This window comes from Kitasatospora sp. NPDC029312, assembly GCF_055569215.1.
Genome location: NZ_JBVHXY010000057.1, coordinates 1 through 43368 on the forward strand (window position 1 = coordinate 1; position 43368 = coordinate 43368).

At 72.4% G+C, this 43368-nt stretch carries 38 protein-coding genes and 1 pseudogene; 25 read left to right on the forward strand and 14 right to left on the reverse strand.

Going from position 1 to position 43368, the window contains the following annotated elements:
* The first annotated feature begins 237 nt into the window (after positions 1-237).
* The 5 genes from ACZ4WV_RS31935 (at position 238) to ACZ4WV_RS31955 (ending at position 6006) form a co-directional block, all read left to right on the forward strand.
* Positions 238-1104, forward strand: coding sequence for a helix-turn-helix domain-containing protein (locus ACZ4WV_RS31935; protein ID WP_465752135.1), 867 nt, complete (start codon positions 238-240; stop codon positions 1102-1104).
* Positions 1097-1297, forward strand: coding sequence for a DUF397 domain-containing protein (locus tag ACZ4WV_RS31940; protein ID WP_465752136.1), 201 nt, complete (start codon positions 1097-1099; stop codon positions 1295-1297). Before ACZ4WV_RS31935 ends, ACZ4WV_RS31940 begins: the two co-directional genes overlap by 8 nt.
* A gap of 117 nt (positions 1298-1414) precedes the next feature.
* Positions 1415-2926 (forward strand): serine hydrolase domain-containing protein, encoded by a 1512-nt coding sequence (locus ACZ4WV_RS31945; protein WP_465752137.1) that lies wholly within the window; start codon positions 1415-1417, stop codon positions 2924-2926.
* Positions 2927-3228: 302 nt separating this feature from the next.
* The gene (locus tag ACZ4WV_RS31950; protein WP_465752138.1) at positions 3229-5460 is read left to right on the forward strand and encodes a transglycosylase domain-containing protein; all 2232 of its coding nucleotides are present in this window, start codon (positions 3229-3231) and stop codon (positions 5458-5460) included.
* A gap of 129 nt (positions 5461-5589) precedes the next feature.
* Entirely contained in the window at positions 5590-6006 is a 417-nt protein-coding gene (locus ACZ4WV_RS31955) for a hypothetical protein (protein WP_465752139.1), read from the forward strand.
* 68 nt (positions 6007-6074) lie between these two features.
* On the opposite strand, the gene ACZ4WV_RS31960 is transcribed toward ACZ4WV_RS31955, so the two are convergent.
* Together ACZ4WV_RS31960 and ACZ4WV_RS31965 are read right to left on the reverse strand one after the other, a co-directional pair.
* The gene (locus ACZ4WV_RS31960) at positions 6075-6269 is read right to left on the reverse strand and encodes a ferredoxin (RefSeq protein WP_465752140.1); all 195 of its coding nucleotides are present in this window, start codon (positions 6267-6269) and stop codon (positions 6075-6077) included.
* Between the two features lie 8 nt (positions 6270-6277).
* Positions 6278-7510, reverse strand: coding sequence for a cytochrome P450 (locus ACZ4WV_RS31965; protein ID WP_465752141.1), 1233 nt, complete (start codon positions 7508-7510; stop codon positions 6278-6280).
* 438 nt (positions 7511-7948) lie between these two features.
* Here ACZ4WV_RS31965 and ACZ4WV_RS31970 point away from each other — a divergent pair, with 438 nt between their 5' ends.
* The 13 genes and pseudogenes from ACZ4WV_RS31970 to ACZ4WV_RS32030 form a co-directional block, all read left to right on the forward strand.
* Positions 7949-8611 (forward strand): DUF4097 family beta strand repeat-containing protein, encoded by a 663-nt coding sequence (locus ACZ4WV_RS31970; RefSeq protein ID WP_465752142.1) that lies wholly within the window; start codon positions 7949-7951, stop codon positions 8609-8611.
* Between the two features lie 300 nt (positions 8612-8911).
* Complete coding sequence (locus ACZ4WV_RS31975) at positions 8912-9646, forward strand: helix-turn-helix domain-containing protein (RefSeq protein ID WP_465752143.1); 735 nt, start codon at positions 8912-8914, stop codon at positions 9644-9646.
* Between the two features lie 33 nt (positions 9647-9679).
* Positions 9680-10852 carry a damage-control phosphatase ARMT1 family protein gene (locus ACZ4WV_RS31980; RefSeq protein WP_465752144.1) on the forward strand — a complete coding sequence of 391 codons (1173 nt, stop codon included), beginning with the start codon at positions 9680-9682 and terminating at the stop codon, positions 10850-10852.
* Positions 10853-10994: 142 nt separating this feature from the next.
* Positions 10995-11471 (forward strand): carboxymuconolactone decarboxylase family protein, encoded by a 477-nt coding sequence (locus ACZ4WV_RS31985; RefSeq protein WP_465752145.1) that lies wholly within the window; start codon positions 10995-10997, stop codon positions 11469-11471.
* Positions 11472-11724: 253 nt separating this feature from the next.
* Positions 11725-12477: a response regulator transcription factor gene (locus tag ACZ4WV_RS31990; protein ID WP_465752171.1), complete on the forward strand. Its 753-nt coding sequence runs from the start codon at positions 11725-11727 to the stop codon at positions 12475-12477.
* A gap of 12 nt (positions 12478-12489) precedes the next feature.
* The gene (locus ACZ4WV_RS31995) at positions 12490-14091 is read left to right on the forward strand and encodes a sensor histidine kinase (protein WP_465752146.1); all 1602 of its coding nucleotides are present in this window, start codon (positions 12490-12492) and stop codon (positions 14089-14091) included.
* Between the two features lie 124 nt (positions 14092-14215).
* Entirely contained in the window at positions 14216-15595 is a 1380-nt protein-coding gene (locus ACZ4WV_RS32000; RefSeq protein WP_465752147.1) for an oxygenase MpaB family protein, read from the forward strand.
* A gap of 358 nt (positions 15596-15953) precedes the next feature.
* Positions 15954-17498, forward strand: coding sequence for a cytochrome ubiquinol oxidase subunit I (locus tag ACZ4WV_RS32005; RefSeq protein WP_465752148.1), 1545 nt, complete (start codon positions 15954-15956; stop codon positions 17496-17498).
* Positions 17499-17527: 29 nt separating this feature from the next.
* Complete coding sequence (gene cydB / locus ACZ4WV_RS32010; RefSeq protein ID WP_465752149.1) at positions 17528-18619, forward strand: cytochrome d ubiquinol oxidase subunit II; 1092 nt, start codon at positions 17528-17530, stop codon at positions 18617-18619.
* Between the two features lie 4 nt (positions 18620-18623).
* A complete protein-coding gene (gene cydD, locus ACZ4WV_RS32015) occupies positions 18624-22169 on the forward strand; it encodes a thiol reductant ABC exporter subunit CydD (RefSeq protein WP_465752150.1) in 3546 nt (1181 codons plus the stop codon).
* A 25-nt stretch (positions 22170-22194) separates the two neighbouring features.
* On the forward strand, positions 22195-24015 hold the full coding sequence (locus tag ACZ4WV_RS32020; protein WP_465752151.1) for a sensor histidine kinase: 1821 nt from the start codon (positions 22195-22197) through the stop codon (positions 24013-24015).
* Between the two features lie 116 nt (positions 24016-24131).
* Positions 24132-24359 (forward strand): hypothetical protein, encoded by a 228-nt coding sequence (locus ACZ4WV_RS32025; protein ID WP_465752172.1) that lies wholly within the window; start codon positions 24132-24134, stop codon positions 24357-24359.
* A pseudogene (locus ACZ4WV_RS32030) lies at positions 24335-24528 on the forward strand (phosphate ABC transporter ATP-binding protein); the annotation flags it as partial. The gene ACZ4WV_RS32025 and the pseudogene ACZ4WV_RS32030, both read left to right, overlap by 25 nt.
* Before the next feature lie 25 nt (positions 24529-24553).
* Here ACZ4WV_RS32030 and ACZ4WV_RS32035 read toward each other — a convergent pair.
* On the reverse strand, positions 24554-25405 hold the full coding sequence (locus ACZ4WV_RS32035) for an HAD family hydrolase (RefSeq protein ID WP_465752152.1): 852 nt from the start codon (positions 25403-25405) through the stop codon (positions 24554-24556).
* A 188-nt stretch (positions 25406-25593) separates the two neighbouring features.
* Between ACZ4WV_RS32035 and ACZ4WV_RS32040 the strand changes: the two genes are divergently transcribed.
* Together ACZ4WV_RS32040 and ACZ4WV_RS32045 are read left to right on the forward strand one after the other, a co-directional pair.
* On the forward strand, positions 25594-25797 hold the full coding sequence (locus ACZ4WV_RS32040) for a hypothetical protein (RefSeq protein WP_465752153.1): 204 nt from the start codon (positions 25594-25596) through the stop codon (positions 25795-25797).
* A gap of 86 nt (positions 25798-25883) precedes the next feature.
* Positions 25884-26822, forward strand: a complete 939-nt coding sequence (locus ACZ4WV_RS32045) for a DUF72 domain-containing protein (protein ID WP_465752154.1) — start codon at positions 25884-25886, stop codon at positions 26820-26822.
* Positions 26823-27083: 261 nt separating this feature from the next.
* Here ACZ4WV_RS32045 and ACZ4WV_RS32050 read toward each other — a convergent pair whose 3' ends face one another.
* Both ACZ4WV_RS32050 and ACZ4WV_RS32055 read right to left on the reverse strand, forming a co-directional pair.
* Positions 27084-27485 (reverse strand): DNA-binding protein, encoded by a 402-nt coding sequence (locus ACZ4WV_RS32050; RefSeq protein WP_465752155.1) that lies wholly within the window; start codon positions 27483-27485, stop codon positions 27084-27086.
* Positions 27482-27730, reverse strand: coding sequence for a type II toxin-antitoxin system CcdA family antitoxin (locus ACZ4WV_RS32055; RefSeq protein ID WP_465752156.1), 249 nt, complete (start codon positions 27728-27730; stop codon positions 27482-27484). Before ACZ4WV_RS32055 ends, ACZ4WV_RS32050 begins: the two co-directional genes overlap by 4 nt.
* Positions 27731-27790: 60 nt before the next feature.
* On the opposite strand from ACZ4WV_RS32055, the gene ACZ4WV_RS32060 reads away from it, so the two are divergent.
* The 5 genes from ACZ4WV_RS32060 (at position 27791) to ACZ4WV_RS32080 (ending at position 32535) form a co-directional block, all read left to right on the forward strand.
* The gene (locus ACZ4WV_RS32060; protein ID WP_465752157.1) at positions 27791-28678 is read left to right on the forward strand and encodes an LLM class flavin-dependent oxidoreductase; all 888 of its coding nucleotides are present in this window, start codon (positions 27791-27793) and stop codon (positions 28676-28678) included.
* A 108-nt stretch (positions 28679-28786) separates the two neighbouring features.
* Positions 28787-29845 (forward strand): ABC transporter ATP-binding protein, encoded by a 1059-nt coding sequence (locus tag ACZ4WV_RS32065; protein ID WP_465752158.1) that lies wholly within the window; start codon positions 28787-28789, stop codon positions 29843-29845.
* Positions 29829-30728, forward strand: coding sequence for an ABC transporter permease (locus tag ACZ4WV_RS32070; protein WP_465752159.1), 900 nt, complete (start codon positions 29829-29831; stop codon positions 30726-30728). The genes ACZ4WV_RS32065 and ACZ4WV_RS32070 overlap by 17 nt, the downstream gene beginning before the upstream one ends.
* Positions 30729-30752: 24 nt before the next feature.
* Positions 30753-31670: an ABC transporter ATP-binding protein gene (locus tag ACZ4WV_RS32075; RefSeq protein WP_465752160.1), complete on the forward strand. Its 918-nt coding sequence runs from the start codon at positions 30753-30755 to the stop codon at positions 31668-31670.
* 148 nt (positions 31671-31818) lie between these two features.
* Positions 31819-32535 carry an ABC transporter permease gene (locus ACZ4WV_RS32080; protein WP_465752161.1) on the forward strand — a complete coding sequence of 239 codons (717 nt, stop codon included), beginning with the start codon at positions 31819-31821 and terminating at the stop codon, positions 32533-32535.
* 128 nt (positions 32536-32663) lie between these two features.
* Here the strand turns inward: ACZ4WV_RS32080 and ACZ4WV_RS32085 are convergent, their stop codons facing one another.
* The 9 genes from ACZ4WV_RS32085 to ACZ4WV_RS32125 form a co-directional block, all read right to left on the reverse strand.
* Positions 32664-33902, reverse strand: coding sequence for a CynX/NimT family MFS transporter (locus tag ACZ4WV_RS32085; RefSeq protein ID WP_465752162.1), 1239 nt, complete (start codon positions 33900-33902; stop codon positions 32664-32666).
* 123 nt (positions 33903-34025) lie between these two features.
* Positions 34026-34757: a FadR/GntR family transcriptional regulator gene (locus tag ACZ4WV_RS32090; RefSeq protein WP_465752163.1), complete on the reverse strand. Its 732-nt coding sequence runs from the start codon at positions 34755-34757 to the stop codon at positions 34026-34028.
* Between the two features lie 122 nt (positions 34758-34879).
* A complete protein-coding gene (locus tag ACZ4WV_RS32095) occupies positions 34880-35713 on the reverse strand; it encodes an HAD family hydrolase (protein ID WP_465752164.1) in 834 nt (277 codons plus the stop codon).
* Positions 35710-36984 carry a serine--tRNA ligase gene (serS, locus tag ACZ4WV_RS32100; RefSeq protein WP_465752165.1) on the reverse strand — a complete coding sequence of 425 codons (1275 nt, stop codon included), beginning with the start codon at positions 36982-36984 and terminating at the stop codon, positions 35710-35712. Before serS ends, ACZ4WV_RS32095 begins: the two co-directional genes overlap by 4 nt.
* A gap of 566 nt (positions 36985-37550) precedes the next feature.
* Complete coding sequence (gene pheA, locus ACZ4WV_RS32105; RefSeq protein ID WP_465752166.1) at positions 37551-38486, reverse strand: prephenate dehydratase; 936 nt, start codon at positions 38484-38486, stop codon at positions 37551-37553.
* 227 nt (positions 38487-38713) lie between these two features.
* A complete protein-coding gene (gene efeB / locus ACZ4WV_RS32110) occupies positions 38714-39994 on the reverse strand; it encodes an iron uptake transporter deferrochelatase/peroxidase subunit (RefSeq protein ID WP_465752167.1) in 1281 nt (426 codons plus the stop codon).
* A complete protein-coding gene (locus ACZ4WV_RS32115) occupies positions 39991-42024 on the reverse strand; it encodes a copper resistance CopC/CopD family protein (protein WP_465752168.1) in 2034 nt (677 codons plus the stop codon). The genes efeB and ACZ4WV_RS32115 overlap by 4 nt, the downstream gene beginning before the upstream one ends.
* A gap of 13 nt (positions 42025-42037) precedes the next feature.
* Positions 42038-42544: a copper chaperone PCu(A)C gene (locus ACZ4WV_RS32120; protein WP_465752169.1), complete on the reverse strand. Its 507-nt coding sequence runs from the start codon at positions 42542-42544 to the stop codon at positions 42038-42040.
* Positions 42541-43236: an SCO family protein gene (locus tag ACZ4WV_RS32125; RefSeq protein WP_465752170.1), complete on the reverse strand. Its 696-nt coding sequence runs from the start codon at positions 43234-43236 to the stop codon at positions 42541-42543. Before ACZ4WV_RS32125 ends, ACZ4WV_RS32120 begins: the two co-directional genes overlap by 4 nt.
* Positions 43237-43368: the final 132 nt, after the last annotated feature.

Genomic DNA, 43368 nt, shown 5'->3' on the forward strand with positions numbered 1-43368 from the left:
AACTGGAACAGCTCCCACAACTCGTCCGGCACCAGCCGCTCCACGATCATCACCCGCGAAGCCTACCCAGCGATCCAAATGAGATGTCTTCTTAGACATTTCTGACGGCCCGTCGGATCGAGCTGTGAATGACGATAGCGCAGCCCGCCACAGATTTGTGGCGGGCTGCGAAAAGTTACCTCTAACGTGGCAGCGGCTCTGAGGCACACTGGTCTCACGACCTGCAGAGAGGACGCCATGGCGCTTCGATCGAACCCAACTCTCCGCCAGCGGCGGCTGGGTGCCGAGCTGCGCAGGATGCGGGAACAAGCCGGCCTCGGTGGCAGTCAGCTCGCCCGCGCGCTGGGCATCAATCCGGCCCACGTGACGCAGATGGAGAGTGGGAAGACCGGCATCAGCGTCGAACGCCTGCGCACGATCGCTGCGTTGTGCATGTGTGTCAACGAGCCCCTGATCGATGCCCTGGCGGACATCATTACGGATCGGGACAAGGGCGGTTGGTGGGAGGAGTACCGAGGGCGCCTCTCGCAGCACTTCCTAGAGATGGCTGAGATGGAGGGCCGGGCCCATGGACTCTCGACCTACACCATGGCCTTTATCCCGGGGTTGCTGCAGACCGCTGCTTACGCTTCTGCAGTCTTCGCCCGGGGATTCCCGCTTCTGCCGCAGCATGAGGTCGACCTGAGAACCACCTTCCGTATGAAGCGCCAGAACGTGGTCCGGTCCGGTGGAACCCCGTATTCTGCCTACATTCACGAGGCGGCGCTGCGCATGCAGTTCGGCGGGCCTAAAGTCCAGGCCGAGCAGCTTGCCAGCCTTATCGAGGACTCCGAACGGCCAACCATCTCGATCCGGATCGTCTTGTTCGACGTGGATACTCTTCCGGTCAACCACGAGAACTTCACGTACGTCGAAGGCCCGATCCCTGAGCTCGATACAGCGCAGATGGATTCAGGCGTCGACAGCGTGCTCTACGATGCGCCGGCTCATACCGCCCAGTTCCGTTCCTTGCTCAACCGGATCGGCTCGGCGGCGCTCTCGGAGGAGGAGTCCCGGGAGTTTATTCGATCCCTCAAGAAGGATATGGAAAGCAAACATGTCTGACTCTACCTGGCAGAAGTCAAGTTACTCGGCGGCCAACTCCGAATGCGTCGAAGTTCGTACGGTCAACGGGGTGATCGAACTTCGTGAATCCGACGAGAGTGACATCACCGTGCGCACCTCACCGCTCAAGTTCGCGGCGTTCCTCCGGGGTGCGAAGGCGGGCGAGTTCGACCACTTGATCGCTGACGCCTAGCAACTGCTCCGGCGGTCGAGTCTCTGCGCCCGGGAACCCCACCCTCTGCAACATCGTTTCAAACGACGTTCGAATGGGTGGGGCGCTCTGCTCCGCCCGTCACCGGGAGGGGGAACCGTGTCGAAGGACAGGTACAAGGAGTTCTCGGCCACCGTGGACCGCGAGGTCGCGAAGCTCGTGGACCGCGCCAACCAGGAGGCCGCGCAGGCCGTCGACCGCGCACTGGGCAGGACGGCCCCCGTGGGGGCGTTCGACACGGCGCACTGGCAGCGTCGGCTTGAGGAACTTCTCGCCACCCACCGCATCCCGGGTGCCGCACTGGCGGTGCTGCTCGGCGGGGAGATCCACGAGGTCGCGGCGGGAATCCTCCACACCGGTACGGGTGTCGAGACCACTACGGACTCGGTGTTCCAGATCGGTTCGGTCAGCAAGGGCTACACGGCCGCCCTCGTCCTGGCCCTCGCCGACGCGGGCAAGATCGACCTGGACGCGCCGGTCGTCACCGTTCTGCCGGACTTCGCACTCGCCGACGCCGAGGCCGCCCGCACCATCACTTCTCGTCAGCTGCTCAACCACACCAGCGGTATCGAGGGCGACTACGTCAACGACACCGGTCGAGGCGACGACTGCCTGGCCCGCTATGTCGCCGGTGCGCGCGACGTGGGCCTCACCAACCCGCCCGGCGCCACCATGTCCTACTCCAGCACCGCGTACAACGTCCTCGGCCGGATCGTCGAGGTGGTCACCGGCCGCACCTGGGACGAGGCGCTGAAGGAATTCATCTGCGAGCCGCTGGGCCTGCGGCACACCATGACCCTGCCCGAGGAGGTGCTGCGCTTCCGCGCCGCGATGGGGCACATGGGCGAGCCCGGCGAGGATCCGACGCCCACCCCGATGTGGAACATGCTGCCCCGCTCCGCCGGACCGTACGGCGGGATCTGCGCCACCGCGGCCGACGTGGTCCGTTTCGCCCGGTTGTTCATCGACGGTGGGACGGCGCCGGACGGCACCCGGGTGCTGTCCGCCCAGGCCGTGGAGGCCATGCTCGCCCGTGAGGTGGAGATGCCCGACCAGTGGTTCCTCGGGGCCCACTGGGGCCTCGGCTGGGGGCTGTTCGAATGGGACGGCGCCCGCGGGTTCGGCCATGACGGCAGCACCTTCGGCCAACTCGCCTATCTGCGAGCCATCCCCGAGAAGGGCCTCGCCATCGCCCTGTTGACCAACGGCGGCGGGGCCGCGCCGAAGGTCCACGAGGCCCTCTGCCGCGAACTGAGCGCCGAACTCGCCGGCGTCACCATGCCGGCCTTCGGGCCGGCCGAGAACCCCCCGACCGTCGACCCCGCGCCGTTCACCGGCAGTTACAAGCGCGAGGGCTTCCTCATGACCATCACCGCCCCCGGCACGGGCGAAGGCCTGCTGGACCTGCGCTACGAAGGCGTCGAAGGCCTCGCCGGCACCTTCGACCCGCTCGTCTGGCACCTCACGCCCGTGTCCGACACACCTGCCAAGACCGTTTTCGCGGGCCGCCGCAACGACAAGGACGCCTGGATCCCCGTCGTCTTCTACGCCCTGCCCGACGGCACCCGCTACGTCCACTTCGGCGTCCGCGCCACCGCCAAGTCCGGCTGACGCCGGAGGCCCCGCGTCTCGAGCGAAGCCGCCGCGGACGCCCGGGGACGCCCGCGCCGCCGAGGACGCATGCAACGTTTCGCGCCGGTCGAGGCATCAAGATGATGGAGGAGCGGAGCAGGGGAGGGCGGCCGCGCGGGAGGGATCACCGGTCGGATTCGGACGAATGAATTCCCTGCACATTCTCTTAGTTCGTACACGATTGTCCCAGCCGTGTCGATTTGGGGCGTATGGTGCGAGGTCGTGGCGGGTATGTGAGAAAAACTGTTCGAACAGTGAACATCTGGCGTTAGCATGCCGGAATGGAATCGAATACCACGCCGATAGGGAATTCCTCCGACGGTGCGGACCCCCGCCCGTCACGCAACGGGCCACTGCGGCTGGCCCGCCTCGGCGCGACCTTCGTGGGCGTCAGCGGGCTCTCCGGAGTCCTGCTGGCAGGCCTCGTCCTGCCCGCCGTCGGCGCGATCGGGCTGACCGCCAAAGACACGGCGGAGAGCTTCGACAACATCTCCGACGATTTCAGGACCCCGCCGCTCACCCAGGCCACCCAGATCTTCGACGCCAAGGGCGGCCTGATCGCCAAGGTCTACGAGCGGGACCGCACCGTCCTGAACGCCGATCAGATGTCCCCGTACATGCGGCAGGCGCAGGTCGACATCGAGGACGCCCGCTTCTACGAGCACGGTGCCGTCGACCTCAAGGGCGTGCTGCGCGCGCTCAGCAAGAACGCGGAGAGCGGCACCGCCTCCCAGGGCGCCTCCACGCTCACCCAGCAGTACGTGAAGAACGTCAACGTGGAGAAGGCCGGGGACAACAAGGACGCCGTCCTGGAGGCCCAGCGCAAGACCCTGGGCCGCAAGATCCAGGAACTGAAGGTCGCGATCAAGCTGGAGGAGGAACTGTCCAAGGACCAGATCCTCACCAACTACCTCAACATCACCTTCTACGGGAACGGCGCCTACGGCGTGGAGGCCGCGTCCCAGCGTTACTTCAGCAAGAGCAACAAGGATCTCACCATCGCCGAGGCCGCCACCCTCGCCGGCCTGGTGCAGAACCCGTCCCAGTACGACCCGAAGCTGCACCCGCAGGCCGCCCAGAAGCGGCGGGACACCGTCATCGACAAGATGGTGGAGAACAAGCACCTCACCGCCGACCAGGCGAAGGAGGCGAAGGCCGCGCCGCTCGGGCTCAACTACAAGGAGCCGCAGAACGGTTGCATCACGGCCAAGGCCGGGATGGGCTTCTTCTGCGACTACGTGCGCCACGTCGTCAAGCAGGACCCGGCCTTCGGCAAGTCCGCCGAGGACCGCAAGAAGCTCTGGGACACCGGCGGCCTGAACATCTACACCACCCTGGACCCGGACAAGCAGGCCGCCGCCCAGAACGCGGTGAGCAGCAACGTGCGGGTCACCGACAGCGTCTCCGCCGCCGCCACCATGGTCGAACCCGGCACCGGCAAGATCCTCGCCATGGCCCAGACCCGCCCCTACGGTCTGGTGGAGGAGAAGAACCAGACCGTCGTCAACCTCAACGTCGACTCGGCGATGGGCGGCGGCAACGGCTTCCAGCCCGGCTCGACGTTCAAGCCGATCGTCGCGGCGGCGGCGCTGGAGGCGGGCCTGCCGGCGACCCAGGAGTACTCGTCCCCGAACAAGCTCGAGTACCCGACGATGAAGACCTGCGAAGGGACCTGGAAGAACGACACCCGCCCCAAGACCGTGGTGCCCAACGAGTCCGCGAACGAGAAGGGCCCCTACCAGCTGAAGATGGCCATGGCGCTCTCGGTCAACACCTACTTCGTGCAGATGGAGCAGGAGATCGGCCTCTGCGCGGTCAAGCAGATGGCCAACAAGTTCGGCGTCACCACCAGGGCCAGCGGCAAACCGCTGGAGGAGGTCCCCGCGATGGGCCTGGGCGTCGAGGAGATGAGCCCGCTGACCATGGCCAACGTGTACGCGACCTTCGCCGCCGAGGGCAAGCACTGCGCCCCGATCGCCATCAACAGGATCGCCACCGTCGACGGCAAGGACGTCCCCGTCCCGGCCGGCCGCTGCGAGCAGGTCTTCTCCGAGACGACGGCCCGGGCGATGAACACCGTCCTGAACGGCGTGACCGAGAACAACGGCACCGGTGCCGCGCTCAGCCTGGAGGGCAATCGGCAGATCGCCGGCAAGACCGGCACCTCGGACCACAAGAAGGCCGCCTGGTTCGACGGCTACACGCCGTCGCTGGCCACCGCCGTCTGGCTCGGCGGCCCCGCCGGGGGCGTCGAGATGCGCAACATCACCATCAACGGGAAGTTCCACACCGAGGTGTTCGGCGCCGACGGTCCCGGCCCGATCTGGCGGGACGCCATGAACCAGGCGCTGCGGGGCACGCCCAAGCAGTCCCTGGCGATGGCCGACATCCCCGACCCGGCACCCAAGCCCGACCCGAACAGCACCGCGACGGGCGCCGCGACGGGCACGGCTACCGGCGCCGTGACCGGCCCGGACGCCCCGGCCGGCACCCCGGCCGACCCGCAGCACTGACGGCGGTCGCACCGGCGGCACCTGGGGTGGGCCTGGACCCACCCCAGGTGTGGGTCCAGGCCCGTGTCCGACCGCTCGGCGCCTCCGTAACGTCGTCGCCACCACGACACGGAGGACAGGACCATAGCGATGACCGCGAGCTCGAACCTCGACAACTCCCGTACCCGGGAAGCCTTCACGACCATGAGGAAGTGCCTCGCCCTCTTCGGCGTGATCGGCGTCATCGTCCTCGGGACCGTCTCCGTGACGGCCTTCGTGGGGCAGGGGGGCACGCCCTTCATGTGGATCCGCGCCGTCATCCTCCCCGCGCTGGCCCCGCTGTTCCTCCGCATGGCCGCCCGCGCCGAGGTCGGCTCCTACCAGGCCTTCGACCGGATCCGGACCATCTCCACGGTCATGCCGATCGCCGTCCTCGGCGTCGACCTCATCCCCGGCATCTGCCCGCCCTGGTACGCCGGCATGCAGGGCCTCTCCGCCCTCGCCGTGCTGCCGGTCGCCTTCCTGATCCGCAGCGCCGCCCTCAAGGCCGCCTTCCCCAAGCAGTGACCCGGGCGGCCCCGCGCCGTAAGTCGGCCGAGCCGACTTCCTGCGCAGCGCTAGCTAGACAGGGGCGGTCATCCGGCGGCCACGGTGATGGCCTGGACCGGGCAGGCTTCGGCGGCCTCGCGGACCATCGGGTCGTCCGCCCGGTCCGTGCCGCTCGGGAGGAGTTCCACGACCCCGTCGTCGTCCTGGGTGAACACCCCGGGCGCGTGCCGGGTGCACATGGCCGCGCCGATGCAGCGGGCCGTGTCGATGTCGATACCCACGGGGGCTCCTACCAGGTGACCGGCAGCGTGGGCACGCTGCCTTGCAGCACGTACGGGGGATTGGCCCGCACCTGGTCGGCGGGGACGGCCAGGCGCAGGGTCGGGACGCGGCGGAGCAGGACGGTCAGCGCCGTCTCGATGACGGCCCGGGCGAGGTTCTGGCCGACGCACTGGTGGATGCCGTACCCGAAGGCGACGTGGCGGCCGGCCTTGCGGTCGATGTCCAGGGCGTCGGGCTCCTGCCAGGCCTCGTGGTCCCGGTTCATCAGCATCAGTGAGACCAGGACGCCGTCCCCCGCCCGGATGGTCTGACCGGCCAACTCGATGTCCGCCGTGGCGACGCGCGGCAGTACGTCGGCGACCGAGGTGAGCCGGGTCAGTTCGTCGACCGCGCCGGTGGTCAACTCGGGGTCGGCGCGGAACCGTTCGAGCTGCTCGGGGTGTTCGAGTAGGGCGAGGACGGCGGCCGCGATGGTGCTGGAGGTGGTGTCGTCGCCGCCGGTCAGCAGGATCGCGCAGAGCGCCACCAGCTGGTCGCCGTCCATGCCGCCCTCGTCCGGCCGGGCCGCCAGGAGGTCGTCGATCAGCCCGGTGCCCGGTTCCTGCTCCTTGCGGGCGATGAGCTCGCGCAGGCGGTCGAGGATCTGGTCGAAGAGCTTCACGGCCTCGCCGGGGGCGTTCCCGCCGGACGGCGCGAGCACCTGGCGGGTGCGCTCGGCGATGTAGCGGCCGTCCTCGTCGGGGACGCCCAGCAGCGCGAAGTTGGCCGCGCAGGCGAGCGGCAGGGTGTACGCGGTGACCAGGTCGGCGTGGACGCCCCCGGCCAGCATCGCGGTGACCAGCTCCTCGGCGATCCGCTCGATCCTCGGGCGCAGGGCGGCGATCCGCCGGACGCCGAAGGCCGGGATCACCATCCGCCGCTGGTGGCCGTGTTCGGGATCGTCCACGCCGCTGAGCGGCGGTGAGAACCCGGCCTCGGCCTGCTCGGCGGACTGCGGGGTCAGGGCGGGGAAGGCCGGATGCCGGACGTCGACGGAGACCCTGGGGTCGAGCAGCAGGGCGCGGCCCTCCGCGCTGCCGGAGACCAGCCAGACCTCCCGGCCGTCGTACAGGGTCACCCGCGACAACGGCCCGTCCGCGCGCAGGCGTTCGTAGCCGTCGGGCATCCGGAAGGGGCAGCTGCGCGCCATCGGAAAGGCGGGGGCCTCGCTGGATGGGGTGCCGGTGGCTGTCACGATCATCCTCACCTTCCGCCCGTCGAGGCGATCAAGGAGTCAAGCCGGCGCGGACCGACACCCGGTGTCGAGCGGGGATCGGGTGATCAATCATGCCAGAGGCTCCGTCTTCGGATGACGGTGTGGATGGACATCAACTGCCGCTGAAGTAAGTCATTTTGACGTCTCATCGGCTCATCGGTGAGTGCGTTGCCCGCCACCCTGGCCGGGGGATCCCGGCCGGATGGCCCCGCGTGGCGTTCATTTTTCAGTCGTTGCAACGCTCGGCACGGGTAACGTTGCGTTCTCATTACGCTTGATGCAACGATTTGGCTGCGTCTGCCTGTGTGAATGGCGATCTGACGCAACGAACGTGTTGCCAAGTCAATGAACGCAACGTAGCTTTTCCGTTGTCAGAAACGACGGGCCGACAGGGACCCGCCGAACGATGAGGGAGAGAGAACGATGCAGACCTTCGCCACCGCCGCCCCGATCGCCGCCATCCTGGAGATCCCCGCCGGCCGCCTCCAGTTCATCGCCGCCGACCGCACCGACACCACCGTCGAGGTCCGCCCGGCCAACCCCGGCAAGAGCCGCGACGTGCGGACCGCCGAGCAGACCACCGTCAGCTACGCCGACGGCGTCCTGCGGATCCACACCACCGAGGCCAAGAACGCCCTGGTCGGCCCCGGCGCCGTCGAGGTCACCGTCCAACTGCCCGTCGGCTCCCGTATCGAGGCCCGCACCGCCGGCGCCGAACTGCGCGGCGTGGGGCGCCTGGGCGACGTGGACGTCGAGGGCGCCTACCGGCAGATCAAGGTCGACGAGGCCGCGAGCCTGCGCCTGACCGCGGTGGACGGCGATGTCGAGGTCGGCCGCCTCACCGGGCCGGCCACCATCAGCACCGCCCGCGGCGACATCCGCGTCACCGAGGCCGTGCGCGGCACCGTCACCCTGCGCACCGAGTCCGGCAGCATCACCGTCGGCGCCGCGGCGGGCAGCTCCGCCGCCCTCGACGCCGGCACCGCCCACGGCCGGGTCACCAACTCGCTGCGCAACGACGGCACCGTCGACCTCGACATCCGTGCCACCACCAACCACGGCGACATCACCGCCCGCAGCCTCTGAAGAGGTCAGGGACGACCGGCCGCCTCCGGGCCGCGCCAGGGCAGGTGCCCGTGCGCGTCCCGCGCGGCGCCGGACCGGCGGCCCGTCCGGTGGCTGTTTCCAGCCGGGGAAAAGCTCCGTTGCATTTTTCCGGCGGGCAACGAGTTCGCGGCGGCGGAACGCCTTGGTTCTGGTGGACATCCGCATGCCGGGGCGCCTCGATCCCGCCGAACGCAACGGACCAGCCCACGGCTCGTTGCAATGAACCGAGGGCGGCGCTACCCTGGCCGGACCCACGGGACGCCCACGGAGGAGACCGCGATGCCGGGAGGCAGGCTCACCCAGCAGGAACGCCAGCAGATCGCGCTGGGCCTGGCCGACGGCCTCGCGTACGCGGAGATCGCCCGGCGCCTGGAGCGGCCGACCTCGACCGTCACGCGCGAGGTGATGCGCAACGGCGGTCCCACCGCCTACCGGGCCGAACTCGCCCACCGGGCCACCGAACGCCGTGCCCAGCGCCGCCGGCAGCCTGCGCCCCGGAGCGCGGGCGCGCCGGCGACCGACGACGGGCGTGACGTCGACGCGGTGCGCGAGTACGAGGAGCTGTTCGCCGCCGTCTTCATCCAGTCGGGCCTGCCCAAGATGACGGCCCGGGTGCTGGCCTGCTTCTTCACCGCCGACTCGGGCGCCCTCACCGCGTCCGAGCTGGCCCAGCGCCTCCAGATCAGCCCCGCGTCCGTCTCCAAGGCGATCGCGTTCCTGGACGGCCAGAGCCTCGTCCGCCGGGAACGGGACGAACGCCGCCGGGAGCGCTACGTCGTCGACGACGACGTCTGGTACCAGTCGATGATGGCCACCGCCCGCTCCAACGCCCGCTTCGTCGAGATCGCACGGCAGGGCGCCGGCGTCCTCGGCCCCGCCACCCCGGCGGGTGTCCGGCTGGAGAACGTCGCCCGCTTCATGGACTTCGTGGCGGAGAGCATCGCCCGCGCCGCCGAGCAGGCCCGGGAGATCCTCCACAGCAAGCCCGCGACCCCCTCGGACACCACCGACTGACCGCACCCGCCCCCGCAGGAGACGAGCCCCGACGTGCCGACCGCACCCGTGATCCGCAGTGACGTCCCCGGCTCCTTCGCCTGGGGCGTGTTCCACGAGCGCCACCCGAAGCTCCTCCGTCAGGTCCTCGACACGCTGCCGTACGGACCGTCCGAGCGGGCGACGGTGGAGCGGCTGGCGACGGAGAGCACCACCGGCGTCCTCGAACCGCTGCCGGAGGGCGCCCACGACCGCGACCGCTGGCTCGCCTGGGGCGAAGGGCTGTGGGGGCGGCCGTGGGGTGAGGCGCCGTTCCTGTGGGCGGAGAGCTACTTCTACCGCCGACTGCTGGACGCCACCGGGTACTTCGGGCCCGGCGCCTGGCAGGGCGTCGACCCGTTCGCGCCGTTCAAGGACGCCGAGCTGGCCGGCACGGCGGTGGACGGGGAACTGGCCGCCCTGGACGGGCTGGCCGGTCTGCCGGAGCGGCAGTACGGCGAGGCGCTGCTGTCCTCCGCGCTGTGGGGCAACCGGGCGGACCTCAGCTTCCGCATCACGGCAGGGACGGAGACCACCCCAGCCGCCGAGGTCCCCGACCTGCTGGTGGACGACAGCGCCGCGCTCTGGGCCGCGTTGGACGCCGCCCCGGGCGGGCGCGTCGCCGTGATCGCGGACAACGCCGGCCGCGAGCTGCTCCCGGACCTGGTGCTGATCGACCACCTGCTCACCGACGGCCGGGCCGCCGAGGTCGTCCTGTACGTCAAGCCCCAGCCGTACTTCGTCTCGGACGCCACCATGGCCGACGTCCTGGCCGTGCTGCGGCGACTGCGCGCCGCGCCGGGCCGCGCACAGCTGATCGGCCGACGGCTGTGGCAGGCCCTGCACGGCGGCGGACTCACCGTCCGCACCCACCCGTTCTTCTGCGCGCCGCTGCCGTACCACGACCTGCCCGCCGACCTGCGGGCGGAGCTGGCCGGGGCGTCGCTGACCGTCCTCAAAGGTGACCTCAACTACCGGCGCCTGGTGGGCGACCGGCTCTGGCCGCCCACCACCCCCTTCGCCGGGACCACGAGCCACTTCCCGTCCCCCGTCGCCGCCCTGCGCACCCTGAAGTCGGACGTGGTCGTCGGCGTCGACGCGGCCCTCGTCGCCGCCCTCGACCGTACGGACGGGGCATGGCGCACCAGCGGGCGCCATGCCGTCGTCCAGGTCAACGGCCGGGACTGAAAGGCGGCCTGCGAGGCCCGGTGGAGGGGGACGGCGCGACGCGAGGACGGAGTGACGCAGGACACATCGCGGGCCGGTCACAAGCCGCCCGGCTGTCCTGTCTCCATGGCAGCAACGACACACGACTCCGAGGGAGCACGCCATGGAAGCCCGACTGGACGCCGCCGCCAGCCCGATCATCGGCAAGGTCTTCAAGCACCTCATCACCGCCAACAAGTCGATCGCCGACTCGACCGTGCCGTACGCCACCCAGGAGCTGGTCCGGCTGCGGGCCAGCCAGATCAACGGCTGCGGCTTCTGCGTCGACATGCACTTCAAGGACGCCGTGCACGCCGGGGAGGAGGCGACCAGGCTGAACCTGGTCGCGGCCTGGCGCGAGGCCACCGTCTTCACCGACGCCGAGCGGGCCGCCCTGGAGCTGGCGGAACAGGGCAGCCGGCTGGCCGACGGCGACGGGGTGAGCGACGAGGTGTGGGAGAACGCGGCGAAGCACTACGACGAGGAGCAACTCGCGGCGCTGGTCTGCATCATCGCCCTGATCAACGCCTTCAACCGCGCCAACGTCATGATCCGCCAGCCCGCCGGCGGCTACCGGCCCGGTCAGTTCGCCCAGCACTGAGGCACCGGACGCCGGCGGCCGGGAAGTCCACTCCCCGGCCACCGGCGCATCCGGGTACGCTCGCGCCCCCTCCGCACACCACCGAGCCCGTCCCCGTGGGGCTTGTCACCCAAAAACCGACCGATAAGGTGTTAATCCAACATTCATCCATGCCGCATAGCCTCCTAGAGCTAGCCTCATGCTGAACGTCATCGTCCGACCGGGAGGCAAAACCCCCGTGCAAGGCACTGTCACCACACCGGGCGGCCCCGCCGTGGCCGGGGGCCAGGGCGAGGCCTTCCTCCTCGTCGTGGACGACGAGCCGAACATCCGCGAGCTGCTCGCCGCGTCGCTGCGCTTCTCCGGATTCCGGGTCGCGTCCGCCGCGAGCGGGACGGAGGCACTGGAGCTGATCACCGCCGAGCGCCCCGACCTCGTGGTCCTCGACGTCATGCTGCCCGACCTCGACGGCTTCACCGTCGTCGAGAAGCTGCGCGAGCGCACCAGCCGCGGCCAGATCGCCGGACCAGCCCACGGGCACCCCGGCGACCACCTGCCGGTGCTCTTCCTCACCGCCAAGGACGGCGTCGGCGACAAGGTGCAGGGCCTGGCCGCGGGCGCGGACGACTACGTCACCAAGCCCTTCAGCCTGGAGGAGCTGATCGCCCGCATCCGCGCGATCCTGCGCCGGGCCGGCGGACCCGCCGAGGACGGCCGGCTGGTCGTCGCCGACCTCAGCCTCGACCCGATCGCCCACGAGGTCACCCGCGCCGGCACCCCCGTCTCGCTCTCCCCGACCGAGTTCAAGCTGCTGCACTACCTGATGGCCAACGTCGGCCGGGTGGTCTCCAAGGCGCAGATCCTCGACCACGTCTGGGCCTACGACTTCGGCGGCGACCTCTCCATCGTCGAGTCCTACATCTCCTACCTGCGCCGCAAGCTCGACTCCGGTCCGGCGCACGGCCCCAAGCTGATCCACACCGTGCGCGGCATCGGCTACGCGCTGCGCCGCCCCCCGCAGGGCTGACCGGACCCGCCCGTGCTCGCCCGGTTCTCCTCCAGGTTGTCGCTGCGCGCCCGACTGCTGGTCCTCGCGCTCGCGCTGGTCACCACCGGGCTCGCGGTCAGTGACACCTTCGTGCTCGGCACCGTACGGGCCCAGCTGGTCGAGCAACTGGACGAGCAGCTCCAGCGGTACGGGCTGCCGCTGTCCCGCAAGCCCCCCGGCCGCCCCACCACGCCGGACAGCGTCAAGCCGGCCGTCACCGGGCGGCGGATCAGCCTGCCCAGCCAGTACCTGGTGCAGTACCTGTCCTCGGACGGCAAGGTCCAGGCCGTCATGCGCCAGCCCGTCTCGGACAGCGACCCGGCGCCGCAACTGGCCGGGCTCGACCCCAGCCGCACCGCCCCCGACGTCCCCTTCAACCTGCCCGACCAGCGCGGCGACCACAGCTGGCGGGTGCTGGTCCTGCCGCTCCAGACCCCCCGCACCGCCGCCCCCAACCCGGGGCCCACCTCGACGCCCACGTCCACGCCCACGCCCACGTCCACGCCCACGTCCACGCCCACGTCCACGCCCGCGCCCACCCCCGGCCCCGGGGCCTACGCCGCACCGGCCACCAGCCCGACCTATGTCATGGTGGCCGTCTCCCGCGAGGACATCGACGCCACCACCGACAAGCTGCGCACCTCCTTCCTGGCGATCGGCGGCGCCGTCTTCGTGCTGATCGCCGCACTCGGCTTCTTCGCGGTCCGGGCCGGGCTGCGGCCACTGCGCCGGATCGAGGAGGGCGCGGCCCGGATCGCCGCCGGCGAACTGTCGCACCGCATGCCCGAACTCTCCGCGGGCACCGAGGTCGGCCGGCTGTCGATCGCGCTCAACGGCATGCTCACCCAGATCGAGGCGGCCTTCGCCGCCCGCGCCGAATCCGAGGCCCGGATGCGGCGCTTCGTCGCGGACGCCTCGCACGAGCTGCGCACCCCGCTGGCCGGCATCCGCGGCTTCGCCGAGCTGTACCGGATGGGCGCACTGCCCACCGAAGCCGACGTCAAGCGGACCATGACCCGGATCGAGAGCGAGGCGGTGCGGATGGGCACCCTGGTCGAGGACCTGCTGGTGCTCGCCCGGCTCGACGAGGAACGCCCGCTCGACCTCGCCCCGATGGACCTGCGTACCCTCGCCGCCGACGCGCTCCACGACGTCACCGCCCTCGACCCGAGCCGGCCCGTCGCGCTCACCGGCCCCGCGGGCACCGGCGCACCCGGCGCGGCGCCCGTCCTCGGCGACGAGGCGCGGCTGCGGCAGGTGGTCACCAACCTCGTCGGCAACGCCGTCAAGCACACCCCGCCCGGCACCCCGGTGCGGATCGGCGTCGGCGGCGGAGCCGACGGCACCTGTCTCCTGGAGGTCGCCGACTCCGGCCCCGGCCTCACCGAGGAACAAGCCCAGCGGGTCTTCGACCGCTTCTACCGGGTCGACGCCTCCCGCAGCCGGGACAACGGCGGCGGCGGCGGACTCGGCCTCGCCATCGCCACCGCCCTCACCCGCGCCCACGGCGGCACCCTCACCCTGGACACCGCCCCGGGCGCCGGCGCCACCTTCCGGGTCGAACTGCCCGCGAACGGCGACAGGGCTTCCTGAGTCCTCGCCTCGATCGAGTGAACCGCCACCGTTCACCCGGTCCGCCGCTCGATCGCGTGCGACCGTGCAGCCGTTGCTCGTGCGAGTTCGCACGGGCTGATCACTGGACGGGAAAAGGTGTCTCATGAGCGCGCTCGTTGCTGAGGTGGCCGATGTGTCGTTCAAGCGCGACCTGTCCGAGTGGCGGATCGGCCTCGTCGCCTGGCGCCTCCTGGTGCTCCAGGCCGCCGACCCGGTCGTCGGGGCCGGGATGGCGGAGCACTCCACCTACCGGGCGCACCCGTGGCGGCGGGTCGAGCACACCCTGGGGAGCGGCCGGCGGCTGTTCTACCAGGACGCGGAGGCGCTGCGGCGGGAGGTCGAGCGGCTGAACCGGTCGCACAAGCGGATCCGGGGGACGCTGCCGGACGGGCGGCCGTACGACGCACGGGACGCGGCGACCAGGGTGTGGGTGCTGCTGACACTGTTCGAGTGCGTGGTCGCCATGCGGCGGCTGGGCGGCGATCCGTACGACGCGGCGCAACTGGAGGCGGCCTACCGGGAGTTCCGGGAGGCGATCGCCGCCTTCGGGCTGCCGGAGGAGGAACTTCCGCAGGACGCCGCGGAGTTGCCCGGGTACTTCGCCCGGTACGCCCGCGAGAAGCTGGAGTTCACCGAGGCGGCCCGCTACCTGTTGGACAACATCCTGCGCGAGGCGCCGCGCCCCCGGCGGCTGTGGTTCCTCGGGGACACCGGGTGGCGGCTGGTGCGGGGGGCCGTGGCCCGGGTGATCCGGGAGCTGACGGTGGCGGACCTGCCGCCGGTGGTGCGGGAGCGGTTGGGGCTGGTGTCCTCCCGGCGGGCCGCGGTGCTGTCCGCGGTGCTGCACCGGGGTGCCGGGGCCGTCGTCCCGCTGCTGCCGGACGGGCTGCGCTACCGCTCCGCGGAGGAGGTGCAGCGCCCGCCGCGCCGGTTCCGGCCGTCCCGGGACGGGCGCGGGCCGCGGGTGGACCGGTTCTTCAGCGAGGTGCTCGACCAGACCGGCGACGGCTGGATCACCGTGCACGACCTCCAGGCGATGGCGCACAACGTGTGCTGGCAGCTGGAGTTGGACGATGACGCCGAGGCGCGGGTGTACCGGGCCTTCGAGGGCTGGTGGGAGCAGCTGCGCGCGGCGATGGACGCGGACGGGGACGGCAGGGTCAGCCGGGAGGAGTTCACGGCGGCCACCTTGGCGGCCTGCGACCGGGACGCGGACTACCTGGAGCGCGGGTTGCTGCCCGCGCTGCGGGCGGTCTTCGTCGCGGCCGACACCGATGGCAGCGGCTTCCTGGAGTTCGACGAGTACCGCGCGGTGTTCGGTGGGCCGCGGGTCCACCCCGCGGAGCTGTCGCACGGGTTCCGCCAGTTGGACGGTGACGGGGACGGGCGGATCACCGAGGAGGAGTTTTTGCGGGGTTTCGCCGAGTTCTTCACCGCGCGCGCCGACTCCACCGCGGGGGCCCAGCTCCTCGGCCGCCCGTAGCGCGCCGCCGCGTCGGCAGCTGTGCCGCGTAGCACGCCCCGTTCGCCGGTGCGAGCGGGGCGTCGTGCTGTCAAGCGCCGGTTCGGCCAAGACGGGCGCGCCCTCCGCCCGGTCGTTCGTTGCCGCGACCCCCGCCGGGTCCGCAGACTGTGCGGACCGCAGCGCAAACCGTGACGCATGGCACATGCCTGTCAACCCCACCCCACCTGCACTTCCGCCGTAAGGATGATGGATACTGGTGCTTGTGAACGTGTTCACGTTCACAAGCGGACAAGCTTGTGTCGTTGGGCTGCGGTCTGTGGCTGTCGATGAAGTTTGTCCTGAAACGCCCGAACGGGCCGGCTGGAGAGAGGGCGACGTGGACCTGGCAATCGCTCACGAGACCATCGCGCGATGGCAATTCGGCATCACCACCGTCTACCACTTCCTCTTCGTGCCGCTCACCATCAGCCTCGCCGCCATCGTGGCCGGGCTGGAGACCGCCTGGGTGCGCACGAACAAGGAGAAGTACTTCCACGCGACGAAGTTCTGGGGAAAGCTCTTCCTCATCAACATCGCGATGGGCGTCGTCACCGGAATCGTGCAGGAATTCCAGTTCGGCATGAACTGGTCCGACTACTCCCGCTTCGTCGGTGACGTCTTCGGCGCCCCGCTCGCGATGGAGGCGCTGATCGCCTTCTTCTTCGAGTCCACCTTCATCGGCCTGTGGATCTTCGGCTGGGACAAGCTGCCGAAGCGGATCCACTGCGCCTGCATGTGGATGGTCTCACTGGGCACCGTGCTCTCCTCCTACTTCATCCTGGCGGCCAACAGCTGGATGCAGCACCCCGTCGGTTACGCGATCGACCCGGCCAGCGGCAAGGCGCGGCTCACCGACATCACCGAGGTGCTGTTCCAGAACACCACCCTCACCGTCGTCTTCCACACCCTGACCGCGGCCTTCCTCACCGGCGCCGCCTTCATGGTCGGCATCGCCTCCTTCCACCTCTGGCGCGCCAAGCGCAGGCCCGAGACCGCCGACCCGAAGAAGACCGCAGTGATGCGCACCTCGCTGCGGCTCGGCCTGGTCATCGCCGTCGTCTTCGGCGCCGGCACCGCGCTCAGCGGCGACACCCTCGGCAAGGTCATGTTCGAGCAGCAGCCGATGAAGATGGCCGCCGCCGAGGCGCTCTGGGACACCCAGGCACCCGCGCCGTTCTCGATCTTCGCGGTCGGCGACGTCGGCAAGGGCCACAACTCGGTCGAGCTGGAGGTCCCCGGGGTCCTGTCCTTCCTCGCCAAGGACGACTTCAGCTCCGCCGTCCCCGGCATCAACGACACCGCCGCCGCCGAGGCCGCCGCGCACGGCGGCAACCCCAAGGACTACATCCCGAACGTCTTCATGACCTACTGGGGCTTCCGGTTCATGATCGGATTCGGGATGACCTCCTTCACGGCCGGCCTCATCGGCCTGTGGACCACCCGCAGGAAGTTCCTCCTGCACCCCGAGTTCCGCACCGGCGAGACCGAAGTGCCCCGGTTGATGCTCACCCCGAAGCGCGAACTCGGGCCAGTGCTCACCCGGTGGAGCTGGCGGATCGGCATCCTGACCATGGGCTTCCCGCTGATCGCCAACAGCTTCGGCTGGATCTTCACCGAGATGGGCCGGCAGCCCTGGGCCGTGTTCGGCCTGATGACCACGGCCAGCGCCGTCTCCCCCAACGTCGGCATCGGCACCCAGATCGGCGCACTGGCCACCTTCACCCTGCTGTACGCGGTCCTCGCCGTGATCGAGGTCCGGCTGCTGGTCAAGTACGCCAAGGCCGGCCCGGTGGTGACCGAGCGGCCCCCCGCCGAGGACCCGTCCCTGCGCGGTCCGGCTGCGGACGAGGACGCCGACAAGCCGCTCGCCTTCGCCTACTGACGCGCTCCACGTGGAACTGAGGATCTGACATGCAACTCCACGACGTCTGGTTCGTGCTGATCGCGGTCCTGTGGATCGGCTACTTCTTCCTCGAGGGCTTTGACTTCGGCATCGGCGTCCTCACCAAGCCGCTCGCCCGCGACACCGCCGAGCGCCGGGTGCTGATCAACACCATCGGCCCGGTCTGGGACGGCAACGAGGTGTGGCTGCTCACCGCGGCCGGTGGTACCTTCGCCGCCTTCCCGGACTGGTACGCGACCCTGTTCAGCGGCTTCTACGTCCCGCTGCTGGTCATCCTGGTCTGCCTGATCGTCCGCGGCGTGGCCTTCGAGTACCGGGCCAAGCGCGAGGGTGCCCGCTGGCAGCGCAACTGGGAGGAGGCCATCTTCTGGTCCTCCCTCATCCCGGCCTTCCTGTGGGGCCTGGTCTTCGCGAACATCGTGCGCGGCGTGGACATCGACGCCCACAAGGACTACGTCGGCGGCCTCGGGGACCTGCTCAACCCGTACGCCCTGCTCGGCGGGCTGGTCACGCTCGCCCTGTTCACCTTCCACGGCGCGGTGTTCGCGGCGCTCAAGACGGTCGGGGAGATCCGCGAGCGGGCCCGCAGGGCCGCCCTGCGGGCGGGTCTGGCGACCGCCGTGCTCGCCCTCGGCTTCCTGACCTGGACCCAGGCACACAGCGGCAACCCCCGGAGCCTGGTCGCGATGGCGGTCGCCGTGGCGGCGCTGCTCGGCGCGCTGGCGGCCAACCGGCGCAGCCGCGAGGGCTGGGCGTTCGCGCTCTCCGGGGCGACCGTCGTGGCCGCCGTCGCGATGCTCTTCCTGGCGCTCTTCCCGAACGTCATGCCGTCGGCCCTGAACCCCGGCTGGAGCCTGACCGTCGGCAACGCGGCCTCCTCGCCGTACACGCTCAAGCTGATGACCGTCGTCGCGGCCGTGTTCACCCCGCTGGTGCTGCTCTACCAGGGCTGGACGTACTGGGTGTTCCGCAAGCGGATCGGCGTCCAGCACATCCCCGGCCACCACGCCCCGGCTGCTCCCGCGGCTCCGGCCGTTCCGGCCGCTCCGGTCGCGCAGACCGCCCCCGCGGCGCCGGCCGCCTCGGTCGACCGGGTCTGACGTGATGAAGCCGGTCGACCCCCGACTCCTCGAACACGCCCGCACCACCCGGGCCTTCCTCGCCGGATCCGTGCTCCTCGGCGCGGCGGGCGCGGCCCTGGTGGTCGCCCAGGCGAGCCTGGTCGCCGAGATCACCGTCCGCGGCTTCCAGCGCGGCGCCGACCTTGGCGAACTGACCACGCCCCTGGTGCTGCTGGCCCTGACCGCCGTCGGGCGCGGGCTGGTCGGCTGGCTCACCGAGCTCACCGCGCACCGCTCGGTGGCCCGGGTGAAGTCCACTCTGCGGCGCCGGCTGCTCGACCACGCCACCGCGCTCGGCCCGTCCTACCTGGCGGGCCGGCGCACCGGCGAACTCACCACCCTAGCCACCCGCGGCGTCGACGCGCTGGACGACTACTTCGCCCGCTACCTCCCGCAGTTGGCGCTGGCCGTGGTCGTCCCCGTGATCGTGCTGTTGCGGATCGTCGGCGCCGACCTCACCTCGGCCGCGATCATCGCCGGGACGCTGCCGCTGATCCCGCTGTTCATGGTGCTGATCGGGATGGCCACCCAGTCCCGGATGGACCGGCAGTGGGACACCCTCGCCCGGCTCTCCCACCACTTCCTCGACGTCGTCGCCGGCCTGCCCACCCTCAAGGTGTTCAACCGCGCCCGCGCCCAGGCCGCCACCATCGCCCGGATCACCGCCGACTACCGCCGGGCCACCCTGCGCACCCTGCGCATCGCCTTCATCTCCTCCTTCGCGCTGGAACTGCTCTCCACCCTGTCCGTCGCGCTGGTCGCGGTCACCGTCGGCTTCCGGCTGGTGGACGGCTCGCTCGACCTGGAGACCGGGCTGCTGATCCTCGTCCTCGCCCCCGAGGTGTACGTCCCGATCCGCCAGGTCGGCGCGCTCTACCACTCCAGCGTCGAGGGGCTGACCGCCGCCGACGAGATCTTCCGGGTGCTGGAGACCCCGCTGCCCGCCGCCGGCACCCGCCCCGCCCCCGCGCTCACCGGCGCCGTGATCACCACCGAAGGCCTGACCGTACGGCACCCCGGGCGGGCCGTGCCCGCGCTGGACGGCGCCGCGCTGACCCTGCGTCCGGGCTCCAGCACCGCCCTCACCGGCCCGAGCGGGGCCGGCAAGTCCACCCTCCTGTCCGTACTGCTCGGCCTCACCACTCCCCAAGCCGGCAGCGTGCGGATCACCGCCGCCGACGGACGCAGCCACGACCTCGCCGAACTCGAACCGGAGAGCTGGCGCCGGCAGATCGCCTGGGTGCCGCAGCACCCCCACCTGTTCGCCGGGACGGTCGCCGAGAACCTGCGGCTCTACCGCCCGGAGGCGGACGACGAGCAGCTGTGGACGGCGCTGCGGGCCGCCCACGCGCTCGACTTCGTCACCGACCTGCACGCCGAACTGGGGGAGGACGGCGCCGGGCTCTCCGCCGGACAGCGCCAGCGCCTCGCGCTCGCCCGGGTGCTGCTCGCCGACGACCGGCCACTGGTGCTGCTGGACGAACCCACCGCCAACCTGGACGGCGCCTCCGAGGCCGCCGTCGTGGACGCCGTCCGGACGCTCGCCGAGGATCCGGCGCGCACCGTGCTGGTCGTCGCCCACCGGCCGGCGCTGCTGGCCGTCGCCGAGAAGCGGATCCGGCTCGCCGGGCCGGTGGTGGAGGCACCCGCGCGGGCCGTCGCCCCGCTGACCCACAGCGGGCGGCCGACCGCCGCCCCCGCCGTGCCCGAGCAGCCGGAGCCCGCGCCGGAGCCCGCCGCGTCCCGGCTGGCGCTGGCCGTGCTGCTCGGCTCGCTCGCCCTCGGCTGCGCCGTCGCCCTGATGGCCACCTCCGGCTACCTCATCTCCCGGGCCTCCCAGATGCCCCCGGTGCTCTACCTGATGATGGCCGTCACCGCCGTCCGCGCCTTCGGCATCGGCCGCAGCTTCTTCCGCTACACCGAGCGGCTGGTCTCGCACGACGCGGTGCTGCGCACCCTCGGCACCCTGCGGGCCGCCGTCTACCGTCGGCTGACCGTGCTCGCCCCGGCCGGACTGCCCGCCTTCCGGCGCGGCGACCTGCTCTCCCGGCTGGTCGCCGACGTCGACGCGATCCAGGACCGCTACCTGCGCTGGCGGCTGCCCGCCGCCGTCGCCGGCGTGGTCGGGCTGGTCTCGACGCTGGTCATGGGCGCCTTCCTGCCCGCCGCCGGGCTGGTGCTCGGCCTCGGGCTGCTGCTCGCCGGGGTGCTGGTGCCCGCGCTGGCCGCCCGCTGGTCGGCCGGCGCCGAGCGTCGCCAGGCCCCGGCCCGCGGCCACCTGGCCACCGCCGTGGTGGACGCCCTCACCGGCACCGCCGAGCTCACCGTCGCCGGCGCGCTCCCCGGCCGACTGGCCGCCGTCCGCACCGCCGACACCGCGCTGACCGGCCTGGCCGCCCGCTCGGCCGCCACCACCGCGCTCGGTACCGGGCTGATCGCGCTGCTCACCGGGCTGACGGTGGTGGGCTCGGCGGCCGTCGGCATCCAGGGAGTGCGCGACGGAGCGCTCGCGCCCGTCTGCCTGGCACTGGTGCTGCTCACTCCGCTGGCCGCCTTCGAGGCCGTCACCGGGATGCCGCTCGCCGTGCAGGCCCGCCAGCGCGGCCGGGCCGCGCAGGCCCGGCTGGACGAGGTGCTGAACGCCCCCGCGCCCGTCATCGAACCGTCCTCGCCCGTGGAACTGCCCCGGCAGCCGCTGCCCGTCGCCGTGCGCGGACTGACCGTACGGCACCCCGGGCAGGCCGTGGACGCCCTCGCCGGAGTGGACCTCGACCTCACCCCCGGCCGCCGGATCGCCGTGGTCGGCCCGTCCGGCTCCGGCAAGACCACCCTCGCCCAGGCGCTGCTGCGCTTCCTGGAGCCCGACGCCGGATCCGTCACCTTCGCCACCGGTCGTCCACAGGCTGTGGACAGCCGGGCACTCGCGGGTGAGGACGTCCGCCGGGTGATCGGCCTCTGCGCCCAGGACGCCCACGTCTTCGACAGCTCGCTGCGGGAGAACCTGCGGCTGGCCCGGCCCGGCGCCGACGACGCCGACCTGCGCGCCGCGCTCGCCGCCGCCCGGCTGCTGCACTGGACGGACGGGCTTCCGGACGGCCTGGACACCATGGTCGGCGAGCACGGCGCCCGCCTCTCCGGCGGCCAGCGCCAGCGGCTCGCGCTCGCCCGGGCACTGCTCGCGGACTTCCCGGTGCTGGTCCTGGACGAGCCCGCCGAACACCTCGACCTGCCCACGGCCGACGCCCTCACCGCCGACCTGCTGGCCGCCACCGAGGGCCGCACCACCGTGCTGATCACCCACCGGCTCGCCGGGCTGGACGACGGCAGCGTGGACGAGGTGCTGGTGCTGGACGGCGGCCGGGTCGCCGAGCGCGGCCGCTGGTCCGAGCTGGTCGCCGACCCGGACGGGCGGTTGCACGCGATGTGGCGCCGGGAGCGGGAGGCGGACGGCCTCCTGGAGCCGGCGGGCTCCCGGACGGCTGCGTTCCGGACGACGGCATCCCGGACGGCGGCATCCGTCTTCGGCTGAAAACCGTACAAACTAGGCTTTCTCCATGGACCCCACGCCGGACCTCCCCGAGGCCGCCCCCGAGCCGACACCCCACCGGGTGCCCGAGATCGCCTCGCTCGGGCTGGACACCCTGGTCACCGAGGTCGCGGAGCGCCTGCAGTCGGCCGCCGCGGTCACCGACCGGATGCAGCGGCTGCTGGAGGCGGTGGTCGCCATCGGCGCGGGGCTCGACCTGCACGCCACCCTGCACCGGATCGCCCTCGGCGCCGCCGAGCTCGTCGACGCCCGCTACGCCGCGCTCGGGGTGATCGCTCCCGGCGGAAACGGCCTGGCCGACTTCATCCACGTCGGCATCGATGACGACACCGCCGCCGAGATCGGCGAACTGCCCGACGGCCGCGGCATCCTCGGCGCACTCATCGACCGCCCCGAGCCGCTGCGGCTGGCCGACCTCGGCGCCGACCCGCGCTCCTCCGGCTTCCCGCCGGACCACCCGCAAATGAGGACCTTCCTGGGCGTACCGATCCGGGTCCGCGACGAGGTCTTCGGCAACCTCTACCTCACCGAGAAGACGGGCGGCGGAGCCTTCACCCCGGAGGACGAACAAGTGGTGCACGCGCTCGCCGCGGCCGCCGGCGTGGCGATCGAGAACTCCCGGCTGTACGAGGAGGGCCGCCGCCGGGAGCGCTGGATCGCCGGCGCCGCCGCCGTCACCACCGCGCTGCTCTCCACCGAGCAGGCCGAGGGCGCGCTGACCGTGGCCGCCGAGCAGGTGCGGGAGTTGGCGGACGCCGCGCTCGGCATGATCCTGCTGCCCACGAGCACCGGCGGGGCCGCGACCGAGGACGACGACGGGCAGATGCGGGTCGCCCACGCCTCCGGCGAGGCCGCCGAGTTCGTCCGCGGCGAACTGCTGCCCAAGGAGAGTTTCGCGGCCCGGCTGCTCGCGGGGGAGAGCGTCTACCTGGACGACATGTCCAGCGACCCGACCGTGGTGATCCGGCTCGCCCGCAGCTTCGGCCCGTCCATGGCCGTCCCGATGGTCGCCGCCGGGCGGGTGCTCGGCGGCCTCTGCGTCTGGCGCCCGCGCGGCGCCCTGCCCTTCACCGACTCCGAGAAGCAGCTCGCCGAGACCTTCGCCTCGCAGGCCGCGCTCGCCCTGCGCCTCGCCGAGGGCCAGCGCGACCAGCAGCGCCTCGCCGTCTTCCAGGACCGCGACCGGATCGCCCGCGACCTCCACGACCTGGTGATCCAGCGGCTGTTCGCCACCGGGATGATGCTGGAGAGCGCCGCCCGGCGGGCCGTCGTCCCCGAGGTGAAGACCGGCATCGGCAACGCCGTGGACGAGCTGGACGCCACCATCCAGGAGGTCCGCACCACCATCTACGCCCTCCAGCACGACAACCACGGGGACGCCCCCGACACCCTGCGCACCCGCGTGCTGCGGGAGGCCAGCCAGGCCGCCGCGGCGCTCGGTTTCAAGCCCTCGGTGAGCTTCGTCGGACCGGTGGAGAGCCTGGTCGGCGAGGCGACCGGGCGTCAACTCCTGGCAGCGCTCAGGGAAATGCTCTCCAACACGGCCCGGCACGCGCGGGCCTCCCGGGTCGGCGTGGAGGTCGACGCGACCGTCCACCTGGACGACGGCGGCCGGCCGGTCGGCGGCGACCGGGAGTCGCTGGACCGGCCCGGACGGCCCGGCGTGCTGCTCACCGTGACCGACGACGGGGTGGGCATCCCGGAGGGCGGCCGGCGCAGCGGACTGCTCAACCTGACCCGGCGCGCGGAGGCGCTCGGCGGGGCCGCCTGGCACGAGCGCGGACCGTACCGGAAGGGGACGCTGGTGCGCTGGACGGCCCGGCTGTAGGCGCGCAACAAGCGTTAGGTGAAATCTGAACGAGGGAGAACTTCCCGACCAACGGCGCAAGTTGCTGTGTCGGCTGGACGCTGCGCGCTGCCGACGGGCGGCCGCTCGGGATCGGCGTGCGCACCTACCGGAGCGAGGGAGAACTTGCCGAGGCGGTACGGGAGTTGATCATCGAGCGGGCCGCCCTCCGCTGCTCCGTCGCGCAGTCCGCGGGGCGGCAGTGGGTGTGGTCCGCCTACCTGCCGGTGCGCACCACCCGCCCCAGGGCCGCCGGCACCCTGCCGGTCGCCCGGAGCGCGCGCGGATACCTGCGGCGCGACTGCGCGGGGGGCTCACCATCGTGATCGTCACCCACAACATGCAGCAGGCCCAGCGGGTCTCCCAGACTGCGCGTTCTTCCTGGCCACCCACGACACCCCGGGCCGGATCGTGGAGACCGGGCCGACCGAGCGGATCTTCGGCAGCCCGCGCGTCCAGCGGACCGCCGACTACGTCAACGGCCGCTTCGGGTAAGGCGGTTACTGTTCGGGCAAGGCGGTTACAGGCAGACGCCGGGCAGGAACCGCTCCAGCACGGCCGCGACGCCGTCCTGCTCGTTGCTCACGGTGTGCAGCGGCACGGCCGCCAGCACCTGCGGGTGCGCGTTCGCGACGGCGTACGCGGTGCCGGCCCAGGCCAGCATCTCCAGGTCGTTCGGCATGTCGCCGAAGGCCACCACCTCACTGCGGTCGATCCCGTGCTCGGCGCACCAACGGGCCAGCGTGCTCGCCTTGGTGACGCCGGGCGCGCTGATCTCCAGCAGCGGGATCGGCGAGGAACGGGTGATCTCGGCCAGGTGCCCGGCGGCCGTCCGGGCCTCGGCGAGGAAGGTGTCCGGGTCGAGGTCCGGGTGCTTGGCCAGCAGTTTGAACAGGCCGCGCACCGGGCCGCCCTGCGCCAGCAGGTCCTCGGCCGGGTCGACCGCGCAGACCATGTCGTCGCCCCACATCAGCACCTCGTAGCCGGGCTCGCGGGCCCACCCGTCCGCGTGCTCGAAGGCGAAGGCGGTGCCGGGCAGCTCGGCCCGCAGCGCCTCGACGACCGCCAGCGCCGACTCCGCCGACATCGGGAAGTACTCCACCAGCTCGCCGCGCCGGACGTCCAGGACCGCCCCGCCGTTCGAGCAGATCGCCACCCCGTGTCCGCCGACGTGCGCGCGCAGCTGCTGCATCCAGCGCGGCGGCCGCCCGGTCACGAACACCACCTGGATTCCGGCCGCCTCGGCCGCCGCGAGGGCCGCGGCGGTGCGTTCGCTGACGGTTCCGCCGGCGCAGAGCAGGGTGCCGTCCAGGTCGGTGGCGACGAGGCGGGGAGTGGTACGGGGTTCGGTCACCGGTCCATCTTCGCCCATCGCCGCCGCCGGGTCACCGGCCCGGTCACCGCCCCGTGACCAGCCAGGGCGGGCGCCGACCATGGTGACCGTACGGACGGGTTCCGGCCCACCACGCACCGTTTCCGGCCGATCCGCCCCCGCACGGAGTGTCGGTGCGGGGCGAACGGGCAGGACTGGTACCGGTCACCCCGTCGGCAGGAAGAGCCATGCCCACAAGCCAGCTCCGAGACGAGCCGCCCCAGACCCGCCGCCCCGCCGCCACCCACCCGGACGAGCCGCCGCCACCCGCCACCTCCCGCGAGCCGGTCCTGCTCGGCGAGGTCCTCTTCCACACCCTCGCCGACCTCGGCCGCCGTACCCCGGCCCCGGCCGCCGCCCTCCCCGCCCAGCGCACCCGCCCGCACCCGTAGCCCGCTCCGGCCCCCGCCCCGCGCCGCCGAGGGAGTCGCGAGCGCCCGGGCGGTGTCGACGGCCCCGGGCCGGGCACACGGCGCCCATGGGAGACATACTCGTCGGCGCGTGTTCCTGGACGGACCGTGAGCTGCTGTCCAGCGGCTGGTACCCGGCTGGCCACCGCACCGCGGAGGCCAGACTGCGGTACTACACCACGAAGTTCCCGGTGGTCGAAGTGGACGCCACCTACTACGCGTTGCCCAGCACCCGCAACAGCGCCCTGTGGGTCGAGCGTTCGCCGGCCGGCTTCCGGTTCGACGTGAAGGCGTTCTCGCTGCTGACCGGGCATCCGACCCGACCCGGCGCGCTGCCGGCTGACCTGCGGCCGGCTCCCGCCGGGCGGCACGGCCGAACGGGGGCCAGCCCGGAGGTGCTCGACGAGGTGTGGCGCCGCTTCAGCGGGGCCCTCGAGCCGCTGCGCCGGGCGGACCGCCTGGGCACGGTCCTCTTCCAGTTCCCGCCGTGGCTGGCTCCGGGCCCGGCGGCGACGTCGACGCTGCGCCAGTGCCGGGAGCGCACCCAGGGCTGGCCGGTGGCGGTGGAGTTCCGGCATCCCGACTGGTGGCGGCCCGAGCACCACGCCTCCACCCTCGGCCTGCTGGCGGAACTCGACCTGACCGCCGTGGCCGTGGACACGGTGCAGTCACTCCCCACGTCCATCCCGCCGGTCACGCCGGTCACCTCCACCCGGCTCGCGGTGGTGCGCTTCCACGGCCGCAACCACGCCTGGGGGACGGGCTCGAAGGAGGAGCGGTTCCGCCACCGCTACACGCCCGAGGAACTCTCCTCCTGGACCCCGGCCGTCCGCGCCATGGCCGACCGCGCCCGCGAGGTCCACGTCCTGTTCAACAACTGCTGCGGCGATGCGGCCGTCCGCGCCGCCGAGACCATGGCCCACCTGCTCGGCACGCCGTCCCCCGCCGCCCGTACGCCCGGCCCGGACGTCCCGGCGCCTCCGTCATGGACGCCCGCGGCCGAGTGAGAAGGGCGGCAGCGCGAGCGCCACCACCGCATCCACCGGTGAAACGGGGGGACAGCGGATCCGGCAGCGGCCCGAGGAACCCGGCTTCCGCACCGCCTACACCTACGACGAGCCGAACCACGATCCCGACTCTGACCGCGGCGGCGTGCACCACCGAGCGCCTGCGCCTCGGCGCACTGGTGACCTCGACCAAGCCTCGTCCATGCATCACGCACTGACCTGCGAAAACACAGGTCATGAATGCCCAGGCCCGCCGTCGGCTCAGATCGCGATGAGCCGGACCCGGTCACCGCAGAGCTTGGCCATGTCGTCGACGTCCGAGGTCAGCATGGCCACCGGCCCTGGCTGGCGGAGCGCCATCTCGGCGACGGTGGCATCAATGGCGTACTTGTGACCGTGCAGACCGGCCTGTTTGAGCAACGCGGCGGAGGCTCTGGCGACGTGCTCGGTCACGGGCTCGACCCTGACTTGCGAGAGCACCCAATTCAGGCGGGCGGTGTTCACCCTGGCATGCGAGATCTCGACGATGGTGTTGGCGCCGATCACCAAACCGGCCGCCATCGAGTGGAAAGACCTGATCATCGCGAGCAGGTCACGGTCCTGCGAGATCCAGGCGGACATTCCCTGGGAGTCCAGCACGACGGTCTCGATGCGCTCGCTCACGCGGCGGCCGGTCCGCCGCTCGGCTCGGACGAACCGAAGATCCTCGCGTGCGCGGCAGCGAGTTCCTCTTCGGTGAACGCGCCGTGTTCTTCCTCGTACTGGCGAAGTTCCTCGCCGAGCAACTGGTGCCTGATCTGCCGGGCCACTGCCTCGGCGACGTAGCCGGAGATGTTGTCCGTGAGCTTCTTCAGCTCGGCCACCTGCTCAGTCGGCAAGGTGACCGTGATGCGCGTGGTAGCCGCCATGAGGCAAGCATACCGTGAGTATGCGCGAATCCGACGACTTTCGCCCGTAAGGTCGGCGGTATGCGACTGAGCACGGTGATCCTCCCCACCCACCGGTGGAGCGAGGGACAGAAGATCTGGCAGCGGGCCGAGGAACTCGGCTTCCACGCCGCCTACACCTACGACCACCTGTCCTGGCGGTCCTTCCGCGACGAGCCGTGGTTCGGCTCGATCCCGACGCTGACGGCGGCGGCGTGCGCCACCGAGCGCCTGCGCCTCGGCACGCTGGTGACCTCGCCGAACTTCCGCCACCCGGTGACGCTGGCGAAGGAGCTGGTCACGCTGGACGACGTGTCCGGCGGGCGGGTGACGCTCGGCATCGGGGCCGGTGGGACCGGCTTCGACGCCACCGCGATGGGCCAGGAGGCGTGGTCGCCGAAGGAGCGGGCGGACCGCTTCGGCGAGTTCCTGCCGCTGCTGGATGAGCTGCTGCGCAAGGACGCCACGACGCGCGAGGGCACGTACTACTCGGCGGTCGAGGCCCGGAACATCCCCGGCTGCGTGCAGACCCCGCGGGTGCCGTTCTACGTCGCCGCGACCGGGCCGCGCGGCCTGAGGCTGGCCGCCGAGTACGGCCAGGGCTGGGTGACGTACGGCGACCCGCGCGGCCCGGCGGACGTGCCGGTGGAGCAGGCGCCCGAGGTGATCGCCCAGCAGATCGGGAAGCTGACGGCGGCCTGCGAGGCGCGCGGCCGGGACGCCGCGACGCTGGAGAAGGTGCTGCTCCAAGGCTCAACGGCGGAGAGGCCGCTGCAGTCGGTGGACGCCTTCGTCGACTGGGCGGGCACGTACCGGGAGCTGGGCATCACCGAGTTGGTGATCCACTGGCCGGTCCCGGACTCGGTCTTCGAGAACGACCTCGCCGTCTTCGAGCGGATCGCCACCGAGGGCCTCGCCCAGCTCGGCTGAGCCGCACCCGCCCCCCGGGCTCCGCGCTCGCCCACCCGGCTCGGCCCCCTAGGGGAGAGCGGGCCCTGGGTCATACCGCAGCAGCAGACGGCGTCCTCATTCCAGCTCATGACCGGTGCCGCGCAAGCCCGTTACGTTGTGGGTGTGTCCACCACTGCTGTCATCAAGACCGAGGGTCTGACCAAGAGGTTCCCCCGGGTCACCGCCCTCGACCAGCTGACCGTCGAGGTGCGGCCCGGGGTCGTCGGGCTGGTCGGGGCCAACGGGGCGGGCAAGTCCACCCTGATCAAGATCCTGCTCGGGCTCGCCCCGGCGACCTCCGGCCGCGGCGAGGTGCTCGGCCTGGACGTCGCCACCGAGGGCTCCGCCATCCGCGAGCGGGTCGGCTACATGCCGGAGCACGACTGCCTGCCGCCGGACGTCTCCGCGACCGAGTTCGTGGTGCACATGGCCAGGATGGCGGGTCTGCCCGCCACCGCCGCCCGGGAGCGCACCGCCGACATCCTGCGGCACGTGGGCCTGTACGAGGAGCGGTACCGTCCGATGGGCGGCTACTCGACCGGCATGAAGCAGCGGGTCAAGCTCGCCCAGGCCCTGGTGCACGACCCGAAGCTGGTGCTGCTGGACGAGCCGACCAACGGCCTCGACCCGGCGGGCCGCGACGAGATGCTGGGGCTGATCCGCCGGGTGCACACCGACTTCGGCATCTCGGTGCTGGTCACCACCCACCTGCTCGGCGAACTCGAGCGCACCTGCGACCACCTGGTCGTCATCGACGGCGGCAAGCTGCTGCGCTCCTCCTCCACCGCCTCCTTCACCGAGGCGACGGCCGTCCTGGCGGTCGAGGTCACCGACCACCCGGAGGACACCGGGGCCCAGCCCGGCACCGAGCCCGGCAGCCGGCCCGGCACCGAGCCCGGCGCCGCCGTCCGGGAGCGGCTGGCCGCCGCCGGCCTCGCCGTCCAGTCCGAGGGCTCGCACCTGCTGCTCGTCCGGCTGGCCGGCGAGGACACCTACGACACGATCCGCGACACCGTCGCCGAACTGGGCCTCGGGCTGGTCCGGTTGGAACAGCGCCGGCACCGGGTCGCCGAACTCTTCGCCGACACCCACCACGACCAGGACCATGACAGCAAGGGAGGGACGGACGGTGCCGCAGCCTCCTGACACCAGGGCCGCCAACGCCGGTGTCATCCACGACATCGGCTACCGCGGCTACACCGGGCCCCGCCTCGGCCGCGGCTACGCCACCCGCTCGCTCTTCACCCAGAGCCTGCGCGCCGCCTTCGGCCTGGGCCGCTCGGGCAAGTCCAAGGTGCTGCCGATGCTGATGCTCGGCATGGTCACCGTCCCCGCGGTGATCTTCGTCGCGGTCGCGATCTCGCTGAACCGGACCGAGCTCCCGGTCGAGTACGCGGGCTACCTCGCCGACCTCAGCCTGGTGGTCTCGATCTTCCTGGCGTCCCAGGCGCCGGTGCTGCTCTCCCGGGACCTGCGGTACCACACCGTCCCGCTGTACTTCTCCCGCCCGATCACCCGCACCGACTACGTCCGGGCCAAGTTCGCCGCCATGGCCTGCGCCCAGTTCCTGGTGACGGCGGCCCCGCTGCTGGTGCTGTACGCCGGCGCGCTGCTCGGCGGGATGGGCTTCGCCCACAACACGGGCCACTTCCTGTACGGCCTGGCGGCGGCGGTGCTGTACGCCCTGGTGCCGACCTCGGTGGCGCTGGTGATCGCGGCGAGCACCCCGCGCCGGGGCTTCGGGGTGGCGGCCATCATGGGCTACCTGGCGGTCAGTTCGGCGCTGGCGGCGGTCGCGGTGGGGATCAGCAACCCGGGCCCCGGTGGCTCCGACGCCGCCCAGTGGACCGCGCTGATCTCGCCGAACGGCCTGGTGGAGGCGCTGGTCAACGAGGCGTTCGACCTGGGCGACGGCTTCGACCGCCGGCACGCCCCGGGCGGGCTGGGTCTGGTGGTGTTCGCATGCGTCGCCGCGGCGATGGTGGTCGGTTCGTACCGCCTCCTGCTGCGCCGCTACAAGAGCGTCTGAGCAGGAAGGTCTGGGAGGGGCGGCATGGCCACCATCAGCATCGACAAGGTCTCCCGCTGGTTCGGGAACGTGGTCGCGGTCAACGACATCACCATGTCGATCGGCCCCGGCATCACCGGCCTGCTCGGGCCCAACGGCGCGGGCAAGTCCACCCTCATCCACATGATGAGCGGCTTCCTCGCCCCCTCCAGCGGCGCGGTCACCCTGGACGGCGCGCCGATCTGGCGCAACCAGCAGGTGTACCGGCAGATCGGCCTGGTGCCGGAGCGGGAGTCGATGTACGACTACCTGACCGGCTGGGAGTTCGTCCTCGCCAACGCCGAACTGCACGGCCTGCCCCAGCCCGGCGCCGCCGCCCGGCGCGCCCTGGACCTGGTCGAGATGGCGTACGCCAAGGACCGCCGCACCGGGACGTACTCCAAGGGCATGAAGCAGCGGGTCAAGATGGCCTCGGCCCTGGTGCACGACCCGGCCGTACTGCTGCTGGACGAGCCCTTCAACGGCATGGACCCGCGCCAGCGGCTCCAGCTGATGGAGCTGCTGCGCCGCTTCGGCGCGGACGGCCGGACGGTGCTGTTCTCCTCCCACATCCTGGAGGAAGTCGAGCAACTGGCCCGGCACATCGAGGTCGTGGTGGCCGGACGACACGCCGCCTCGGGTGACTTCCGCCGGATCCGGCGGCTGATGACCGACCGCCCGCACCGCTACCTGGTCCGCTCCAGCGACGACCGCCGGCTCGCCGCCGCACTGATCGCGGACGGCTCCACCAGCGGCATCGAGGTGGACGAACGGGAGCGGGCGCTGCGGATCGAGGCGGTCAACTTCCAGGGCTTCACCACCCTGCTGCCCCGGGTCGCCCGGGAGGCGGGCATCCGGCTGTACACCGTCTCCCCGGCGGACGAGTCGCTGGAGAGCGTCTTCTCCTACCTGGTCTCCGCCTGAGCCGCGGACCGAGTCACCGGCTGAGTCACCGGCTGAGTCACCGCCTGAGGCGCGGCCTGAGCCGCCGCCCGATGCACCCCCCGATCCACCGCCCGATCCACCGCCCGATCCACGACACCCACCGGACCCAGGAAGGGGCCGACCGCCCATGAACCCGACCGTCGCCAGGCTGACCCTGCGCGGCCTGCTCGGCCGCCGCCGCGGCGCCCTGCTGCTGGTGGCCCCGGCCTTGCTGCTGGTCGTCTCGGCGATCGCCGCCGGGTCGAGCGGCGACGCGCACGGCCTGACCGTCAAGATCCTCGCCCAGCTCGACCTCGGCACCCTCGTCCCGCTCCTCGGCCTGGTGGTCGGGACGGGCGTGATCGCCACCGAGATCGACGACGGCTCGATCGTCTACCTGCTGGCCAAGCCGCTGCCGCGCTGGCAGATCGTCACCACCAAGCTGACCGTCGCGATCGGCACCGTCTGGGTGCTCGCCGCCGTCCCGACCCTGGTCTCCGGCCTGCTGCTCTACGGCACCAAGGACGGCCTGGCGCTCGGCTACACCGTCGCGGTGCTGGTCGCCGGGGTCGCGTACAGCGCGCTGTTCGTGCTGCTCGGCGTGGTCACCCGGCACGCGGTGGTGGCCGGACTGGCGTACGCGCTCGTCTGGGAGTCGCTGTTCGGCAACTTCGTCGAGGGCGCCCGGACGCTGAGCATCCAGCAGTGGAGCCGGGCGGTCGCCGAGGCGGTGGCCGGGGACGTGGCGATCGGCGCCGACGTCTCGCTCGGCGCGGCCGTCCCGCTGCTGTTGGTGGTCACCGTCGCGACGACGGTCCTGGCCTCGGTGAAACTCGCCGGGCTGACCCTCGCCGCCGAGGAGTAGCCGAGGAGGAGCCGAGAAGTAGCCGAGAAACAGCCGAGGAGTAGTCGGACGAACCGAGCGGGAACGGCGCTATGCGCTCGCTCCCGTGTCCCGCCCACGGTGGCGAACGCCCCTGCCGCGCCGTTCTTTCAGAGCGTCCGGTTGCGCCCGGCACCCCAGCCGGCCGTGCCGACCACGGCGACCAGCACCAGCATCAGCACCAGGGTGGCCTCCCAGCCGCCGGTGAGCTGGTGCAGCGCCCCGGCGCCGACCGGGCCGGCGGCCGCGACCAGGTAACCGATCGCCTGGGACATGCCGCCCAGCTGGGCGGCGCCGGCCGCGGTGCCGGTGCGCAGCACGATGAACGCCAGGCCCAGGCCGAGTGAACCGCCCTGGGCGACTCCGAGGACGGCCGCCGACGCCCAGGCGGCGGAGACCGGCGCGACCAGCAGCATGGCGATGCCGAGCCCGTTCAGCGCCGCCATGGTCACCGCGAGGGCGCGCTGGCTGGTCATCCGCCCGGCCATCAGCGGCACCAGGAAGGCGCCGGCCACCTGCACCAGGTTGGAGAAGGCGAAGACCAGGCCGGCCTGGCCGCGGTCCATGCCGTGGTCAGCGAGGATGGTCGGCATCCAGGCGACCAGGGTGTAGACGAGCAGCGAGGAGATGCCCATGAACAGGCTGATCTGCCAGGCCAGCGGGGACTTCCAGATGCCCTCGATCGGCTTGCCCGGCTGGGCTGCCGCGGCCACCGCCGCCTTCTCCTGACGGGAGCGCAGCACCTGCGGCAGCCAGGCCGCCGCCGCGACCAGGGCCAGCAGTGACCAGGCGCCGAGCGAGGCCCGCCAGCCGCCGCCGAGCGCGTGCTCCAGCGGGACGGAGGTGCCGGCGGCGAGGGTCGCGCCGACGAGCATGGTGGTCGAGTAGACGCCGGTCATGGTCGCCGCGCGGTCCGGGAACTCCCGCTTGACCAGGCCGGGCATCGACACGTTCAGCACCGCGATGGCCACGCCGATCACCACGCAGCCCGCGTACAGCGCGAACACCGACGGCAGCACCCGCAGCAGCACGCCCGCGCCCAGCACCAGCACCGCGCCCAGCACGACCCGCTCGGCGCCGAACCGGCGGGTCAGCCGGGGGGTGAGCGGGGCGCCGACGCCCTGGAAGAGCACCGGCACGGTGGTGATCAGCCCGCTCGCGGTGGCGGACAGGCCGAAGGTCCGCTGGATCTCGCCGACCATCGGGGAGACCGCCGCCAGGCAGGCGCGCATGTTCAGCGCGACCAGCACGATGCCGGTCAGCAGCAGGGCGGGGTGGGCCAGCCGGGAGTGCAGGGGGAGCGGGGCGGAGGTGGTGGCGACCGGCTGCGGGGCGCGGGTGACGGCCATGGGTGTGCTGTTCTTTCGTGACGCGGGGTTCTGGGAGTCCGGCGGAGGGCGCGGACAGGCGGGGAACGCGGACGGGCGGACGGACGGAGCGCGCGGACGGGCCGAGCAGGGGCCCGCGCCGCCCTACTTCCGGGCCGCGATGGCCGCGAGCAGCTGCTCGACGGCCGCGGTCGGCCCTGCGAGCAGCGCGCGACAGGCCGCCTCGGCCCGGTCCGGGTCACCGCTCTCGATCGCGTCGACCAGGGCCGCGTGGGTGGCCACGACCACCTCGGGCATCTCGTGGTCACCGAACGCGGAGGTCATCGACTCGCGTACGGACGCGCCGAAGTAGCGGTACACCTCGGCCAGCGCCGGGTTGTGCGCGGCCTCGACGACGGCGGTGTGGAACTCCAGGTCGTGTTCGACGGTGGCCTCGCGGCCGGCCCGGTCGGGGTGTGCCGCGATCACCTCGGCCTCGCGGGCGAGGGCGGCCCGCATCCGCCGGATGTCCTCGGGGGTATGCCGCAGCGCGGCCAGTCGGGCGCCCTCGGCCTCCAGCGCCGCGCGGACCTCCAGGACGTCCCGGATGCCCGAGCGCTGGACGCCGCGCAGCACCGCCGCCGGGTCGCTGGTGGACCGGACGAAAGTGCCCTCGCCCTGCCGCGAGACGAGCATCCCGGCGTGCGCCAGCACCCGGATCGCCTCGCGCACGGTGTTCCGCCCGACCTGCAGCCGCTCGGCGAGTTCGTGCTCGGTGGGGATCTGCGAACCCACCGGCCAGGCGCCGCCGGCGAGCTGCTCGCGCAGCTGGTCGATCGCGGTGTCCACCAGGGAACGCCGCCCGGCCGCCTGCAGACCGTTGCCGTCGCCGCTCATTCCGGGCCTCCCTTCGCACACCGTCGATCGGACACGGGTCATCCTACAATCACTTGCCCGGTCATCCTACAACTGGCGGGGTCCTCGCGCCGTGGAGATCAGGGTGTCCGGCCGACGCCCGCTCAGCCGAGCGGGTAGAGGCGCTCCAGGACGACGGCCACGCCGTCCTCGTCGTTGCCCGAGGTCACCTCGTCGGCGACGGCGAGCAGTTCCGCGTGCGCGTTGGCCATCGCGACGCCGTGCGCGGCCCAGCCGAACATCGGGACGTCGTTGGGCATGTCGCCGAAGGCGATGGTGTCGGCGGCGCGCACGCCCAGGCGACGGGCGGCGACGGCCAGACCGGTGGCCTTGGACAGGCCCAGCGGCAGCAGCTCGACCACGCCGGCCCCGGCCATCACCACGCCGACCAGGTCGCCGGCGGCGCGGCGGGCGGCCTCGGCGAGGGCGTCGTCGGTCAGGCCCGGGTGCTGGATGTACAGCTTGCTGACCGGGGAGGCGAGCAATTCGTCGCGCCCGACCCGGACGACCGGCAGGTCGGAGCCGATCAGCAGCTCGTAGCCGGGGCCGGCCAGCACCTGGCCGTCCAGACCGTCCTGGTTGGCGGCGACGGCCAGCGGGCCGGTCTCGGCCTCGATCTTCTCGATCGCGACGGCGGCGAGCCGGCGGTCCAGGGTGAGCGAGGTGAGCAGCTTGTGCGCGCCCGCGTCGTAGACCTGGGCGCCCTGGCCGCAGACCGCTATGCCGGTGTAGCCGATCTCGTCGAACACCGGGCGGGCCCAGACGGCCGAGCGCCCGGTCACCACGATGTGCAGCGCGCCCGCGCCGACGGCCGCGGCCAGCGCGGCGCGGGTGCGCTCGGAGACGGTCTCCCCGCTGGTCAGCAGGGTGCCGTCGAGGTCGGTGGCGACCAGCCGGTAGGGCAGGTCGCCACCGCCGGGGTGTGCGGTCGAGGTCACTTGACCGGCTCGATGACGGCGCGTCCGCCGAGGTACGGCCGCAGCGCCTCCGGCACGACGACCGAGCCGTCGGCCTGCTGGTGGTTCTCCAGGATCGCCACGATGGTGCGCGGCACGGCGACCAGGGTGCCGTTCAGGGTGGCGAGCGGGCGGGTCCTGCCCTCCTCGCGCATCCGGATCGACAGGCGGCGGGCCTGGTACTCGGTGGTGTTGGAGGTCGAGGTGACCTCGCGGTACTTGCCCTGGGTGGGGATCCAGGCCTCGATGTCGAACTTGCGCGCGGCCGAGGCCCCGAGGTCACCGGAGGCGACGTCGATCACCCGGTACGGCAGCTCCAGCGCGTTGAGGAAGTCCTTCTCCCACTGGAGCAGGCGGCGGTGCTCGTTCTCCGCGTCCTCGGGCGTGGTGAAGACGAACATCTCCACCTTCTCGAACTGGTGGACGCGGATGATGCCGCGGGTGTCCTTGCCGTAGGTGCCGGCCTCGCGGCGGAAGCAGGACGAGTAGCCGGCGTAGCGCAGCGGCAGCTTGTCGGCGTCGATGATCTCGTCCATGTGGTACGCCGCCAGCGGGACCTCGCTGGTGCCGACCAGGTACTTGTCCTCGTCGCCGAGGTGGTACACGTTCTCGGCGGCCTGGCCGAGGAAGCCGGTGCCGTCCATGGCCGCCGGGCGGACCAGGGCCGGGGTGATCATCGGGATGAAGCCGGCCGCGGTGGCCTGGGCGATCGCCATGTTGACCAGGGCGAGCTCCAGCAGCGCGCCGACGCCGGTCAGGTAGTAGGAGCGGGCACCGGCGACCTTGGCGCCGCGCTCGGTGTCGATCGCGCCGAGCAGCTGGCCCAGCTCGACGTGGTCGCGGGGCTCGAAGCCCTCGGCGGCGAAGTCGCGCGGGGTGCCGATCTCCTCCAGGGTGACGAAGTCCTCCTCGCCGCCGACCGGGGCGGCCGGGTCGATGAGGTTCGCCAGGGAGCGGAGCAGGCGGTCCGCCTCCTCCTTGGCCGCGCTCTGCTCGGCGTCCGCGGCCTTGACCTCGGCGGCGAGGTCCTTGGTGCGCTGCAGCAGGGCGGTCTTCTCCTCACCCTTGGCCTGGGCGACCTGCTTGCCGAGCACCCGCTGCTCGTTGCGCAGTTCGTCGAAGCGGGTGCCCGAGGACCGGCGTCGCTCGTCGGCGGAGAGGAGGGCGTCGACCAGGTCGACGTCCTCGCCACGGACGCGCTGCGAGGCGCGCACTCGGTCAGGGTCCTCACGGAGCAGGCGAAGGTCAATCACAGGGCCAAGCGTACCGGGCGGTCGTTCCTCCACCGGTACCGGTTTTCCCCTGGGGATAACTCCGCGGTACCTGTGGATAACCGCTGTGGGGAACTCGTCGGCGGCGAGTTATCCACAGGCCCGGGGCCGGGGCTGTGGATCGATGGGGAGGATCGCCCTCCGCTCACCGGAACCGACGAATTGAGGTTTCAAACCTCATTCGACCTTCTCGGGTGAGGGAATTGAAGCACTCGGACGGGTGATTTGCCGGGAAGGGGGTGACTCTGGTCCGATTGGTCATCTCTGCGGCGCAAACCGATGATCCGACCAGTTCTGTGCAATGGCTATACCGGTTTGTCGACTCATCCCCAGGCCTGTGGATAACTTTCGGCTGTGGACAGCGGGAAGGCCTGTGGACAGCGGCCTCAGGCCCCGGGCGGCCCTGTGGACGACGGAACGGTCACCCGCCCCGCTCGATCAGCCCGGTCGACAACGGTCGGCAACGGTCGAGGACAGCCGCCCGCGGGTCGGCGCGGATCGGTCCCGACGGGGAGCGCCGGAAAGCCAGGAAGGCCCGGAAGGCCGGTTCAGACGTCCCCGCGCCCGTCGAGCGCCCGGGAGAACCAGTCCGCCGCGGCGGCGAAATCCTCGTCCGAGGTCCCCGGTCGCCGGTGCTTGGACACCTGACGGTCGGCGCGCGGATAGGAGCCGAGGAACCGCACCTGCGGACAGATCCGCTTGAGCCCCATCATCGCCTCGGCCACCCGCCGCTCGGACAGGTGCCCCTCGCAGTCGATCAGGAAGCAGTAGCTGCCCAGCCCCTCACCGGTCGGCCGGGACTCGATCCGCATCAGGTTGACCCCGCGCACCGCGAACTCCTGCAGCAGCTCCAGCAGCGCACCCGGGTGGTCGTCCGGCAGCCAGACCACCATCGAGGTCTTGTCCGCGCCGGTCGCCGAGGAGACCCGCCCCGGGCGGCCGACCAGCACGAACCGGGTGGTCGCGCTCTGCGCGTCCGCGATGTCCTTGACCAGCGGGTCCAGCCCGTAGATCGGCGCAGCGAACTCGCCCGCGAACGCCCCGTCGAACCGGCCCTCGGCGACCAGTCGGGCGCCGTCCGCGTTGGAGGCGGCCGACTCCCAGGTGGCGTTCGGCAGGTTGGCCGCCAGCCAGCGGCGCACCTGCGGCTGGGCCACCGGGTGGCTGGTCACCGTCTTGATCCCGGACAGCTCGGTGCCCGGCCGCACCAGCAGCGCGAAGGAGATCGGCAGCAGCACCTCGCGGTAGATCATCAGCGGCGTGCCGGCGGCCAGTTCGTCATTGGTCGCGGTGACCGCACCCTCCACCGAGTTCTCGATCGGCACGAACGCCCCGGCGGCCTCCCCGCCGCGCACTGCGTCCAGGGCCAGCGCGACCGAGGACAGCGGCACCAGCTCCCGGGTCGCCGCCTCGGGCAGGGTGTGCAGCGCCGCCTCGGTGAAGGTGCCGGCCGGGCCGAGGTAGGTGTAGCGGGTGGCCGACATGACGCCTCCGTGGGGAATGGGTGCCGCCTGGGTCCGATGGTGCCGAAGCAGTCACCATAACGATTCCGCGGCCCCGGCAGGAAAGCGTTTCGGTGACCGGACCGCGCTCGCGGACGCGGGCCCGTCTCCAGGGTGCTCGCCGGGGCCGCGGGCCGGGCACGTGCGGGGCGAGGGCCGGGCAAGTGCTGGGCGAGGACCGGGGCAGGGACCTTGGAGACGGGCCCGCCCTACCCCTCCAGCAGCTGCTGCCCGAGGTAGCCCCCGGTCGGCACGCCGGGCGGCACCGCGTACAGCCCGCTCGCCTCGTGCCGTAGGAAGCGGGAGAGGCCGTCGCCCCGGGAGAGCTTGCGCTGCACCGGGGTGAAGCCCTTGCGCGGGTCGGCCTGGAAGGCGAGGAACAGCAGCCCCGCGTCCGGCGAACCGTCCGGCAGCAGGCCGTCGTGGTACGAGAAGCCGCGCCGCAGCATCGCCGCACCGCCGTTGGCCGCCGGGGCCGCGACCCGCACGTGCGCGTCGGAGGGGATCGCCAGGCCGCCGTCCGGGCCCTGCGCGGCCAGGTCCACCGGGGTGCCCTCGCCCGAGCCGGCCGGTGCGCTCAGCGGCGAACCGTCCGCCTTGCGCCGTCCGATCACCCGCTCCTGCCGGTCCACCGGCAGTTCCTCCCAGTGGTCCAGCAGCATCCGGATCCGCCGGAACACCAGGTACGAGCCGCCGGCCAGCCAGGCCGGCTGGTCACCGCCGCCCGCGCAGAACACCTTGGCGGCGAAGCCGTCCTCGCCCGGCTTGGGGTTGTTGGTGCCGTCGATCTGGCCCATCAGGTTGCGTCCGGTCACCGGCCGCGCCGTCGCGCCCGGGGTCCGGGCGAAGCCGGCCGACTGCCAGCGCGGCGCCGCCGTCCCGGCGGCCAGCTTCTGCAGCGTCCGCAGCGCGTGCACGGCCACCAGGGCGTCGTCGGCGCCGACCTGGACGAACAGGTCGCCGTCGCCGCGCGCCGGGTCCAGTGCGTCGCCGGGGAAGGCGGGCAGCGGTTCGAGGGCCGCCGGCCGGCGGTCGGCCAGTCCGGCCTTGTCGAACAGCGTGCCGCCGAAGCCGACCGTGACGGTGAGCGAGCACGGCCCGGCGTCCAGCGCGACCTGGTTGTCGAACTCCTCGGCCGGCTCCCCGGCGGTCAGCCGGTCCACCGCCCCGGTCCAGCGCCGCAGCAGGGTCCGCAGCCCGTCCCGGCCGGCCCCGTCGGCGAGGTCGAAGGCGGCCAGCCGCACCTCCGCCTGCTGCGGTTCGAGGATGCCCGCCTGGTGCTCGCCGCGGAACGGCACCCGGCCCGCGCCGAGCGAGCCCCGGCCGTTCGCCCCGCCGCCGTTCGCCCCGCCGTCGGCCGGACGGTCGTAGGCGACCGCCCCGGCCGCTCCGGCCCCGGCGCCGACCAGCAGCCCGGCGCCGGCCGTGCCGAGCAGCGTCCGGCGGGTGACCCCGGCCTGTCCCGTCCCGTTCCCGTCCACCGCGCTCACCCGACCTTGAACTGCTGGGTCGGGGTGGTCTGGTCGATGTCCGAGGAGCGGATCTGCACCGAGACCACCCAGGTGCCGGCCAGCGGCAGCTGCGCGGTGCCGCGCCAGCGGCCGGTCCCCTCCGGGGTGAGCGTCACCGGCAGCGGGCCCAGGTCGCGGTCCGGGAGGGTGAAGGCGAGCTGCACCTCGGGGACCTGCACCGGCTTGCCGTCCGCGCCGTCCAGCGCGAGCTTCACCTCGTTGGGGCCCGGCCCGGCCGGGTTGACGCTGACCGTCGCGGTGCCCTTGGCGTTCGGCGTCCGGCCCTTGGTGTCGTACGGCAGCTTGAGCTCCACCGTGCGGCCCGGCTCGGTCTGCGGCGCCGCCGCGGACCCGCCCGCCGCCGGGGCGGCGCTCCCGGCCGCCGTGACCGCGCCCGCCACCCGCCCGGGCGGGGAGTTGGTGAGCATCGTGGTGACCACCAGCACCGCCACCGCGACGACCGCCTCGACCAGAACCGAACGGCGCAGCCCCGCCCGGGTCGGGGTCAGTGCGCGGTCGCGCCCGGCACTCGCCCGGGCGGCCCGCTGCCGGTCCAGCTGCGCCTGCCGGACCGGGTCCTCGCTGTGCGCCGGGGCGCCGACCGGCTCGGGCACCTCGGCCCGCTCGACCTCCGCCGCCTCGGCCGGCGCCGAGCGCAGTCGGGCCAGCCGGCTGCGGGACACCCACGCGACGCCGAGCATGGCGACCACGCAGCCGGTCTTCACCAGCAGCAGCCGCCCGTACTCGGTGCCGGTCAGCGCGCCCCAGCTGCCCAGACCCCGCCACGACTGGTAGACCCCGGTGACGACCAGCGCGACCACCGAACCGAAGGCGACCTTCGAGAAGCGGTCCACCACCTCGGCGCCGATCCCTTCGCGGAGCGCGACCAGCAGTGCGGCCAGGCCGCCCAGCCAGAGCGCCATCGCGATCAGGTGGAGGATGCCGAACGGCAGCGCCAGCCAGACCTGGATGCCCACCGAGGCGTGGTCGGCGCCGACCCAGGTCGCCGCGAGGGCGACCGACAGCACCAGCCCGGCCACGCCCAGGCCCAACCGGGTGTCGCGCTCCGGCCGTTCGGCGGCCCGCTGCTCCAGCTCGCGCAACTCGGCGGCCTCGTCGTCGTCCTCGTCCGCGGCCTGGTCCGCGGCCTGCGCGGGGACGGTCCGCTGCGGCTGGCCCAGCTGCCCGACCAGCAGCGACAGGAAGATCCCGCCCGCGGCGAGCAGCAGCAGCCGGGCGGCCAGCGCGGTGCCGATCCGCTCGTCCAGCGTGGCGCGCACCAGCGACAGGTCCAGCGCCTTCCCGATGCCGGAGCCGCGCTCGTACGGGCCGCGCAGCATCAGCACCGCGACGGTGGAGGCCAGCAGGGCCGTCCAGCCGGTCATCAGCAGCCGCTGCACCGGACGCCTGGTCGCCCCGGCGGGCCAGCAGACCAGCACGAACCCGGCCACCCCGGCGAGCAGCGCGAACGCCCCGTAGGCCACGGTGCGCCCGGTGCCGTACAGGGCGGCGACCAGGCCGTCCGCCTTGGCGCCCTGCAGCGCGGTGGCGGAGACGGAGGTGTCCGAGGGCGCGCCGATGGAGAAGGTGAACGCCCCGCCGACCGGGTGCGAGTCCGCCGAGACGGCCCGCCAGGCCACCGTGTAGGTGCCGTTGGCCAGCCCGCTGTTCAGCCCCACCCGGGCGGTGTCGCCCCGGCCGTCGGCGTGCTCCGGGTTCCCGGTGTCCACGGCCTTGCCGGCCGGGTCCAGCACCCGTACGGAGTCGCCGGACAGCGACACCGTCTCGCTGAAGGTCAGCGTGACCGCCTGCGGGGCGGTGGCGACCACCGAGTTCTGCCGCGGGTCGGTGGACTCCAGGGTGGCGTGGGCGGAGGCCGGGCCGGCGCCGGCGAGCACCAGGGCGAACAGCGCGCCGAGCATCGCGAGCACTCCGGCGATGCGCCGGCGGGCGGTCCTGGAGGGGGCGGTCCTGGAGGCGGCGTCCCGGCGGTGCGAGGCCTGCTGCATGCTGGGGATTCCCCTAACTCCGGCCGGGCCGGTAGGTGAGCTCCTTGACCGGCACCTTGACCGCGATCGTGCCGGACTTGGCGAAGGTGAGGTCGAGCTCCAGCTCGTCCCCCACGGCGGGGGCCTTCTGCCACCCCATGATCATCAGATGGGTCCCGCCGCGGGCGAGCTCCAGCGTGCCGTGCGCGGGCACGTCCAGGCTGTCCACCTGCTCCATGGTCGAGGTGGTCGAGCGGTGCATGGTGACGGACTCGGCGGCCGGGCTGGTCACCTTCACCAACTGGTCCGGCCCGCCGTCGTTGCGGACGGTCAGGTAGCCGGCGCCCATCCCGCCGGCCGGGGGCAGCGGGATGTACGGATCGGCCACGCTCAGCTTCGCCGGGCCCGCGCCGCCGGCGCCGTCCTGGCCGCCCGTGCCGCAGGCGGCCAGGATGGCGCCGCCGCCGAGGGCGGTGGCGACCACGGCGCCCAGCAGGGCGGACCGGCGGAACCGTCGGGTGCCCGTCGCCGCCGTGGTCACGCCGCGACCCCCTTGGCGAGCAGCGGCAGGTCGTGCTCGTAGGTCTTCTCCTCGGTGCCGCTCATGTAGAGCACGTGCGCCTTGTCGTCCGAGGGGAGGAAGGCCAGCACCTGGGCGCCGTGGGTGGAGGTGACCGTGCCGTCCGGGTTGACGACCGGGTCCTCGATCATGATGCCGAGCGACCGGGCGGCGGTCTTGACCTTGCCCAGGTCGCCGGTGAGGCCTATGAAGTCGCTGCCCATCGAGTCCAGCCAGGTCCGCAGCACCTTGGGCGTGTCGCGCTGGGGGTCGGTGGAGACGAAGACGACGTCGATCTTCTTCCGGTCCTCCACGGAGAGGGACTTCATCGCGACGCCGATGTCGCCCATGGTGGTCGGGCAGACGTCCGGACAGCTGGTGTAGCCGAAGAACAGCAGGGTCGTCCTGCCGTTGGTCCGCTGCCGCAGGTCGTACGGCTGCCCGGAGGTGTCGGACAGCTGGAGGTCGGGCTTCTCGAAGTTCTTCGCCAGCTTGGTGCCCTGGTACGGGCTGTCGTCCTTCTGCTGGGTGACCTTGGCGGCCGAGGAGTCGCCGCCGGAGGAGCCGCAGGCCGAGAGGGTCAGGGCGGCCGCCAGCGCGAGGGCGGCGGCGCCGGCCAGCCGGGCGGTGCCGCCGGAGCGGTGGGTGCGGTGGGTGCGGGTGATGCGGGGCATGGGAGTTCCGATCATGCGCGGTGGACCGGCGGGGGGGGGGGGGGGGGGGGGGGGGGGAGGGGAGCGGGGGGGGGGGGGGGGGGGGGGGGGAGCGGGTCGTTTGTTGTGGGGTGAATGCGTCTCGGGAGGTGA

What these genes read in the sequence shown, in the direction of transcription:
- ACZ4WV_RS31935 (WP_465752135.1), top strand. Translation starts at nt 238, where the DNA reads ATGGCGCTTCGATCGAACCCAACTCTCCGCCAGCGGCGGCTGGGTGCC.
- ACZ4WV_RS31940 (WP_465752136.1), top strand. Translation starts at nt 1,097, where the DNA reads ATGTCTGACTCTACCTGGCAGAAGTCAAGTTACTCGGCGGCCAACTCC.
- ACZ4WV_RS31950 (WP_465752138.1), top strand. Translation starts at nt 3,229, where the DNA reads ATGGAATCGAATACCACGCCGATAGGGAATTCCTCCGACGGTGCGGAC.
- ACZ4WV_RS31955 (WP_465752139.1), top strand. Translation starts at nt 5,590, where the DNA reads ATGACCGCGAGCTCGAACCTCGACAACTCCCGTACCCGGGAAGCCTTC.
- ACZ4WV_RS31965 (WP_465752141.1), bottom strand. Translation starts at nt 7,510, where the DNA reads ATGATCGTGACAGCCACCGGCACCCCATCCAGCGAGGCCCCCGCCTTT.
- ACZ4WV_RS31970 (WP_465752142.1), top strand. Translation starts at nt 7,949, where the DNA reads ATGCAGACCTTCGCCACCGCCGCCCCGATCGCCGCCATCCTGGAGATC.
- ACZ4WV_RS31975 (WP_465752143.1), top strand. Translation starts at nt 8,912, where the DNA reads ATGCCGGGAGGCAGGCTCACCCAGCAGGAACGCCAGCAGATCGCGCTG.
- ACZ4WV_RS31985 (WP_465752145.1), top strand. Translation starts at nt 10,995, where the DNA reads ATGGAAGCCCGACTGGACGCCGCCGCCAGCCCGATCATCGGCAAGGTC.
- ACZ4WV_RS32000 (WP_465752147.1), top strand. Translation starts at nt 14,216, where the DNA reads ATGAGCGCGCTCGTTGCTGAGGTGGCCGATGTGTCGTTCAAGCGCGAC.
- cydB (WP_465752149.1), top strand. Translation starts at nt 17,528, where the DNA reads ATGCAACTCCACGACGTCTGGTTCGTGCTGATCGCGGTCCTGTGGATC.
- cydD (WP_465752150.1), top strand. Translation starts at nt 18,624, where the DNA reads ATGAAGCCGGTCGACCCCCGACTCCTCGAACACGCCCGCACCACCCGG.
- ACZ4WV_RS32020 (WP_465752151.1), top strand. Translation starts at nt 22,195, where the DNA reads ATGGACCCCACGCCGGACCTCCCCGAGGCCGCCCCCGAGCCGACACCC.
- ACZ4WV_RS32035 (WP_465752152.1), bottom strand. Translation starts at nt 25,405, where the DNA reads ATGGGCGAAGATGGACCGGTGACCGAACCCCGTACCACTCCCCGCCTC.
- ACZ4WV_RS32040 (WP_465752153.1), top strand. Translation starts at nt 25,594, where the DNA reads ATGCCCACAAGCCAGCTCCGAGACGAGCCGCCCCAGACCCGCCGCCCC.
- ACZ4WV_RS32045 (WP_465752154.1), top strand. Translation starts at nt 25,884, where the DNA reads ATGGGAGACATACTCGTCGGCGCGTGTTCCTGGACGGACCGTGAGCTG.
- ACZ4WV_RS32055 (WP_465752156.1), bottom strand. Translation starts at nt 27,730, where the DNA reads ATGGCGGCTACCACGCGCATCACGGTCACCTTGCCGACTGAGCAGGTG.
- ACZ4WV_RS32060 (WP_465752157.1), top strand. Translation starts at nt 27,791, where the DNA reads ATGCGACTGAGCACGGTGATCCTCCCCACCCACCGGTGGAGCGAGGGA.
- ACZ4WV_RS32065 (WP_465752158.1), top strand. Translation starts at nt 28,787, where the DNA reads ATGACCGGTGCCGCGCAAGCCCGTTACGTTGTGGGTGTGTCCACCACT.
- ACZ4WV_RS32075 (WP_465752160.1), top strand. Translation starts at nt 30,753, where the DNA reads ATGGCCACCATCAGCATCGACAAGGTCTCCCGCTGGTTCGGGAACGTG.
- ACZ4WV_RS32080 (WP_465752161.1), top strand. Translation starts at nt 31,819, where the DNA reads ATGAACCCGACCGTCGCCAGGCTGACCCTGCGCGGCCTGCTCGGCCGC.
- ACZ4WV_RS32085 (WP_465752162.1), bottom strand. Translation starts at nt 33,902, where the DNA reads ATGGCCGTCACCCGCGCCCCGCAGCCGGTCGCCACCACCTCCGCCCCG.
- ACZ4WV_RS32090 (WP_465752163.1), bottom strand. Translation starts at nt 34,757, where the DNA reads ATGAGCGGCGACGGCAACGGTCTGCAGGCGGCCGGGCGGCGTTCCCTG.
- pheA (WP_465752166.1), bottom strand. Translation starts at nt 38,486, where the DNA reads ATGTCGGCCACCCGCTACACCTACCTCGGCCCGGCCGGCACCTTCACC.
- ACZ4WV_RS32115 (WP_465752168.1), bottom strand. Translation starts at nt 42,024, where the DNA reads ATGCAGCAGGCCTCGCACCGCCGGGACGCCGCCTCCAGGACCGCCCCC.
- ACZ4WV_RS32125 (WP_465752170.1), bottom strand. Translation starts at nt 43,236, where the DNA reads ATGCCCCGCATCACCCGCACCCACCGCACCCACCGCTCCGGCGGCACC.